We start from the raw sequence: 53,935 nt of genomic DNA on the forward strand, positions 1-53,935 counted from the left end.
CGCACACGCTCCACCGCGAGCAGCAAGCAGACGGAAAGCGCGATGGCAAACGCGGTGAGGATCGCGGTAAAGCGGCGGTTAGCCAGGCTGGCCATGGCTAGACGGAACAGATACATCTCAAACCTCTGCGGGCATGGCGGCGCGATTGAGTTCGGCCAGCGACAGGTTGCGGTCGAACAGCGACGCCAGGCTCTGGTCATGGCTGACAAACAACAGGCTGGCGCCCGCTTCGCGGCATTCGGCGAACAGCAACTGCAGGAAGGCTTCGCGGGCGTCGTAGTCCAGGGCCGAGGTGGGCTCGTCGGCGATCACCAGCTCCGGCTGGCCGATCAGCGCTCGGGCAGCGGCCACCCGTTGTTGCTGGCCGATGGACAGCGAATCGGCACGGCGTTCCAGCAGGCTCTGGTCCTTCAAACCCAGGTGTGCGAGCAAGGTCGCAGCGGCCTGGTCGACGCTGCCGTGACGCTGCTTGGCCCGTTGCGCGCGCAGCTTGGAAAAGTGGCAAGGCAGCTCGACGTTCTCGCGCACCGACAGAAACGGCAGCAGGTTGAACTGCTGGAAGATATAGCCGGTGTGGTCCACACGGAAACGGTCACGAGCACCGGCCGAGAGTTCGGTCAACTCCTGGCCGAGCAGGCGGATGCTGCCTTGGCTGGGTTTCTGCACGCCTCCCAATAGCCCGAGCAAAGTGGTCTTGCCACTGCCGCTCGGGCCCTTGAGAAACAGGGTTTCCCCGGGTTCCAGGCGGAACGCGGGGATGTCCAGCAACTGCGGGTGACCGGGCCAGTGGAAGCCCAGGTCGGACAGTTCGATTAACGCTTGAGTCATGGGAAGTCAGTGTCGCCTGGTAGTCGAAAATGGCGCCAATCCACTGTGGGAGCTGGCTTGCCTGCGATGGCATCGCTACGGTGTGCCTGCTGCACCGCGTCGCCTGTATCGCAGGCAAGCCAGCTCCCACAGGGACTGTGCTTTCAAGTCAGAACTTCAGCGTGGCGGCGGTGGCCGTCGCGTCAACACCTTGCTGACCGCTCGGGCCGATCAGTTGTACCTGAATTTTCTGGGTGGCGGGGAAGGTCTTGAACACTTGGCTCAAGTCCAGGTTGCCCAGGGCCGCCGGCGTGGCGCAGGTGAACTGGTAATGGGCGTGGATTTCACTGTGGTCGTGATCATGCTTGTGGGCGGCGGCGCCTTTGCCGTCGGAGGCGTGGTCATCGTCGTCATGCTCGGCTTCTGGTTTGTCACCGAACAACGGGCTGTTGAGTTCCTGGCTGCTGACCACGCAACCTGCGGCCTTGGGCAGGTTGAACAGCGCCGATGGATTTTCCAGCTGTTTGCGCACGGCGGCGACCTTGGCCTTGTCGGCGGCGCTGGTTGCCACATGCTCGAAACCCACCAGGTTCATGGCCGGGCTGTCCAGTTCCAGCTCCAGGGCCTGGCCGTCCAGCACGGCATTCAGGCGCCCGACGCCATGTTCATGGGCGCCGAGGCTGCCGTGTTCGTGGTCATGGTCTTCGTGAGCATGAGCGACAGCCAGTGGCAGCAGGGCAAACGGCAAAGCAAGCAGCAAACGGCGCATGAGAGGGCTCCAGGATGAAAGTTTTGTTATGTGATCTTATAACAAATGATCCGAGAGTTTGACCGCCCGCTTGGTGTTGCGCAAGCTGCATGGGAGCATGCCCGTCAGAAAAAATGCAGGAGTAAGGACGATGTTGCGAATTCGTGGAACCATCGGCGACCTGCCGGTGGACTTGACCCTGGAGCTGGACGACGGCGATTGGGCGCGATTGGGTGCCCAGCTGCAGGCCACGCCAACGCCCAGCGCGCCCACTGCGGCTCCGGTCAAACAGAACGAGGACCTGTGGCAGAACGCCCAGGATTTGCTGCGCAAGGCCGGACAACTCAATGGTCTGGAATTGCTCGATCAACTCGAAGGCTTGGCTGGCGATGCCGGGGCGGGCAAGCGCCTGCTGGTGCGCCTGCGCCACAGCGCCAAGGTGAAGGTGAGCAGCGGCGGGGATACGCCGCTGTACAGTTGGATCGGTGATTAATACAACGCGGCAAACAACTTGCGGCGGTACACCGTGACCAGCGGGTGATCATTGCCCAGCAATTCGAACACTTGCAGCAAGGTCTTGTGGGGCAGGCCTTCGCTGTAGCTGCGATTGCGGATAAACAACTTGAGCAAACCTTCCAGCGCCGCGTCGTATTGCTGGCGCGCCAGTTGCTGGATCGCCAACTGATAGGCCGCTTCGTCATCCTGCGGGTTTTGCGCCAGGCGGCTTTTCAGCTCGGCGGCGTCCGGCAAGTCCGCAGCCTGGCGCAGGAAGGTGATTTGCGCCTTGGCTCCGGCCAGCGCGGCCTTGTGGTCGTCGCTCTTGACCGCGTCGAGCACGGCCTGGGCTTCACCCAATTCACCGCGCTCGGCCAGGCAGCGTGCATACAGGATCAGGGCGGCGGCGTTGGTATTATCCTCGCCCAGCAACTGCACTAGCAGTGCTTCGGCTTCGCTGATACGCCCTTCGCTGAACAGCGTCTGAGCCTGCTCCAACGGGTCCGCCGCAGCCGGCGGTGGCATTTGCACATGGGGCTCCAGCATCGCCCGCACTGCCGACTCTGGCTGTGCACCAGCAAAACCGTCCACCGGTTGGCCATCCTTGAACAGCACCACCGTCGGCAGACTTTGAATGCCAAAACGCGCCACAATGTCCTGTTCGGCTTCGCAGTCGATCTTGGCCAGCAGCAACTCACCCTGATAACTCTCGGCAATCTTCGCCAGCATTGGCATCAGTGCTTTGCAGGGGGCGCACCATTCGGCCCAGAAATCGACCAATACAGGCTTTTCGAAGGAGTTCTGGATAACGGCCTGATCGAAGTTGGCGGTGGTGACGTCGAAGATGTACGGCGTAGGCTCACTCATGGGGCGTCTCGAATAAAGCGGGAATGGGGGCAACTATAAGGGCTGGCGAGGTTGGCTGAAAGTATCGTGGTAGCTCCCACCTTGAAATGCATTCCCCTGTGGGAGCGGGCTTGCCCTCGATGGCCTCAAGCACGCCGCGAATGGTACAGGCTCACCTTACGAAACTCCCAAGGCTCAGCCAGGTCCGGCAACGTCAAGGCCTCGAGGATCTCCAGCCGCCGGTAAGCCGGATGCTGGAAATCCCGTACCCGCGAATCCGCCACCAGCGCTTCGCGGCCGCGGGTGAGGAACTGATCCAGCAACGGCAAGTTGGCGCGGTCGTAGAGCACGTCGGCCACCAGGATCAGGTCGAAGCGGTCGGCTTCGGCAAAAAAGTCTGCCGAATAACTCAGCGCCACCTGGTTGAGTTCGGCATTCGCGCGGCAAGCGGCCAAGGCCAATGGGTCAAGGTCGCAGGCCACCACCTCCAGGGCGCCAGCCTTGACGGCGGCGATCCCGGCTACGCCCGAACCTGCGCCGAAATCCAGCACGCGTTTGCCGGCGACCCACTCGGGATGCGCCGCCAGGTAACGCGCCAACGCCAGGCCGCTGGCCCAGCAAAAACTCCAGTAGGGCGGCTCATGCAGGATGCGCCGGGTTTCTTCCTGGCTGAAGGCGCGGTCCATGTTGTCGGCGTCCAGGAGCCACAACGACAATGCGGTGCCCGGTAACGGGCAGGGCACCAATTGAGCATCGCCAATCAACGCGCCCAAGGCGTGTTGCAGGCCCAGCGGTGGCGTCATGGCGCCTTGACGAGTTGCAGGGGGCCGGTGCTCTGGGTGATCGCCTGGGTGACGCGCACGGCCGGCAGATGCAGGATCAGCTGGCCGGACTGGCTGGCGCGACCGCGCAATTCCACGCGGGCACCGGCCGGGAAGGCTTCAGGGTTGAAGCGCAGGCGGAAGGCCAGGGGCTTGCCGTTGCCGCTCAGTACGCTGCTGGCGAGCAGTTGCTGCGGGCGCGAACGCTCGTCGATCACCAAGAGCGCCATCTCGACTTCGGCACCGGCCGGCACATTGGTCAGGCTGCCGCTGATTTCGCGCTGATAGGCGGGCAGGGGGCCGAGGTCTTCAATGCCCGGGACTTTCTTCTCTTGCGCCGGGGTGGGTTGAGGCGCGGCCGGCTTGGGGGCTTCGCTGCTGCAGGCGACCAGAAAACTGAACAGGCTGAGTAGAACGAGTGGTCGTAACTGCATGTACGGCTCCAGAGAGGACAAAATCCGTGGCTTAAAAAATATGAAACATATAAGCCTGCCTATATACCGTAAAGGCTATGGCTTGTCTTGCCACAGGGATGCGCTACCATGGCCCTCCCATTTTTTGTTGCCTGCCAACCATGCACTGTCCCTTCTGCGGTGCCAACGACACCAAGGTCATCGACTCGCGTCTGGTCGCCGAGGGCGACCAAGTGCGTCGCCGGCGCGAATGCCTGGCCTGTGGTGAACGTTTCACCACCTTCGAAACCGCCGAACTGGTGTTGCCGCGTCTGATCAAGTCCGACGGCAGCCGCCAGCCTTTCGACGAAGAAAAACTGCGCGCCGGTATGCAGCGCGCCCTGGAAAAACGCCCGGTGAGTGTCGAGCGCCTGGAAGCGGCGCTGGTGCATATCAAGCACAAGCTGCGGGCGACCGGCGAGCGCGAGGTCAAGAGCCTGGTGGTCGGTGAACTGGTGATGGGCGAGCTGCAAAAGCTCGACGAAGTCGCCTATATCCGTTTTGCCTCGGTGTATCGACGCTTCCAGGACCTCAATGAGTTCCGCGAAGAGATCGACCGCCTGGCCCGTGAGCCCTCCAAACAATGACCTCTGAACAGGCTGTGCTCGACGCCCACTACATGGCCCGCGCCCTTGAATTGGCGCGCAAGGGCCTGTACACCACCCACCCCAACCCGCGGGTTGGCTGCGTGATAGTGCGTGACGGGCAGATTGTCGGCGAAGGCTGGCATGAGCGCACCGGCGAGCCCCATGCCGAGCCCAATGCCCTGCGCGCCGCGGGCGACAAGGCCCGTGGCGCGACGGTGTACGTGACCCTTGAACCGTGCAGCCATCATGGCCGTACGCCGCCCTGCGCCGATGCGCTGGTGACCGCCGGCGTCGCGCGGGTGGTGGCCGGCATGCAGGACCCGAACCCGGAAGTGGCCGGACGGGGCATGCAGCGTCTGGCCCAGGCGGGTATCGAGGTGCGCAGCGGTGTGCTGGAAGCCGAAGCGCGGGCGCTTAACCCCGGCTTCCTTAAACGCATGGAACACGGCCTGCCGTTCGTGCGGGTCAAGCTGGCAATGAGTCTGGACGGTCGCACGGCGATGGCCAGCGGCGAAAGCCAATGGATCACCGGCCCCGCCGCCCGCGCTGCGGTGCAACGCCTGCGCGCCGAAGCCAGTGTGGTGCTGACCGGTGCCGACACGGTACTGGCCGACGGCGCCCGCTTGACCGTACGCGCCGCCGAACTGGGCCTGGACGAAGCAACCACCGCCCTGGCCATGTCGCGCCCGCCGCTGCGCGTGTTGATCGATGGCCGCCTGCGGGTGCCGCTCAACGCACCGTTCTTCAAGGCCGGCCCGGCATTGGTCATCACCTGCGTCACTCCGGAGAACCAGTTCCCCCGCGGCCCCGAGTGCCTGGTGGTACCGGGGGTGGACGGCCAGGTTGACCTGCGCTCGGCACTGGTCGCCCTGGCTGCCCGTGGCGTCAACGATGTGTTGGTGGAAGCTGGCCCAAGCCTGGCCGGTGCGTTTGCCCAACAAGGCCTGGTGGATGAGTACGTGATATTCATCGCCGGCAAGTTCCTCGGCTCCGCTGCCCGGCCGTTGCTGGACTGGCCGCTTGAGAAACTCGCCGACGCGCCCCAACTCAAGATCACCGACATGCGCGCTGTAGGCGACGACTGGCGAGTCACTGCCATCCCCGTCCCAGCAGCGAGCGTATAATTCCCGGCCTGCGCTTAAGCGGCAGCCCCCTCGTTTTCAGGAGAACGAAATGTTCACCGGCATTATCGAATCCATCGGCAGCATCCGTGCAATGACCCCCAAAGGCGGGGATGTCCGCCTGCTGGTTGAAACCGGCAAGCTGGACCTCGGCGACGTCAAGCTGGGCGACAGCATTGCCGTCAGCGGCGTGTGCCTGACCGTCATCGAGCTGCCAGGCAACGGCTTTGCCGCCGATGTCAGCCGGGAAACCCTGGACTGCACCGCAATGAACGATCTTGCGGCCGGCAGCCCGGTCAACCTGGAAAAAGCCCTCACGCCGACCACCCGCCTGGGCGGTCACCTGGTCAGCGGCCACGTCGACGGTGTCGGCGAAGTGGTTGCCCGCAGCGAAAACGCCCGCGCGGTGGAATTCCGTATCCGCGCGCCCAAAGAGCTGGCCAAGTACATCGCCCACAAAGGCTCGATCACCGTCGACGGCACGAGCCTGACCGTGAACGCCGTGAATGGCGCCGAATTCGAACTGACCATCATTCCCCACACCCTCAGCGAAACCATCATGGCCTCGTACCAGCCGGGCCGCCGGGTGAACCTGGAAGTGGACTTGCTTGCCCGTTACCTGGAGCGCCTGTTGCTGGGCGAAAAGGCCGCAGAGCCTGCAACCGGTAACATCACCGAAAGTTTTCTGGCCGCTAACGGCTACCTGAAATCCTGACCAAGGGGGTGCCGCGTGGCGCTCAATAGCATCGAAGAACTGGTTGAAGACATCCGCCAAGGCAAGATGGTCATCCTCATGGATGACGAAGATCGCGAGAACGAAGGCGATATCATCATGGCCGCCGAGGCGTGCAAGCCCGAGCACATCAACTTCATGGCCAAGCACGCCCGTGGGCTGATCTGTATGCCCATGAGCCGCGAACGCTGCGAATTGCTCAAGCTGCCCTTGATGGCGCCGCGCAATGGCTCGGGTTTCGGCACCAAGTTCACCGTATCGATTGAAGCCACCACCGGCGTCACCACCGGTATTTCCGCCGCTGACCGCGCCCGCACCGTGCAAGCTGCGGCGGCGAAAGACGCCAAGGCTGAAGACATCGTCAGCCCCGGCCACATCTTCCCGCTGATGGCCCAGCCGGGCGGTACCCTGGCCCGCGCCGGCCACACCGAAGCCGCCTGCGATTTGGCGCGCATGGCCGGTTTCGAGCCAAGCGGGGTGATCTGCGAAGTGATGAACGATGATGGCACCATGGCCCGTCGTACTGAACTCGAAGCCTTTGCCGCCGAACACAACCTCAAGATCGGTACCATCGCCGACCTGATTCACTACCGCATGATCCACGAACGTACCGTTCAGCGGATTGCCGAGCAGCCACTGGACAGCGAACTGGGCCAATTCAATTTGGTGACCTACCGTGATTCAGTGGAAGGCGACGTGCACATGGCCCTGACCCTGGGCAACATTTGCGCAGAAGAGCCGACCCTGGTACGCGTACACAACATGGACCCACTGCGTGACCTGTTGATGGTCAAACAGCCGGGCCGCTGGAGCCTGCGCGCCGCTATGGCTGCGGTTTCCGAGGCGGGTAGCGGTGTGGTGCTGTTGCTCGGTCACCCGCTCGATGGTGACGTGTTGCTGGCGCACATCCGCGAAACTGCCGACGCCGTGCCGGTGAAAAAACCGACCACCTACAGCATCGTCGGTGCCGGTTCGCAGATCCTGCGCGACCTGGGCGTGCGCAAAATGCGCCTGATGAGCGCACCGATGAAGTTTAATGCGATATCCGGATTCGACCTGGAAGTTGTAGAATACGTGCCCTCCGAATAAAGGCCGGCGATTTTTGCCCCTTGTTCGCGGTTAAATCATCACTAAGGGACGCACTTTTCGCGTCCCGGCTCTTTAAGAGATTTGTCGAATGACCCTGAAGACCATCGAAGGTACCTTCATCGCCCCCAAAGGCCGCTATGCCCTGGTGGTTGGCCGCTTCAACAGCTTCGTGGTTGAAAGCCTGGTAAGCGGTGCCGTTGACGCCCTGGTTCGCCATGGTGTAAGCGAGAGCGATATCACCCTTATCCGTGCGCCTGGCGCCTTCGAAATTCCACTGGTTGCGCAAAAAGTTGCTCAGCAGGGTGAATACGCGGCGATCATCGCCCTGGGCGCAGTGATCCGTGGCGGTACCCCGCACTTCGAATACGTGGCCGGCGAATGCACCAAGGGCCTGGCCCAGGTGTCCATGGAGTTCGGCGTGCCAGTCGCTTTCGGCGTACTGACCGTCGATTCCATCGAGCAAGCCATCGAGCGTTCCGGCACCAAGGCCGGTAACAAAGGCGCCGAAGCTGCCTTGTCCGCCCTGGAAATGGTCAGCCTGCTGTCGCAGTTGGAGGCCAAGTGATTTCCGACGAAAGCGATCGTTTCAACCCGCGCGAGCCTCGCCCTGCGGACGCCGGCAAGCCTTCCAAGAACGAAAAGCGTCGCGCTGCTCGTCAACTGGCCACCCAGGCGCTGTACCAGCGTCACCTGGCAGGTGCTTCGCTGAACGAGATCGAAGCGCAGTTTCGCGTTGACAACGATTTCACCTTCGCCGATCTGCCGTATTTCCACGACATCCTGCACGGCGTGCATGCCAACCTGACCGAGATCGACACAGCCCTGGCGCCATGCCTGGACCTGACCATCGAAGAACTCGACCCGGTTGAGCTGTGCGTGATGCGTCTGTCCACCTGGGAGCTGCTCAAGCGCGTTGACGTGCCGTACCGCGTCGTGATCAACGAGGGCATCGAACTGGCGAAAGTCTACGGTTCGACCGACGGCCACAAGTTCGTCAACGGCGTGCTCGACAAGCTGGCTCCGCGCCTGCGTGAAGCCGAAGTGAAGGAACACAAGCGCTAATCTGCGCTTGATTCCTCAATGGGTGAGTTTGAGCTGATCCGCACATACTTCGCCGCCGCGCCCTGTGCGCAAGGTGGCGAAGGCATTGCCCTGGGGATCGGCGACGACTGCGCCTTGCTGGCGCTTCCCGCCGGGGAGCAACTGGCAGTCTCTACCGATACGCTGGTAGCAGGGGTGCATTTTGCCGACCCCTGTGACCCATTCCTGCTCGGCCAGCGCTCGCTGGCCGTGGCGGTGAGCGACCTGGCCGCCATGGGCGCCCACCCCCTCGCCTTTACCCTTGCCCTGACCACACCGAGCGTCGAAGCCGATTGGCTGCAACGCTATGCCCAAGGTTTGAATGCCATGGCGCAAAGCTGCGGCGTGGGCCTGGTGGGCGGCGATACCACCCGTGGGCCGCTGAGCCTGACCCTGACCGTGTTCGGCCGCGTGCCGGCTGGCCAGGCCTTGACGCGCAGCGGTGCACAGCCGGGCGACCTGCTGTGTGTGGGTGGCGAGTTAGGCAATGCCGCGGGTGCCTTGTCGTTGGTATTGGGGCAACGCACGGCTGACGCAGCCATCGCCGAGCCGCTGCTGGCGCATTACTGGTCGCCGCAACCGCAGTTAGCCCTGGGGCTTGCGCTGCGGGGCAAGGCGACAGCGGCGATGGATATCTCCGATGGGCTGCTGGCCGATTGCGGGCATATCGCCAAGGCGTCAGCGGTGCGCCTGGTGGTTGAGCGCCACCGGCTGCCGTTGTCTGCGGCCTTGCTGGCGTTTGTCGGTGAAGACCAGGCTCACGTGGCGGCGTTGAGCGGAGGCGACGACTACGTGCTGGCGTTTACCTTGCCACCGTCCGAGTTGACGCCGTTGCAGGCGGATAGCTGGCCGGTGCACGTGGTCGGCCGGGTCGAAGCGGGGCAGGGCGTGACGCTGCTCGACGGCAACGGCCAGGACATCACCCCGGCCGTGCGCGGCTACCAGCATTTTCGCCAGACGCCCTAAGCCGACGCTCTGCGCTACCCTTTATACGTTTATCCCGAGTAAGAGGCCGTGACTATGGCTGCATGCCGCTGGCTGCTGATCGTGCTGTGTACCTTCGCTTCCCTGGCCCAGGCGAGCACTCCCGTGCCCGGCAAAATCGTGCTGGCCAGTGAGGAGTGGAACGACTACACCAACAAAGATGGCAGCGGCCTGGCCTGGGACGTGTTGCGCCAAGTCTTTGAACCGGCTGGCATCACCGTGCACACCCGCAGCGTGCCCTACACCCGCTCGATCGGCTTGGCCCAGCGTGGTGAGGTGGATGGTTGTGTCGGCACCTATCGCGAGGAGGCCAGTGGTGTGCTGTACCCGCGCTGGAACTTCGACGCCGATCATGTCTACGCTCTCGGGCTGGCCACTGCACCCACGCCGACGTTGGCGACCCTGGGCAAGTACCGCCTGGCCTGGGTGCGTGGTTACAAGTACGAGGGGTACCTGCCCAACGTGCAGCGGTTCAACCAGATCGAGCGACGCAGTGGCATTCTGCCGATGTTGCAACACGGTCGCGCCGATTTCTATATCGATGCCCTTACCGAAGCCAAATACGTGCTCAGCCAAGCGCAAGACCCGGCGCTATTCAAACTCACCCATATCGCTGAACTACCGCTCTACGTAGCCTTCGCTGACACCGAGCGCGGCAGGGCATTGATGGCCGTGTATGACCAGCGTCTGGCCAGCCTGGTCAAGACCGGTGAGCTGAAAGCAATTTTCGAGCGCTGGAAACAGCCCTACCCCTTGTAGGAGCGAGCTTGCTCGCGAAAAACTCATAAACGCCGCGTTCACCCAGGATGCCCGCGTCATCGTTGACCACATTCGCGAGCAAGCTCGCGCCTACATAGAATCAATCCAAAGGCCAATCGAACCTATTGATCTTTATCAGCGATAATTCAGCTTAAGCGTCTGTAGGAACGTGCTGTTACAATGCCCGCCTCTGTGAAATCTGAAATCAGGAGCACACGGTGCCCGTCGTTTTCGTCGCCGCTTCCAAGCTGCCTACCCCTTTTGCCACGTTCACCATGAACGGCTTTCTTGAAGAAGCCACCGGGCGCGAGCACGTTGTGCTCAGCCTCGGCGACATTACCGATGGTGAGCCGGTGCTGGGGCGTGTGCATTCCGAGTGCCTGACCGGCGATGCGCTGTTCAGCCAGCGCTGTGACTGCGGCTCGCAACTGGAGGCCGCACTGCAGGCCATCGCCCGTGAAGGCCGTGGCGTATTGCTGTACTTGCGTCAGGAAGGCCGCGGCATTGGCCTGTTGAACAAGATCCGTGCCTACGAACTGCAAGACGGCGGCGCCGATACCGTGGAGGCCAACGAGCGCCTGGGCTTCGCCGCCGACCAACGCGACTACGCCATCTGCCTGCCGATGCTCGAGCACCTGGGGGTCAAATCCCTGCGCCTGATGACCAACAACCCCCGCAAGGTCAAAGCCTTGACCGAGATGGGCATCACCGTGGCCGAGCGCGTACCACTGCACACCGGGCATAACCCGCACAACAAACTCTACCTGGCCACCAAAGCCAGCAAGCTCGACCACATGATGGGCAACGAGCACCAGGGCGAGGTCGACCGCGCGTGACCCGTGGTCAGGTGAAGCGGCGACTGTCCTTCAACTGGTGGCAGTACCTGGCGTTGGCGTTGCTGCCTTTGTTTGTGATCAACCTGCTGTTTGGCCGTGCTGGATCCTTGTTGCCCGTATTGGCCATGCCGTTCTTCATCGCCGGCGTGGCCTCGATGTTTCTCAGCCTGCGTTATTTTCATGCTTATAAACACGCGCTGATCGCCACCTCCAAAGCCCTTGATACTGCTGACGAACCAGCGGCCTGGATCACCCTGGCGGCGCGTCGGCGCACGGCCTTGCTGGTTGCAGCGTTACCGGCCTGGATCGGTGCGCTGGCGGTGTTCGTCGGCCTGGAGGCGGTGCCGTTGTTTCTGTTGGCGCTGTCGACGCTGGTGCTGTTCTACCTCTATCGCATACCGCGCCAGTTGGGATGAAGCGCTACTGGCTGGCGCTGCTGCTGGTATTCAGTGCTCAGGCGTTGGCGGTCGAGCGGGTTGTCAGCCTGGCGCCGTCACTGTCTGAAATCGTGCTTGAACTGGGTGCCGAGGACTTGCTGGTTGGCGTACTTGATGGTGGTGAGCGCCCGGTGGCGTTGGCGAAGGTGCCCTCGGTCGGGCGCTACGGCCAGTTGGACATGGAGCGCCTGCTCAGCCTCAAGCCCGACCTGATCCTGCTGTGGCCTGGCAGCGTCGGCCCGGCCCAGCGCGAGCAGCTCCAGCGGTTGAACATCCCGGTGTACGTCGCCGAACCCCACAGCCTTGAACAACTGACCACCCAGGTGCAGGCCATTGCCGAGCAATTGGGCCGAGCTGAGGCGGGGCGCGAGCGTGCGGCCCAATTGCGCCAGCGCTTGGCCGAGTTGCGCCAGCGCTACCGGCGGGCCGAGCCGCTGCGGGTGTTCTACCAAGTGTGGAACCAACCGCTGTACACCGTGGGCGGCGGGCAGATCATCAGCGATGCCCTCAGCGTGTGCGGGGCGCGCAATGTGTTTGATGACCTGAAGTTGCCGGCGCCGCAGGTGAGCATCGAGTCGGTGCTGGCGCGTGATCCGGAGGTGATCCTGGTGGGGGATCAGGCTCAGAAGGAGGCTTGGAAGGCATGGCCAATGATGGCGTCGCGGGTGCGGTTGGTGCCGGACAAGGGCCTGGAGCGGCCGAGTGGGCAGATGCTTGAGGCGGTAGCGCGGTTGTGCCAGGTGATTGCGCCGAACCTGTGACACCGCTATCGCAGGCAAGCCAGCTCCCACAATTGAAATGCATTCTCCTGTGGGAGCTGGCTTGCCTGCGATGACGCCCGTTCAGGTCACTTAGATCTCAGGTGTCCACGTCACCCCAACCATCCACACCCGACCTTCTTCACGATAATTCTGGCTTTCCCCGAGGTAGCTGTACTTCGCCCGTGCATAAGCCTTGTCCAGCACGTTATCCACCTTCAACGACAACGACACCTCCCGGTTCAACGCCCAACTACTGCGCAGCCCCAACAAGGCATAACCGCCCAGACGGTTGCGGTTGGCTTCATCGTCGTAGCTGCTGCTGATCGCTTGCCAGCTGGCGCCGAGACCGAGTTGATCAAATTGCCGGTCCAGATCCAGGTTCACCGTTCGCCGTGCGCGACGTGCCAGGGTGTGGCCGCTGTCACGGTCACGCGGGTCGATAAGCGACAGGCCCAGGTTGCCCTGCCAGCCAAACAGTTCCTGCTTGAGCGCCGCTTCAAAACCATTGATCCGCGCCGACGCCACGTTTTGCGGCTTGCCGGCGTCAAGGATGATCGCGTCGCTCAGGTCGGTGCGATACAGCGAGGCTTCCAGACGTGCGCTGTCGGTCAGCTGGCTGCGCCATTGCAGCTCGTAGCTCTTTGATGTCTCGGGCTGCAGGTTTGGGTTGCTGTACTGTGTGTCGGGGTAATAGAGGTCGTTGAAGGTCGGCGCGCGGAAGCCTTCGCTGTAGCTCAAGAGCAGGTCATTGTCAGGGTTGACCGGCACAGTCAGGGTGCCGCTCCAACTGTTCTGGCCGCCGAACTGCTGGTTCTGGTCGCGGCGCAGGCCCAGCTCGGTGGAAAACCACTGGCTCTTGAAACGGTGCTGCACAAAGGCCGCCCGGTTCCAGCGGCTGTTCTCGGTAAAGGTGGTAGAACCGTGGAAACGGTCTTCGTACCAATCGCCGCCGACGATCAGGCTGTTTGGCTCATCCAGGGTCAGGTCGTTCTGCCAATTGACCGAGTCGCGGTAGGTGTTGAATGCACTGTAATCATCGCTGAGGGTATCGCGCTTGGTGTCGCGGTTTTCACTGTGGCCCAGCTCCAGGCGCGACTGCCAGCTGTCATTGAGCTTGGCATCGACATAGCCGCTAGCGCTGCTCACGGTGTAGTCGGTGTAGGGTTTCTGGCCGACGCTCTGCCCGGTGGCGCCGTCGTAGCGGCCATAGCTGTTGTCGTACTCCGACTTGCCACGGTTATCCAACAGGTTGAAACCCACCTCCAGCTCATCGCTGAACGAATGGCTGAGGTTCAGGCTGATGGACTGATTGCGGTAGGCATCATGGTCGCCGTCGCTGGGAAACGACGCGTGGCTCGCGTTGATACCGGCAGTTTCATCCAGGCTCGCGCCCAGGTTGAAACGCGTGTGTTCATCGCCGCCCGACAGGCCCAGGCTGCGCTCCCAGGTCTGGTTGCTGCCAAAGCTCAGTTTCAAGCGCGGCTGCAAGCCTTGCTCGGCATTGCGCCGGGTAAACACCTGAATCACCCCGCCAATCGCATCACTGCCGTAGATCACCGAACGCGAACCGCGCAGCACTTCCACCCGTTCAATCTGATCGACGTTGAGGTATTGCAAGCCGCTGTCGCCGGAGGTGGTGTTGGCGATGCGTTGGCCGTCCACCAGCACCAGGCTCTGCGCCGACTTGGTGCCGCGAATAAAAATCCCCGGCAAACTGCCACGCCCACCGGTTGGCGCAACTTGCACGCCCGGCACGCGGCTGAGCAGGTCGGTGACGCTGGTGGGTTGCAGGCGGTCGATGTCGGCGCGGGTGAAGACGGTGTTGGCGGCGCTGCTGTCGTTACGCGCCTGGACTTGGCGGTTGGCGCTGATAACCACGTCGGAGAGCTTCAGGGCCTGGTCGCGGGTATCGGCGAGCAGGTCGGCGCAGGGAAGCAGTAGCAGGGCAAGGCACAGGCGTTTCATGGGCTGTCCATAGCATTCGAATGTCATGCAAAACCACTGTGGGAGCTGGCTTGCCTGCGATAACGGTGTATCTGACACATTGTTAGCGAATGTGCCGCCGTCATCGCAGGCAAGCCCGCTCCCACATTTGGAGCTGATTACAGATTCAGTAGCGCCAGGCGCTCGCGAACGGACGCCTCGATACCCGCTTCATCCAGCCCGCACTCAGCCAGCATCTGCGCCGGCTTGGCGTGTTCGACGTATACATCCGGCAAGCCCAGGTGCAGCACCGACTTGAGGATATTCTCCCGCGCCAGGAACTCGCTGACCGCCGCACCGGCGCCGCCCATGATGGCGTTCTCTTCGACGGTCACCAGCAGCTCATGGCCAGCGGCGATCTCGCGCACCAACGCTTCATCCAGTGGCTTGACGAATCGCATGTCGACCACGGTGGCGTCGATCTTCTCAGCGACTTTCAAGGCTTCGGCCAGTTGTACGCCAAACACCAGGAACGCGGTTTTGCTGCCTTGGCGACGCACGATGCCTTTACCGATTTCAATCGGCTCCAGGTCTTTTTCGATCACGGCGTTCGGGCCGGTGCCGCGCGGGTACCGCACAGCGGCCGGGCCGTTGTACAGGTGGCCGGTGCTGAGCATCTTGCGCAGTTCGTTCTCGTCGCTCGGCGTCATTACCAGCATGCCGGGGATGCAACGCAGGTACGACAGGTCGAAGCTGCCCGCATGTGTCGGGCCGTCTTCGCCCACCAGGCCGGCACGGTCGATGGCGAACAGCACGTCGAGGTTCTGTACCGCTACATCGTGAACCAGCTGGTCATAACCGCGTTGCAGGAAGGTGGAGTAGATCGCCACCACCGGCTTGGCGCCTTCGCAGGCCATGCCGGCCGCGAAGGTCACGGCGTGTTGCTCGGCAATCGCCACATCGAAGTAACGCAGCGGGAAACGCTCGCTGAACGCCACCAGGTCGGAGCCTTCCTTCATCGCCGGGGTCACACCCACCAGGCGCGGATCGGCGGCGGCCATGTCGCACAGCCATTCGCCAAACACCCCGGAATACTTCGGCCCGCTGGCCTTTTTCGGCGCGGCGGCAGGGGCATCGAGGGGTTCGAGTTTGGTGATCGCGTGGTAACCAATCGGGTCGACTTCCGCCGGAGCGAAACCTTTGCCTTTCTTGGTGACGATATGCAGGAACTGCGGGCCCTTGAGGTCGCGCATGTTGCGCAACGTGGCGATCAGGGTGGGCAGGTCGTGGCCGTCGATAGGGCCGATGTAGTTCCAGCCCAGCTCTTCGAACAGCGTGCCGGGGACCAGCATGCCCTTGGCATATTCTTCGGTGCGGCGCGCGATTTCCCACGCGCCAGGCAGACGCGACAGCACTTTCTTACTGCCTTCGCGCATGCTGGCATAGGTACGGCTGGAGAGGATCTTCGCCAGGTAATTGGACAGGCCACCCACGTTGCGCGAAATCGACATGTCGTTGTCGTTGAGGATCACCAACATGTTGGCGTCCACTTCCGGCGCATGGTTCAGCGCTTCGAAGGCCATGCCGGCGGTCAGCGCGCCATCACCAATCACCGCAATCGCCTTGCGCTCACTGCCTTGCAGGCGGGCGGCAATCGCCATGCCCAGTGCTGCACTGATGGACGTGCTGGAGTGGCCGACGCCAAAGGTGTCGTACTCGCTCTCGGCACGGCGTGGGAAGGCGGCCAGGCCGTCCTTCTGGCGCAGGCTGGCCATGCGCTCGCGACGGCCGGTGAGGATTTTATGCGGATACGCCTGGTGGCCCACGTCCCACACCAGCCGGTCGTCCGGGGTGTCGAACACGTAATGCAAGGCGATGGTCAGCTCGATCACGCCCAGCCCGGCGCCAAAATGCCCACCGGTCTGGCCGACCGTGTAGAGCAATTCCAGGCGCAGCTCATCGGCCAGGGTTTCCAGCTCGGCTTCACCCAGTCGACGCAGGCCGTCCGGCGTGGCAGCACGGTCGAGCAGGGGCGTGGACGGGCGTTTGCGGGGAATCTCTTGAAACGTCGTGGGCATCAGGCGAATCGTTATAGGTATAGAAGAGGCGGCAGTTTACCTCAAGCCGTGCAAACTGCCCACGCAGAGCGCCGAACTTGGCCGATATGCGGCGCAAATGGCCGCGGCTGTCAGTGGCGACGTTCGACGATATACCGCGCCAGGTCACGCAGTGGCTCGGCCGCCGCGTCGAAAGGTCGCAGGGCATCCAGCGCCTGGTCACGCAGCTCGATGGCATACGCCTTGGCGGCTTGCAGCCCGAGCAACGCAGGATAAGTCGGCTTGTCCCGTGCGATATCGGCGCCTTGGCGTTTGCCCAGGGTGGCGGTGTCACTTTCCACGTCGAGAATATCGTCCTGCACCTGGAAGGCCAGGCCGACAGCGCGGGAGTAGGTCTGCAAGGCCGCCAATTGCTCGGCGCCGGCGCGGCCACTGGCCAGGGCGCCCAGCTGCACGGCGGCTTCAATCAGCGCACCGGTCTTGTGGCGATGCATGTGTTCGAGGGCTTTTTGATCGAGCTTGAGGCTGACCGAGCCCATGTCGATGGCCTGCCCGCCGACCATTCCAGCCGGGCCCGCTGCATGGGCCAGGGCGGTGACCATGCGCAAGCGGATCTCGGCGTTGACGCTGCTTAGCGTCGGGTCCAGCAATGCGCTGAACGCCAGGCTCTGCAAGCCATCTCCGGCCAGAATTGCATAGGCCTCATCGAAGGCTTTGTGGGTGGTGGGCTGGCCGCGACGCAAGTCATCGTCGTCCATTGCCGGCAAGTCGTCATGCACCAGGGAATAGGCGTGGATCAACTCGACCGCACAGGCCGCACCATTCGCCTCGGCTGCCGGCGCCCCGAGAGCTTCGCAGGCGGCATAGGCCAGCAACGGGCGCACGCGCTTGCCACCATTCATCACGCTGTAGCGCATGGCTGCATAGAGGCGCGTCATTTCCGGGCTTGGCGCAACAAACAGGGGCTCCAGCGCCGCATTCACCCGAGCTTGGCTACTGGCCTGATACGCGCTGATCATTCCGGCTGTTCCGCATCGAAAGGTTCTTCGGCCAACTCCCCGTCACGCTCCAGCAACACCTGGACCTTCTGCTCCGCCTGCGCCAGCGCGCTCTGACAGTCGCGGGTCAGGCCGATGCCTTGCTCAAACGCCGTCAACGAGTCTTCCAGCGACAACTCGCCGTTCTCCAGACGCTCGACCAGGGCTTGCAGGTCGGCGAGGGATTGTTCGAAATCGAGTGCAACTTTTTTGCGGGCCATGGCGGCAATTCCGGTAGACGGTAAACCGGCGCGACACTAGCAGACATGGGGGATTGGGGCAAATGAGTGGCGCACACACGGTGATGTGAGCCGATTGATGGGTTTATTCGGCTCACCCCATGAGCCGATTAGCGACCTTATTCGGCTCACCGAGTCTCAGCCTGCCTTCGTGGCGACCCAGCACTCCCCCTGCGCCGCTTTCAATTGGGCCTCGAAGACCAATAAACCCTGATGCATATTCTGCAATGCCACAATTTGCATGGCTAACGCTTGCTTCTTATTGGCGATGGCTTGGTCAGCCTTGTCCCAAGGAAGCGCATCACCCTCGTACCCCTGCAAAATCTCCTGTAATTCCTTGAGCTTGAACCCCAGCTGTTGCGCGCACTTTATAAACATCAGCCGCTCGACACTCTGCTCGGTATAAACGCGATAACCGCCCCGACGCGCAGGCGCTGGCATCAGCCCGATTGCCTCATAGTGACGAATCGCCTTGATGGTCGTGCCGGACAACTGCGCGGCTTTGCCGATGTACATGAAAACTCCCTTTTTCAAATAGTGCGCCGGCCTGTTTCAGCCACTTGGCCCGCTGCGTCAGCGAAGAGCCCAGCACCGGCCCCAACAGCAGCGTCTTGCTCGTCGCGATGCCGCACAGCGCCAGCGTGGTGCGCCGCATCTGGTGGATGGCCGGCATGCGATAAACCCAGCGGTAATACCACGGCGGCGTGTCGAGGGTCACTAACAAGTGCGCGGTTCGGCCCTTTAGCAGCTTGTCTGGGAATGCCTTGCCTGCGCGGTACTTGAAGGCAAAGCCGGGGAGGAAAACGCGGTCGATAAAGCCCTTCATCAGTGCCGGGATACCGCCCCACCAAACCGGGAAAACCCACGCCAGGTGCTCGGCCCAAAGGATGTCGGACTGGGCGCTGAGCAAGTCGGGCTCCAGCGTCTGGGCCTGGGTATAGCCATGATTAAGGATGGGGTCGAACCTGACATCACCCAGGCGCAGGACGCGGACTTCGTGACCGGCCGTTTTAGCGGCGTGGATATAAGTGTGCGCGAGAGCGGAACAAAAACTATCGGCGGACGGGTGGCCGAGAATGACCAGAATGCGCTGACTCATGGTGATAGGTCCTGAAAAGGGGGCTCAGGGTAGGGGGTGCCGTATAGGGGAGAGTCAAGGGCCAGCAGGACCTTTCTGTGAGGTAAGCAGGAACCTTCCTGAACTGCTCTCGAATGCTTGTGACGGCACTGTGGGCTGGCTAGCCTGCCTTCCCTGGCATCAGGGTTTTTCGCCGCGCGATTTCAAGTACAGGCGTGCTTTTGCTAAGGCGTGGTCGGATTCGGAAATTTGTGCAACAGGTTGCTGCACAATTGTGTTGGTGCCATCAAGTCGCGCTTTTGGACAAACTTCCCGGCACACGAGCTTGCCTAGCATCGAGCAAATCGAGCGAGAGTTGGCGGGGTAGGCTGGGCCTTTTCGGTGGCTGAAAAATGTAAGGAAAAATCTCACGCGTGAGCTATTGAGTACCCTGCGGATTGCCTGTAGATTTTCTCACGCGTGAGTTTTTCACAGCGAGGTCAGTACCATGAACAGCAGCTCTCCATCGAGCCCATCAGCAGGGCCCGATACCGATTCAGCAAGCCTCAAGGGAGAGCGCTTGAAGCCGTCCGCAAAAAAGCCGTCGAGCTTTTACATGAAGCAGATGCGCGCGGGGCTGGCGGCGGCCGGTTATGTGAAACACGAGACTTGGGTGCTTCCCGAAAACAGAAGCCTGCTCAAGCAAATGGAGAAACAGCTACGCCAACCGATCCTGGCTGGCTCATTCATGTCGGAGAATTTCATGAGCGCAGGTACCAACTGGAATATCGATCGCCTCTTCAGTGCTCTTCAGGCCCTGGATGACGTGACGTCCAATGACATTACGCTTTCTCTCGTCCAAGGCTCCGAGTCCAGCATCAAGCTGGAGATGAACGACTTTGGTGGCTTGCCGATTTACATCGCGGTGGTGGGCGAGCAAATCATCGTGGATACCGTCCTGGTTGACGCTGAGTCCATCAACGACGTGCCGGTCTTCAACGACGCCGTGCTGCGCAGCCGGGAGATGTTCCCGTTGTCGTCCATCGGTATCGAGTCCATGCCCAACGGGCAGGTGGTCTACAACATGTTCGGTGCGCTCAGCTCCGACTCCAGCCTGACCAACATCGTGACCGAGGTGAAAACCCTGGTTGATAACGTGCAGCGCGCCAGCGAAGCCTTCGAACGTTTCTTCATTTAATTATTCGGGAAAATCCAATGACTCAGTCCATCTGGAGCAAATTGTTCACCGCGCTGCGTGGCGGTGCCAGCGAAGTCGGCGAATCGATCGTCGACCAACAGGCCCTGCGCATCCTTGACCAGGAAATTCGCGATGCAGACAGCGCCTTGGCCAACGCCAAGCGTGAGCTGGTGAGCATCATGGCCAAGCACAAACTGGCGGCTGATCGTGTTGGCGAGTACGACGCCAAGATCAAAGACCTGGAATCCAAGGCGATGGCCGCTATCCAGGCCAATCGTGAAGATCTGGCCCTGGAAGTCGCCGAAGCCATTTCGACCCTGACCAACGAGCGGGACGTCGAGCAAAAACAAACTGCCGAGTTCGGTGGCTACGCCGAGAGCATGCGCAAGGACATCACCAAGGCCGAGAGCCGGATCAAAAGCCTGCGCCAGCAAGTGGACATGGCCAAGGCTCGCGACAGCGTGCAGAAGGCCCAGGTCAGCGCATCCATTGCCAGCGGCGGTGCCAACGGCAAGCTGGAAACCGCCGTCGGTACGCTCAATCGCTTGCAGGCTAAACAGCAGCAACGTGCCGCTGAACTGCAAGCTCAGGATGAACTGGCCGAAGCGTCGACGGGGACAGACCTGGAACGCAAACTGCGCGATGCCGGCATCACGCCGAACGAAGGCAGTGCCAATGCGATTCTGGAGCGCTTGAAGCAAAAGTCGGCTGAGTAAGCAACGTTGCCGAAGGGAGGAGGGCATTTCTGCCCTTCTTTTTTATGCCGAGGTGAGGATGGACGCCTTGAAGGGTTTGAAGACAATCGCTGGCCTGGCCCTCTTCATGGTCGCGCTGCAACTGCTCAATGTAGCGACCGGTTACAGCCTGATGGCATTCGGGCTGGTCCCAAGAACACTGCACGGCCTGTTCGGCATCCTCACCTCACCGTTTCTGCACGCGTCCTTTGCCCACCTGAGCGCAAACCTGATTGCCTTTCTGGTCCTGGGCACCTTGGTTATCCTCGACGGGCTCCACCGCTTCATTGCTGTCAGCGCAATCGTGATTGTGCTGGGTGGCGCGTTGGTCTGGCTGTTCGGTTTTGCAGGCGTTCACGTCGGCGCCAGCGGCTGGGTGTTCGGGCTATGGGCCTATCTACTGTCTCGCGCCTGGTTCCATAGAAGCTGGAGCAACCTGCTAACCGCCGCTGTCGTGGCGTTGCTGTATGGCGGGCTGATCGTGGGCTTCCTCCCCCGGCAGGGCATTTCCTTCGAAGGTCACCTCTTTGGTGCACTCGCTGGATTTATTGCAGCCAAGGTACTTCTATCCACGCCGCGCAGCGGGTTTAATGCCGGGTGAACGCACTTGAGCATCCAAACGCCGAGGCGATGCTGTCGTCAGGATTCAAGTACCCAGGGAGCCAGGGGCTAAATGTCGATTTTTCTTTTGTTACGCATGTACGCCTCTTCCCTCTTTCACCGCTTCGGTTGGGCAGGGCTGATCGTTGCCTTGGGTGTTCACCTCAGCACGGCTTACCTGGGCCTGGTGTTGCTGGGCGAACAACACCTCACCGCTCTCGCCACGTTTATCTACTTCTATCTCACCACCACACTCACCGTCGGCTATGGCGACCTCGCACCGCAGACCTCGGCGGGGCGAATTTTCGTGGCGGCCTGGGTCATGCTCGGCGGCATTGCGCTGCTCACGGCAGCCATCGGCAAAACCACCAGCAGTGTTATCGATGCATGGAGAAAAGGCATGAAGGGCAAAGGTGATTTCACCGGCAAGGTCGGCCATACCGTGCTGATCGGCTGGGAGGGCGCGTCCAGCGAGCGGGTGATTGAGTTGTTGCTGCAAGACGAAACCTCGAACGACAACCTGATCGTGATCTGCGATTGCAGCCTTGAAGAAAACCCGATGCCGGGCAAAGCAGCGTTCATCCGCGGCGAAAGCCTGTCTTCCACCGCGCTGTTGCTGCGTGCCGGTGTGCCCGGTGCCGAGCGTGTGCTGGTGCGAACCCCGTCTGACGACCTGACGCTGGCCACCGTGCTGGCGGTGAACCAACTGAGCCCCGTGGGGCATGTGGTCGCCCACTTCAACGAAAGTGAAATCGCCGCGCTCGCCAGCTCCTACGCCCCGCGCCTGGAGTGCACGTCCAGCATGGCGATCGAAATGCTGGTGCGCGCCTCTCAGGACCCGGGCTCGTCGGTGGTCATCAATGAGCTGCTGTGCGTGGGGCAGGGCGCCACCCAATACCTGATGAAATTGCCCGATGCCTTTGAGGCAACCTTCGGCGAGCTGTACACGCAGATGAAGGAACGCCACAACGCCACCCTCATCGGCTATCGCGCCCAAGGTGTTCAGCAGGCCTCGATCAACCCGCCCAATGCCACACAGGTCAAAGGCGGCGAACTCTTCTATATCGCTTCCACCCGACTTAAGGAAATCTCCCATGGGATGGCTTAAACAGTTGATGGGGCTTGAGGCCCCAAAAGCCACTACCGACTCGAACCGGGCCGTCAGCCCAAGCCTGCCAGCCACCGGCCCGCTGGGCCTGGCACCGGGCAAGGGGGTGATGTTCGACACCACCCTTAAATTGCTGCTCGATGAAAAAACCAACGTGGTGATCCCCGGCTCCCAGGAAATCTGGAGCAACGGCACCATCGACCTCGGCCAGTCCACCTGGCTGTCGCGCTATTACATGAACGACGAAGATTATTGGCTGCAGGTGCACACCACCGGCCAGGTCGCAGGCCAGGTCGAGTCGGTGATTGTGTTCAACTACCTCAGTTACGTCACCATCAGCAGCGAAGCGGAACTGCGCAGGCTGGCGGGCCCACAGAGCCTGATCGGGCTGCCGACCTACACCCACGACGGCGTCGAGTTCTTCCGGGAGTGGGGCAGCGAGGACGGCCAGACCGAATTGGTGGCGATGAGCGAACAGGTCACCAGCCCAGAAGCCACCTACAGCGTCGAGCACCGTTCGATGCTATACGCCCGCGACACCGGCCTGACCGACCGTCGAGAGTTTCTGCTGTTCTCCGTCGAAGAAGATGCCGAAGGCACCATCAGCCTGAGCACATCCCTAGGCATTTCGCTGTACACCACCGACCTGACTACGCTCTAAAAAAGGAAGCCGTCCATGCTAGAAGCACTCTCCATCTCCCTCAACAAAGCCGCCGTGCTCGGCTTTGTCCTCTACATCCTGGGGGCTGCGGTACTGTTCGCGCTGTTCCAGTTCATCTACACCCGCATCACCCCGCACAAGGAGTTCGAACTGATCCGTGCGGGCAACACCTCCGCAGCGGTCGCCCTGGGCGGTGCCATCGTCGGTTTCGCCATTCCGGCCAGCAACGTGATTGCTTACTCGATCAACGTTCTCGACTTCATCGTCTGGGCCGTGATCGCCGCCGTCGTCCAGCTGCTGGCGTTCCTGCTGACCAGCCTGGTGCTCAAGGGCACATCCGAGCGCATCAAGAAGGGCGAACTGGCGGCCGGTATCTACGTGGCCGCGGTGGCCATCAGCGTCGGCATGCTGAATGCCGCGTGCATGACGCCCACCTCGAACTGATTGCCCACGGAGCTCCCGATGAAACGAAGCAAGTACGTCCAGCTGTCGCTGGCAGCGTCGGTCGCCATGGCGATATCCGGCTGCGGCCCAACGGAAAAAACCTACGACCTGCAAAAGAAGTACAACTTCCAATCGGTACAGCAATGCGCCGATGAAAAACTTCCGGTGGACGTCTGCTCGGACGCCTACATGACCGCCATGGCCGAGCATCGCCGCATAGCGCCGGTGTACGACAGCCAGGCCGATTGCGACGCCGACTTTGTCGCCGACTGGTGCCAGCAAGACTCCACCGGCAAATTCATCCCACGCTTGGGCGGCTTCGAACTGACCGCCGAAGGCCAGGTGACCCAATCCCAGGTCGACGCTGCCAATGCGCAAGCGGCCAACGCTCAGGCCAGCGGCGGTGGCTCAGGCTTCTCCACCAGCAGCCTGCTGACCGGCCTGCTGATCGGCAACATGCTGAGCAACAACCGCAACAGCTACCGTTCGGAACCGGTGTACCGCTATCGCGATGATCGCGGCAACTACGGCAACTCGACGCTCAACCAACGCGTGTCCAATGGCGCGACCTTTGGCCGCTCGAACCAGGCCCGGTACGGCAGCAGCAATTACACCAGCACGCTGCGCTCTTCACCTACGTCGAGCTCGGTTTCATCGGCCACCTCCCGAGGCGGCTTCGGCAGCAAAGCCAGCGCACGCAGTGGCTGGGGCGGCGGGTCGAGCAGCTAAGGAAACCGGCCATGAAGAAGATCCAATGCGCAGAGCGTCATGACTGGAAACATACCGCCGAGAGTCTCGGCTTCCTGTTCCATACCATCGACGACGAACCCTACTGGGACGAAAGCGCGTACTACCAGTTCACGCTCAAGCAAATCGAGCGCGACCTCGAAGACCCGACCACCGAGCTCCATGACATGTGCATGGACCTCGTCGCCCGCGTGGTCCACAGCGAAGAGCTGCTTGAACGCCTGAGCATCCCCGCGCCTTTCTACGACATGATCCGCACCTCATGGCTCGAAGGCCACCCGCACCTGTACGGGCGCATGGACTTCTCCTACAACGGCAGCGGGCCCGCCAAGTTGCTGGAACTCAACTACGACACCCCCACCAGCCTCTACGAAGCCGCGGCATTTCAGTGGGGCTGGCTGGAACAATGCATCGAACGCGGCCTGCTGCCCAAGCACGCCGACCAGTTCAACAGCATCGACACCAAACTGCACCAGGCCTTCGCGCAACTGCAAGTCAACCAGCCGTTCTACTTCGCCTCGATGAAAGACTCCATCGAAGACAAAGGCACCACCGACTACCTGCGCCTGGTCGCCGAAAAGGTCGGCATCGAATCGCGCCACATCGACATCGAAGACATCGGCTTGACCAGCGAAGGCCGCTTCGTCGACCTTGAAGATCGCTGGATCCCCCACCTGTTCAAACTGCACGCCTGGGAGTTCATCTTCCACGAACCCTTTGGTGCCGCGATTGCCCAGAGCGACACACAGTTCTTCGAGCCCGCGTGGAAATCCATTATTTCCAACAAAGGCATCCTGCCGCTGCTGTGGGAATTCAACACAGGCCACCCCAACCTGCTCGCGTCCCACCTGGACACCGATCCAGGCAAAGCCGTGCCAAAGGGCTGGGTGCGCAAACCCTTCTTCTCACGGGAGGGCGCCAACATCGAACTGCAAACCGCCGAAGGCCTCATCGTAAAAGAAGACGGCCCCTACACGGATGCGCCCTTCATCCTTCAAGAGTTCGCACCGCTGCCAAAATTCGGTGACAGCTACACGCTGATCGGCTCCTGGGTCATTGGCGACCAGGCCGCCGGCATCGGCGTGCGCGAGGACAATAGCTTGATCACCAAGGACTCAAGCCGGTTTCTGCCGCACTTGATCTTGGATTAGGGACGTCTGACGGGTCCTGATTCAGGCTGAACAGAACCATTCGCCCATGAAAAAGCCTGCGCTTAAAGGCAGGCTTTTGTGATGCTCGGCTGGTTTACTTCTGATGAGCTGTCAGCGCCGCGTACCCATTCATCAAATTGCGATAGTTAGGAATCCGCTGGGACAACAGATTCCCCAGCCCTTCGATATCGTTGCGCCAGTCGCGGTGCAACTCACACGCCACCGAGAACCAGTTCATCAACTGCGCACCGGCCTGCGTCATCCGGCTCCATGCCGCCTGCTGCACCGTGGTGTTGAACGTGCCCGACGCATCCGTCACCACAAACACCTCAAAGCCTTCCGCCAGCGCCGACAACGTCGGGAACGCCACACACACATCCGTCACCACACCGGCAATGATGATCTGCTTACGCCCGGTGGCCTTGATCGCCTTGACGAAATCCTCGTTGTCCCAGGCGTTGATCTGACCAGGGCGAGCGATATACGGCGCGTCCGGGAACATTTCCTTCAGTTCTGGAACCAGCGGGCCGTTAGGGCCTTGCTCGAAACTGGTGGTGAGGATGGTCGGCAAGTTGAAGAACTTGGCCAGGTCGGCCAGGGCCAGCACGTTGTTCTTGAACTCGTTGGGGGAGAAGTCCTGCACCAGGGAGATCAGGCCGGTCTGGTGGTCGACCAGCAGAACAATGGCGTCGTCTTTGTTCAAGCGGTTGTAGGTTGGAGCGCTCATGGTTGAATCCTTTTTTTGTTTAGGTTGGTTGGGCGTTGCGTTCAACATGGGCACAGATTAATGGGTGGGTGACGAGGGATAAATCGGGTGGGAGGCGTCTTACTGTCAACTTAAAGTGGACAATGGTTGGCGCCCGATTTCAGGCCTCCGGCTTGCTGTGCAGAACAGGAGTGAATTGCCTGATTTTGAGTAGCCAGCAGGTCCGATCCCTTTCATTTGCAGGACGTTTCCGAGAGAATCCCAACCGCTTGCGCCAGTGGAATTGGGTGACTAGGCTGCTGACCGTCACTGCTAATTCAGTGATCGGGTTTAGTCGCCCGGATTCGATTGGCGCATATGCAACTCATGAGTCAGGCACCTCATCGCCTGCATCTTATGGTGGCTGTGCGCAGGGCACCTTCGGGTGCGCCGGGTTCCAATCGACCGGTCGACTAACCTGCGTACAGCTGCCACCTTTCGTTTAGTCGCGTAATTGGCAGCTTCAAATTATCGATTGGAGTTTTGCTATGGATAACGTTGTTTCGGATTCGCCGTCGTCAGGCGCAACCAACCCATTTACGGTCAATGAAGAACTGAGCTTCGAGGATGCCTGGGTGCAGGTGGCTGAGCTGCTGCATTGTGCGCTGGCTACGTCGCAGGTGATCGGCGAGTCAGTGGCTGCGCCACAGAGGGCGGTGATGCATTTGGTGGAGATGGCGAAGATGGTGGCGGATAGGGCTGTGGAGTGTTTGCAGCCTAAATGACGCGTATTAAAGGGTGGGTAGGATACCTGCCCGCTTTTGTTGACGATTCAATTGTCCAGCAGCTGTTGGGCAATTGAACTGCATTCTTACAGGCATTAAAAAGCCGGCTTGTGGCCGGCTTCTCGGGGACTGCCTCAGCTTGTTTTTGACAAACCTCACCAGCCTTCAAATCGCTCAGCCCACATGGCGTCGGGCTGAATAGTAGGGGCATCCGCGGGAACTCCTCCGCTTCGCCGGCAGGGAATCAGCTAAAAGCGACCCCTGCCAAATGTGCGGCGCATGATACCCACATTCACTTCAGTTGCCCACCTCCGGTTCCGATTTAGAGCCTTCCCAGCCCAGCAGGTGTTCATCCAGGGGCACCGGTGGGCGGCGGTTGTTGAGGGTGGACCACCAGAATACCCAGCCGACGATTTTGAAGCTTTGCTCGAAGCGTTCCTCGTGGTTGAGGTATTCGTCCGGGTGTTCGCTGGCGTTGTGGCTGCGCATGCGCAGGCCACCGCCAGGGCGGTTGTAGAGGTATTTGATGCGCAGCATGCCGTCATGTTCGACGGCGTAGATTTCGCCATCGATGATTTGGGTGCGGCCTCGGTCGATGGCGAGGGTGGCGCCTTGTTGGATAATGTCGATCATGCTGTTGTCGACCATGTAGGCGCCTATGGCGCGGTCGGGGTTGACGTTGAGGGTTTCCAGGCTGTGCAGGGAGACGCGGATGCGTTCGGTTGAGGTGAAGGTGGGGTGGAGGGGGATCTCCACGTCGGTTTTTTCCGGGCGGCAGGCGGGGCCTGTGAGGTATTTGCCGGTGTCTTCGCGGGCGGTTGCAATCCTTGCGGTGGGGCCTTCCAACAGGTAGTTGGCGGGCGGGTGTTTGGGGCCTTTGCCGTCGCTTAACCAGCGACTTGAGACGCACAGCAACTCTGCGATCTCGTTGAGTCGGCCCATGGGGACGCCGCGTTTGAACCAGTTGTTCACGTGCTGAGGCGTGACGCCGCGGTTCTTGGCGAAGTCGGAGGCGGAAAGATGAACTTCCCGTAGTAGCGCTTTTAAACGATCACCTGATGTATTCATAAACGCAGAGTTTACTGGCCGGAAAGTCTAATCAAATAAACCATGCGTTGATTTGCAGTTGTAGGATTTGGCTTAGTTGTGGCGGGATCTTTCAGGTGTGCAAGTTAGTTAAACGCTGCAAATAAACATTGAACTTGATGTTTAATCCGGCCCATAAAAAAGCCCCGAATTAACGGGGCTTTTTATTTGCCGTGGCAATGAGGCGCGGGTATCAGCCTTTGTAGGCGGCAACCGACTTCATGATCTCGGCGCGGGCAGCGTCTGCGTTGCCCCAACCGTCGATCTTCACCCATTTGCCTTTTTCGAGGTCTTTGTAGTTCTCGAAGAAGTGCTTGATCTGTTCCAGCAGCAGTGGCGGCAGGTCGGTGTATTCCTTCACGTCCACGTACAGCTGGGACAGCTTGTCGTGTGGCACTGCGATGACTTTGGCATCGCCGCCGCCGTCGTCGGTCATGTTCAGGATGCCAACTGGGCGCGCGCGGATGACCGAGCCTGGGGTGACCGGGTAAGGGGTCACCACCAGCACGTCGAGGGGGTCACCGTCGTCAGCCAGGGTGTTGGGGATAAAACCGTAGTTGGCCGGGTAGAACATCGGGGTGGCCATGAAACGGTCAACGAACAGGCAGTCGCTGTCTTTGTCGATTTCGTATTTGATCGGCGCGTGGTTGGCCGGAATTTCGATGGCGACGTAGATGTCGTTCGGCAGGTCTTTGCCAGCCGGAATCTTGCTGTAGCTCATTGGGCGTTGCCCCCGTTAGTTGGCCATATGACATGGCCGGATTGGCCTAAAAGTGGCGGCGATTATAGGCATATTCTGACGCCGATGCCATGCGCCAAGCGTCGTACGGTCATTCGCTCTGTGGCGAGTAGCGCGGGTCGCAGGCTTGCAGTTGGGCCAGGCGGGCCAGCGGATCCTGGCGATAAAAGCGGCTGAGTTGGGCGTACACCTCTGGATAGCTGTTGACCAGTAAATCCGGGGCGCTGAAGAAATACTCGCTGGTGACGGCAAAGAACTCCGCCGGGTTTTCCGCGGCGTAAGGGTCTATCTCGGTCTCGGCGTCCGGGTTGGCGTCCAGCTGGCGGTTGAGGTCATCGAAGGCGCCTTGCATGACGCTGGCCCAGTCCTGCACGCGCATGTCGTGGTGCAGGGGCGGCAGGCCGTTGGCGTCGCCGTTGAGCATGTCCAGCTTGTGCGCCAGTTCGTGGATGACCAGGTTGTAGCCTTCCCATTGGCCGCTGGCGAGCACGCCGGGCCAGGCGAGGATCACCGGGCCCTGTTGCCAGGCTTCGCCGCTGTGTTCGCCGTCCCACTCGTGTTCGACGCCGCTGGCATCGCGATGGCGTTGTGGGCTGAGGAAGTCGTCGGGGTACAGCACGATCTCATGAAAGCCCTGGTACCAGTCGAGGTCGCCCAGGTTCATCAGCGGCAGTTGCGCCTGGGCGGCGAGCAGCAGGCGTTGTTCCTGGTGCAGTTCGACGCCGGGCAGGGCGGTGAGGTGTTTTTCACTGAGGAACACCACGCAGGCTTCGCGCAACCACTGGTCTTGCTCCGGCGTGATGCCGTCGAGGAAGGTCAGGTGGTGGCGCACCCGTTGCCAGGTGTCATCGGCAATCGGGTGCTTGGCCAGCAGGCGCCGGCGACGCCAGGCGCTGAAGGACCACACGGGCAATCAGTGCGGGTTGGCTTCGGAGGACGTGCGGCCAAAGCGGCTGCGCACTACGCCAATAATCATCGGCACCAGGGACAGCAGGATGATGAACACCACCAGCAGCGACAGGTTCTTCTTGATAAAAGGCACGTTGCCGAAGAAGTAACCCAAGGTCACCAGGCCGCCGACCCACAGGATGGTGCCCAGTACGCTGAAGCCAAAGAAGCGCGGGTACGGCATCTTGGCCACGCCCGCGACGAACGGCGCGAAGGTGCGCAGGATCGGCAGGAAGCGCGCCAGGGTCACGGTCTTGCCGCCGTGCTTGTCGTAGAAATCGTGGGTTTTTTGCAGGTAGTCGCGGCGGAAGATTTTCGAGTTCGGGTTGCTGAACAAGCGCTCGCCCGCCGTTCGTCCGATCACATAGTTGGTGCTGTCGCCGAGGATGGCCGCCAGCATCAGCAGGCCGGCCAGCAGGACTGGGTCCATACCGCCACCGGCCGCGACGGCACCGGCGATAAACAGCAAGGAGTCGCCCGGCAGGAAGGGCATGACCACCAGGCCGGTTTCGCAAAAAATCACCAGGAACAGAATGGCGTAGATCCACGGACCGTAATTGGTTACCAGCATGTCGAGGTAGACGTCGAGATGCAGGATAAGGTCGAGCGGGTTGAAATCCATGGATGGCACCTGTGTGAATAGCCCGGCTCAGCGGGCTTGTGCGGAGGCTCAGGCAATAAGGCTACAAGTAATTGTCGCGGTTCTTACAACCCTGAAAGGTCGGCATTATACGGATTGAGAGGTGAAAAGCGTGTGGCTTTTGTAGCGGGGAGTGTCGCGAAATTGTGAAGGGGTTGGGCTTCAAGCCAGTCGCCGGACCCAATGTGGGAGCTGGCTTGCCTGCGATAGCGGTGGGTCAGTATGAGAAATGCTCGCTGACACTCCGTCATCGCAGGCAAGCCAGCTCCCACAAGAGTATTGCGGTGTTTGGCTGACTGGTTTTCAGTCTTCGTTGATCGGCAACACGTAGTTTTTGAATTCGGTGTCTTCGCGAAACCCAATCGACTCGTAGGTCTTCTGCGCCACCTCGTTATCGCTGCTGGTCGATACCCGCAACCGCACCGCGTGGGTGTCCTTGGCCATTTTTTTGGCCGTGCGCATCAGGTTGTCCGCCACCAGTTGCCGGCGTGCGTCCTCGGCCACATAGATGTCGTTGAGGATCCACACCCGCTTGAGCGACAGCGAAGAAAAGCTCGGGTACAGCTGGCAAAACCCCAGCAGTCGCTTGTCGTCATCGTCGGCCAGGGCCAGGTAGATCACCGATTCCTTGCGCCGCAGGCGCTTTTCCAAAAAGGCCCGTGACGAGTCCGGGAACGGCAAGGCCCCGTAGAACTCGCGGTATTTGACGAACAACGGGGTCAACAGGTCCAGGTGTTCCAGGGTCGCTTGAGTAATCCGCATGCCAGGCCTCAACTTCCAAATGGGTATGACCACACGAGCGGCCGTGACTCGATGCTGCCTAATGACGCCAAAAAGCGCAATCGTACCGCTATCGGTCATCTGCCGGGCTGAGCAGGAAATTGCCCTTCATCAGGTCCGGGTCGTCCGATTCGAGGGTCTGAACCTGTGCCTCATCCTTGAGATTGACCCCCGACAACTGCCGGCGACACGCCTCTCGCATCAAGTACAGCAGGCGATGGGCCGCCATGCCATAACTCAAGCCTTCCAGCCGCACGTTGGAGATGCAGTTGCGATAGGCATCGGTGAGGCCGACCTTGGGGTTGTAGGTGAAATATAGACCCAGGCTGTCCGGCGAGCTGAGCCCCGGCCGTTCGCCGATCAGGATCACCACCATCTTGGCGCCCAGTAGCTGCCCGATTTCATCGGCCACCGCCACGCGGCCTTGCTCCACCAGGATCACCGGTGACAAGGACCAGCCTTCGGCGTGGGTCTGTTCTTCCAGGCGCGCCAGAAACGGCGCTGTGTGTTTATGCACCGCCAGTGCCGACAGGCCATCGGCTACCACGATGGCCAAGTCCACACCACCAGGCTGGGCCGAAGCGTAGTCGCGAAGGGTTCGCGCTGACTCATCACTCAGGCGTCGCCCCAGGTCCGGGCGTTGCAAGTACATGTGCCGGTCCGTGGCGGCGCTGTGCAATAACAGGCTGTCTCGGCCACGTTCGGCCAGTTGGTGGCTGAGCCCGGCGTGATCGAACGGCAGGTGCACCGCGTCCCGCGCCTGGGCGTGGGCAAACTGGAAGTCCAGTTGGGCGCTGGTGGGAAGGCTGGTGCCGGTGCGGCCCAGGGCAATACGCGCCGGGGTGAGGCGGCGCAGTTCCAGCCACGGGTTGTCAGGCAATTCTGGTTGCACAGTCGGCTCCTTCATCCCAATTGCGCCAAGGCGTGGCGGAAGGCCGGTGGCAGGCTGTTGCCAAAATGCACCTTGCCATCAGCCTGCGTGAAGATGCCCATTTTCGCCAGCCACTGCTCGAACTCCGGCGCTGGTTTTAAACCCAGTGTTTGCCGGGCGTACAGGGCGTCGTGGAACGAGGTGGTCTGGTAGTTGAGCATGATGTCGTCGGAGCCGGGGATGCCCATGATGAAGTTGATGCCGGCCACGCCGAGCAGGGTCAGCAGGGTGTCCATGTCGTCTTGGTCGGCTTCGGCGTGGTTGGTGTAGCAGATGTCGCACCCCATGGGCACGCCGAGCAGCTTGCCGCAGAAGTGGTCTTCAAGGCCGGCGCGGATAATCTGCTTGCCGTTGTACAGGTACTCCGGGCCGATAAAGCCGACCACGGTGTTCACCAGAAACGGCTTGAAGTGCCGCGCCACGGCGTAGGCACGGGTTTCACAGGTTTGCTGGTCGACGCCAAAGTGCGCATTGGCCGACAAGGCGCTGCCCTGGCCGGTTTCGAAGTACATCAGGTTCTGGCCCAGGGTGCCGCGCTTGAGGCTCAAGCCCGCGTCATAACCTTCCTGCAGCACGTTGAGGTTGATCCCGAAACTGGCATTGGCCGCTTCGGTACCGGCAATCGACTGAAACACCAGGTCCAGGGGGACGCCGCGGTTGATCGCTTCGATGGAGGTGGTGACGTGGGTCAGCACGCAGGCCTGGGTGGGAATCTCATAGCGCTGGATAATCGCGTCGAGCATCTCCAGCATGGCGCAGATTGAGGCGATGCTGTCGGTGGCCGGGTTGATGCCGATCATGGCGTCGCCGTTGCCGTACAGCAGGCCGTCGAGAATGCTCGCGGCGATGCCAGCGGGTTCGTCGGTGGGGTGGTTGGGCTGCAAGCGCGTAGACAAGCGCCCGCGCAGGCCCAGGGTGCCGCGAAACTGGGTGACCACGCGGATCTTTTGCGCCACCAGCACCAGGTCTTGCACGCGCATGATCTTGGACACGGCCGCGGCCATTTCCGGTGTCAGCCCTGGCGCCAAGGCGCGTAGGGCCTGTTCATCGGCCGCATCGCTGAGCAGCCAGTCGCGCAGGCCGCCGACCGTGAGGTGGCTGACCGCTGCAAACGCCTGTTTATCGTGGGTGTCGATGATCAGCCGGGTGACTTCATCGCTTTCATAAGGAATCAATGCTTCCTGCAGGAAGTGCTTGAGCGGGATATTTGCCAGCGCCATCTGCGCCGCCACACGCTCACCGTCATTCTGCGCGGCGACACCGGCGAGGAAGTCCCCGGAGCGTGCGGGGCTGGCCTTGGCCATCACGTCCTTGAGGCTGTCGAAACGGTAGGTTTGAGCACCCACCGCGTGGGAAAAGCTTGCCATACAGTGTCTCCTTGATGACGCGGGCCTGCTGTGTGCAAGGCGCCGCGTCGAGGTTTTCGGCAGTTAGTGCAAGGCGGCCTCTGCGGCCTGGATCGCCGCGAATTCCTCTTCCGGGGTGCCTGCTACCAAGTGATGCCGGCTGTAGAAAGCAAAGTAAGCAATTAATACTCCATAGATGATCGCCGCGCCAATCACCACGCGCGGGTCCACCAGAAAGCCCGCCACCACGGCCACGCAGGCCAGCACCAGCGCCACACCCGAGGTGAAGATGCCACCCGGCGTGCGGTATGGCCGCTCCATTTTAGGGCGACGGATGCGCAGGGTGATGTGGGCGGCCATCATCAACACGTAGGAAATCGTAGCGCCAAACACCGCCACCAGGATCAGCAAGTCACCCTGACCGGTCAGCGACAGGCCAAAGCCGATAATCCCGGGGATCACCAGCGCCAATACCGGCGCCTTGCTCTTGTTGGTCTCGGACAATTTGCGCGGCAGGTAACCGGCACGGGACAAGGCAAAGATCTGCCGCGAATAGGCGTAGATGATCGAGAAAAAGCTCGCGATCAAACCGGCCAGGCCGACCAGGTTGACGAAGCTGCCCATCCACGTGGAACCGCCGTAGGACAACGCCAAGGCTTCAACCAGTGGGTTGCCGGATTTGATCAGCGCATAAGTGCCCGCACCGCCCGGCGCGATCACCAGGATCAACAGGGCAAAACTGGTCAGCACCACAATCGCGCCAATCAGCCCACGCGGCAGGTCGCGCTTGGGGTTCTTGGTTTCTTCAGCGGCCAGCGGCACACCTTCCACTGCCAGGAAAAACCAGATGGCATAAGGGATCGCGGCCCACACGCCGACGTAGCCGAACGGCAGGAAGCTGCTGGCGCCCTTGGCCTCGGTCACGGGTATGTCGAGCAGATTGGCGACGTTGAAGTGCGGCACCATCGACACCAGGAACACGCCTAGGGCGATCGCGGCGACGGCGGTGATCACAAACATCAGCTTCAAGGCTTCACCCACACCAAAAATGTGGATGCCGATAAAGATGATGTAGAACGCCAGGTAGATCATCCAGCCGCCAATGCCGAATAGCGACTCGCAATAGGCGCCGATAAACACCGCGATGGCGGCGGGCGCGATGGCGTATTCGATAAGGATGGCAGTGCCGGTCAGGAACCCGCCCCAGGGGCCGAAAGCGCTGCGGGCAAAACCGTAGCCGCCGCCAGCAGTAGGGATCATGGAAGACAATTCGGCCAGGGAAAAGCACATGCACAGGTACATGGTGGCCATCAGCAAAGTAGCGAGGAACATACCGCCCCAACCGCCCTGGGCCAGGCCGAAGTTCCAGCCGGCGTAGTCTTCGGAAATAACATAGGCGACGCCCAGGCCAACCAGTAATACCCAGCCGGCGGCGCCTTTTTTCAGTTCGCGTTGTTGAAAGTAATCGGTGCCGACTTTTTCAAAGTCGACAGAAGAACCAGTGGGTTCGCTAGGCATGGGAAGTACCTTCCATTCTTATTGTTTTTGACTCGGCGTCTGTGTGCCGAACGAGGTAGCAATTGCGTGTGATATCAAATGTGGGAGCAGGCTTGCCTGCGATAGCGACCTGTCAGCTAGCCCTTATTTGGCTGAGACACCGCCTTCGCAGGCAAGCCAGCTCCCACACTTGATTGCGTTTCAAGTTGGGAGCTGGTTGCTTGCTATAAGGCTGAGTTAGAAAAAGCCCAGCGGATTAATGTCGTAGCTCACCAGCAAGTTCTTGGTCTGCTGGTAGTGATCCAACATCATCTTGTGGGTCTCACGGCCCACGCCAGACTTCTTGTAACCGCCAAACGCAGCATGCGCCGGGTACAGGTGGTAGCAGTTGGTCCACACGCGGCCAGCCTTGATGGCCCGGCCCATGCGGTAGGCGCGGTTGATGTCGCGGGTCCACAGGCCTGCGCCCAGGCCGAACTCGGTGTCGTTGGCAATCGCCAGGGCTTCGGCTTCGTCCTTGAAGGTGGTGATACTCACCACCGGGCCGAAGATTTCTTCCTGGAACACACGCATATCGTTGGTGCCCTTGAGCAGGGTCGGCTGGATGTAATAACCGGTGGCCAGATCGCCCGTGAGCTTCTCGACCTTGCCGCCGGTGAGCAGTTGCGCGCCTTCACCCTTGGCGATTTCCAGGTAGGACAGGATCTTGTCGAACTGCTGTTCGGACGCCTGGGCGCCGACCATGGTGTCGGTGTCCAGCGGGTCGCCTCGCTTGATCGACTCGACCTTTTTCATCACCACTTTCATGAAGTCTTCGTAGATCGACTCTTCCACCAGTGCACGGGAAGGGCAGGTGCACACTTCGCCCTGGTTGAAGAACGCCAGCACCAGGCCTTCGGCGGCTTTTTCGATGAATGCAGGTTCCGCTTTCATGATGTCGGCGAAGAAGATGTTCGGCGACTTGCCGCCCAACTCTACCGTGGACGGAATGATGTTCTCGGCCGCCGCATGCATGATGTGCGAGCCCACAGGCGTTGAGCCGGTAAAGGCGATCTTGGCGATGCGCTTGCTGGTGGCGAGGGCTTCGCCGGCTTCCTTGCCAAAACCGTGCACCACGTTCAGCACGCCCGGTGGCAGCAGGTCGCCGATCAGCTCCATCAGCACGCTGATGCCCAGCGGCGTTTGCTCGGCGGGCTTGAGCACCACGCAGTTACCGGCGGCCAGGGCTGGCGCGAGTTTCCACGCGGCCATCAGCAGCGGGAAGTTCCACGGGATGATCTGGCCGACCACGCCCAGCGGTTCGTGGAAGTGGTAGGCGGCGGTGAGTTCGTTGATTTCTGCGCTGCTGCCTTCCTGGGCGCGGATGCAGCCGGCGAAGTAACGGAAGTGGTCGGCGGCCAGGGGGATGTCGGCGTTGAGGGTTTCACGCACGGCCTTGCCGTTGTCCCAGGTTTCGGTAATGGCCAGCAGTTCGAGGTTTTGCTCGATGCGATCGGCGATTTTCAGCAGCACCAGCGAACGGTCCTGGGCCGAGGTTTTGCCCCAGGCATCGGCGGCTGCGTGAGCGGCGTCCAGCGCCTTGTCGATGTCTTTGGCGGTGGAGCGCGGGAAGTCGGCAATCGGCTTGCCGTTGACCGGCGAGGTATTGGAGAAGTAGTTGCCATCGACCGGCGCCACGAACTCGCCGCCGATGTAGTTGCCGTATTTGGCCTTGAACGAAACGATGGCGCCTTCAGTACCGGGGTGTGCATAACGCATGGTGGGCATCTCCTGCTTTTATGTTTATTGGAGTACAGCGCGGCAAGCGCGTTATAAAGCGTAGAGCAAAGGTTGGGCCACTGCTGTGCGAGCCCGCAAAATCAAGGGGTTGGGCTTTGTTGCAAGGCGTTGCCGTGACAGGGGTGATACAGGCGAGGTGACAGTTTGTGCCACAAACGGTACAGCCTGTGACCGGTGGGTCGGGCCGGGATTGCAATGGCCGGATGGCTGGGGGATGCTGGGCGTTCTCACGCAGGGAGAATAATAAGAACATGCATAACGATCATTTCAGTCGCCATGCCCAGCAAGTCTTGACCGTCACCCGGGGCCAAGAGCTTTCCCAGGGGCCGGGCAGCGACCCGTCCATCGCCCGCTCCTGGCTGCGCTGTGTAGAGGACTACCACCTCGACCCGGCGCTGACCATCGCGCCCACTGTGCTCGAACACGGGCGCCTGCTGGAAAGTCGCGAGCGCCTGCGCCAAGTGCTGCACATCGCCGGCAGCGAAATGAACAGCCTGCATCAACAGCTTTCCGGCGCCGGTCACGCGGTGCTGCTCACCGATGCGCGTGGGGTGATCCTCAACTGTGTCACCGCGCCGTCGGAGCGCAAGATCTTCGAGCGCGCTGGCTTATGGCTGGGCGCTGACTGGAGCGAAGCGTGCGAAGGCACCAACGGCATCGGCACCTGCCTGGTGGAACGGCAGTCGTTGACGATCCACCGTGACGAACACTTTCGCGGCCGCCATACCGGGCTGACCTGTTCGGCCAGCCCAGTGTTCGACCCTCATGGTGAATTGCTGGCGGTGCTGGATGTGTCTTCGGCCCGCGAAGCCGTGTCGCGCCAGAGCCAGTTCCACACCATGGCGCTGGTGAACCTGTCGGCCAAGATGATCGAAAGTTGCTACTTCCTGCGCCACTTCGAACACCACTGGCTGTTGCGTTTTCACCTGCAGGCCGAGTCGGTCGGGTTGTTCAGCGAAGGGCTATTGGCGTTTGATGGCGAAGGGCGCATTTGTGCGGTCAACCAGAGCGCCTTGAACCTGTTGGGGCAGTTGCGCGGCGGTTTGGTGGGCCAGCCGGTGGAAGCGTTTTTCGACTGTTCCCTGGACCAGTTGCTGGGGCGGGCCAGCGCCAATGCCACGGCCAGTTGGCCGCTGCGCACCCGCGAGGGTCGGCCTCTGTTTGCAGCGCTGCGAGGCCAGCCCCGCGCGGTGCCGGCCGCTATCATCAAGCCGCAGGCGTCACGCCCATTGGGTATCTGCCTGGGTGACCCGGCGTTGCAAAATGAGTTGCGCAAGGCCTCGCGAGTGTTCGAGCGCGACGTGCCATTGCTGATCAATGGCGAAACCGGCTGCGGTAAAGAGGCCTTCGCCAAGGCCGTTCATCAATCCAGCCAGCGGGGCGACAAGGCCTTTGTCGCACTGAACTGTGCGGCGATTCCAGAAAACCTGATCGAGAGCGAACTGTTTGGCTATCGCGCCGGCAGTTTCACCGGAGCCCTTAAAGAAGGCATGCGCGGCAAGCTGCAGCAGGCCGACGGCGGCACGCTGTTTCTCGACGAAATCGGCGACATGCCCCTGGCGCTGCAAACCCGCCTGTTAAGGGTGCTGGAAGACCGCCTGGTGGTGCCTATCGGTGGTGAACCCCAAGCTGTGAACGTGCGCATCATCAGCGCCACGCATCGCAATTTGCTGGAGCGTGTGGCCGATGGCAGCTTTCGCGAAGACCTGTATTACCGTTTGAACGGCTTGGAAGTGGCGCTGCCGCCGTTGCGCGAACGCACTGACAAGTCGCAACTGTTGGACTTCCTCCTGGCCCAAGAGGCGGGCACCGAGCAGGTGATGCTCGACGAGCCTGCGCGCCAAGCCTTGTTGGCATTCCATTGGCCGGGAAACCTGCGGCAGTTGCGTACGGTGTTGCGCACAGTCGTGGCGCTTTGTGAGGGCGGGCGAGTCGGGCTTGAGGACTTGCCGGCGTTGATTCGACAGGTGCGGCCCCAGGGGGAGAGGGGGGATGCGCCGTGCGCCTCGCCGCTGGAGAGCGCCGAGCGCCAGGCATTACTCAACGCGTTGGCGCAGCAGCGCTGGCATATGAGCCATGTGGCTGAACAGTTGGGCGTCAGTCGCAATACGCTGTACCGCAAGTTACGCAAACATGGGATTTCACGGGAGGTTATGCATTAGGGGCGCGACAGTTGTCGGAATAACTCAGTTATTGCGAACTACTTGTTTTTCGTCCCACGTGATTTAAGGTTTTTTATCGCTCTACGCACTCACGTCGTCCCGGAACGTGGCGCGTTGTTTTAAGCACTGATGGAATAAGGGCAGAGCATCACTTGCCCTTAAACACCGTTGTTTGAAACTTCTAGGGTGACAACACATGAATATTACAAGTCCAATAACGACTCCTGTGCCACAACTCCCTGTTCAACTTGATGTTACGCCCACGTCTGCACCGCAACCCTTAATGGCGGGCTGGGGCGAACCGATGCACCCCCTTGAGCCTGAGCCTGAGCCTGGCACGCAGCTGTCTGAGCCGCAGGCAGATCAAACGCCAAAGGTGCGCGTCAAGCGTGGAATCTTCGGCCGGATATTCGGGGGCGGGTCCCGGCACACGCCTCCCGTGTCGCCTACGCCGTCGCCCAGGGTACCGCCTGCCCCGGTCAGTCCCACGCCCACCCGGCCCCAAACCCCGGCGGGAGGGAAAAAACCGACGACAAACGAGGTCATCCCTGGCACCAGTGTGACCGCGGGCAGTTCAGGCCAGTCGACTGCCAGTAAGCTCAAGGACGCGCTGACCAAGGGGCCTCAGACACCCCCTGTCGGTGGGACCATCCCTTTGAAGCCGGCGGAATCGCCCAAGGTCAGTGTGGCCGATGTCACCCAGCGGCTGTTGGATGCCGACAGGCTGGTCAAGGCGGGCGTTATTTCTACATCGCCCTCTACCGGCAAGATGATTAAGGACGCGTTCATCAACGCAGGCATCAATGGCATGGTCAGCGCGCCGATCAATGTGGGCGCATATGCCGGGTCCGTGGCTGCGGGGGAAGCGATCAAGGGCCAATACGTACCGTCGCCAGTGGCGCCACCGCCACCGCATTTGCCTGGCGTTGTGCAGGCCGATCAGAAGCCAGCGCCGCCAGCCGTTACGCCATCCACACCCGATGAGCCTGCGCCTGGGGCCACACGCCATCTGGATCGCATAGAAAAAGTGATGGTGGAGTTTGCCAATCTCATCATCACGCTGGCGGGAAACACCGGAGACCGGCTTGTCATGGGCGACGACTGGCCCAAGGAGCGCGGCGCACGCATGAGTAACCTTGAGCAGTTACTGGACGTTTCAGAAACCCATATGAAACAACTGGCCGAGGACAACGAGCTGATTTTCAAACCTCACGTCGAGTCGCAAACGTCCCCTGGTACCGGTGGCCGCTTAGGCGCGATCGAGCGTCGGTACCACGCCTTGAAAAAAACCGCTGACCGAATCATGACCTTGAAAGGCGCTGAGCTTAACAACGCGGGCACCAAGGTTTAAGTCATCCCTTTTGCCCGCCGGATCCTACCGGCGGGCGTTTCGCCCTCAGCTAATGCGTGCGAACTTTCCCACCCTACGCTAACCTGCCTCGATGTTTACGAGGTCGACTATGCACATTCATATTCTGGGTATCTGCGGTACGTTCATGGGTTCGATGGCGGTTCTGGCCAAAGAGCTGGGCCATCACGTAACAGGCTCCGATGCCAATGTTTATCCACCCATGAGCACGCAGCTACAGGCGCAAGGGATTGAGCTGACCCAAGGTTACGACCCCGCGCAATTCGACCCGGTGCCGGACCTGGTCGTCATCGGCAACGCTATGTCGCGCGGCAACCCGGCGGTGGAATACGTACTGAACAATGGCTTGCCTTACGTCTCCGGCCCCCAGTGGCTGGCCGACCATGTGCTGCAAGGCCGTTGGGTCCTGGCAGTGGCGGGCACTCATGGTAAGACCACCACCAGCAGCATGCTGGCCTGGGTGCTGGAACATGCGGGCATGAGCCCGGGCTTCCTGATTGGCGGTGTGCCGCAGAACTTCTCGGTGTCGGCGCGCCTGGGTGAGACACCGTTTTTTGTGATCGAGGCCGATGAATACGACAGCGCCTTTTTTGACAAGCGCTCCAAGTTCGTCCACTACCGCCCGCGCACGGCGATCCTCAACAACCTTGAGTTTGATCACGCGGATATCTTCCCCGATCTGCCGGCGATTGAGCGGCAGTTCCATCACTTGGTGCGCACCATTCCCAGCGAAGGCCTGGTCATTCATCCCACCACCGAGCCTGCGTTGCAGCGTGTGATCGACATGGGCTGCTGGACCCCGGTGCAAACTACCGGCGCGGGTGGGCAGTGGCAGGCCAGGTTGCTCAGCGACGACGGTTCGCGGTTTGAAGTGCTGTTCGAAGGCCAGGCCCAAGGCATCGTCGACTGGGGCATGACTGGCCAGCACAACGTGGCCAACGCCTTGGTGAGCCTGGCTGCCGCTCGGCATGTCGGCGTGGTGCCGGCCATGGGCATCGCCGCCTTGAGCGCATTCAAGAGTGTGAAGCGGCGCATGGAGAAAGTCGCCGACGTGAAGGGGATTACCATTTACGACGACTTTGCCCACCACCCAACCGCAATTGCCACCACCCTGGATGGCCTGCGCAAGCGCGTGGGCGATGCGCAGATCATCGCCATCGTCGAACCGCGTTCCAACTCCATGAAGCTCGGCGCGCACCGTGATGGCTTGCCTGAAAGCGTCAACGATGCCGACCAGGTGGTGTGGTATGCACCGGCCAACCTTGGCTGGGATTTGCCCGCGATTGCTGCGCTGTGCACCGTACCCTCGACAGTCTGCGATTCGCTCGAAGGCATCATTGAGCAGGTGAAGTCCTTGGCCCAGCCCGGCACGCACGTGGTGGTCATGAGCAACGGCGGCTTCGGCGGCCTGCACGGCAAGCTGGCCGAGGCACTGAAATGAGCGGGCCGGAACGCATTACCCTGGCGATGACCGGCGCATCCGGTGCGCCCTATGGCCTGCGCCTGCTCGATTGCCTGGTGCGTGAAGACCGTGAGGTGCATTTTCTGATCTCCAAGGCGGCGCAGTTGGTGCTGGCGACCGAGACCGATGTCGCGCTGCCGTCCAAGGTGCAGACGATGCAGGCGTTCCTTACCGAGTACACCGGTGCGGCGGCGGGGCAGATCAAGGTCTACGGCAAAGAGGACTGGATGTCGCCGGTGGCTTCAGGCTCCGGTGCGCCGGCGGCCATGGTGGTGGTGCCATGTTCCACCGGCACCTTGTCGGCGATTGCCACGGGCGCCTGCAATAACCTGATCGAACGGGCGGCAGACGTGACCCTGAAGGAGCGCCGCCAATTGATCCTGGTGCCGCGCGAAGCGCCGTATTCGAGCATTCACCTGGAGCACATGCTCAAGTTGTCGAATATGGGCGTGACCATTCTGCCCGCGTCGCCTGGCTTCTATCACCAGCCGCAGACCATCGATGACCTAGTGGACTTTGTGGTGGCGCGCATTCTCAACCTGTTGAACATTCCCCAGGACATGCTGCCGCGTTGGGGTGAGCACCATCTGGGCGGCGATGAATAAAGCGCTGCTGCTGTTGATGGCGCTGCAACTTACCGGCTGCGCCACGGCGCGCACGCTGGATGCGGCGCAACCGGGCGCACCGGTGGTGTATGCCGGCACGCGGCTGGATCTGTACGCGATCAATGGTGGCTGCTGCGCCAAGGACCGCTTTGGTGCCGAGGCCCCGAGCTATCCCCATCTCGATCTGCCGGCTAGTGCGTTGCTCGATACTTTGTTGTTGCCACTGTCGGTGTTGACGGTGCTGGGTGTGGGCTTCAACGCTACGGGCGGGCTGTAAGACAGTGGCTGCCTGGGTTGGATCGTTCCCACGCTCCGCGTGGGAATGCAGTCGGGGACGCTCCGCGTCCCAAGCATGACGCAGAGCGTCATAACCGGCGTTACCACGCAGAGCGTGGGAACGATCAGTACCAGACCTGCATCATTACTTGCCGAGCTTGCGCAACTCGTCCGACTCCACCACCCGCACGCCATCCTGTTCTTCCAGCGCCAGGCGCCACATGGCGCGGGCCAGTTCGCAGACTTCAATACCGTGGTACTTGCCCGGAATAAGCCGTGACAAAGGCCCGGCTAACTGCTCGGCCAGGCGCGGCTCCAGTCGTTCGCCCAGCAGCAGCGACGGACGTACGATGGTCAACTGCGGCCAGTCTTGCGCTCGGAGCGCCAGTTCCATTTCCCCCTTGACCCGGTTGTAGAACACCGAGGATTTCGGGTCGGCGCCAATTGCGCTGATCACGATCAGATGCCGCGCGCCCAGTTCCCGTGCGCGCTTGGCGAAAGCCACCACCATGTCCAGGTCGACCGCACGGAAGGCCGCTTCCGAGCCGGCCTTTTTGATCGTGGTGCCCAGGCAGCAGAAGGCAATATCCACGCGGCCGCTCAGTTGCGGCAGGAACACCGCCGGGTCGCCCACCGGGTTTTCCAGGCGTGGATGTTCAGCCAATGGTTTGCGGCTGGGTGCCAGCACGCGGGTCACGGTGGGTTCGTTGAGCAGGCGGTCGAGCAGGTGTTCGCCCGTGAGGCCGGAGGCCCCGGCCAGCAAGATATGCTGCGGTGTCAGGTACATGGTGTTTCCCCCTTGTTACACGTTACAGCTTAGTTGCCTTTGGCTTCCTTGCTATTCATTGAGACGCTTTCGAGCGCCTTTCGTGCCTGCTGTTTACGTAATAATTGCCAATGGGCGATCACGCCCTTAGGCGCCCAGATCTGCGGTTCGGAGGCTTCGAAATTGTCCGCCTGTTCGCGTTCGGCCACGTGCAGTTGTGCCAGTTTGAAGGCGTGTTGCAAATCGTCCGTTTGGTTGAAAGCTTGTGCGAAAAGGGCATCCCCGAAGTAGGTGAAGTCTGCTTCTTCCGAGCAGCCGAACGACACGCGGTCCGCGCGGGAGGCGGTCATGATCAGGGTGCGCTCATCTTTGAGTGCGGGTATGAAGCCGCCGGAGTAGCACGCGGAGATCACGATGACCTTGTCACGGTTTTTCAGTGGTGCGAGCACAGCGGCCAGCTCATCGGCGGGCAGGTCGGCCAGTTCCATGCGCGGTTGGTCGAGCACCAGTTCATGCTCATGGGTGCCATGGCTGGTCATGTAAATGAACACCAGGTCTTCCGGCCCGGTCCGTTCGGCCAGGGTTTGTACCGAGCGGCGCAGGCTTTCGCGAGTGGCCAGGGGGCGGTCGGCGATGTGGTCGCGGTGGTTGACCAGGCGCACCTGTCCGCGAGCACCAAAGCGGGTGGCAAGCAGATTGCTGACGTAATCGGCCTCGCGCAAGAACACGCTTTGCTTGCCGTCGCCCGCCAGCACCAAGGAGTACAGCTCCACGGCCGGGGTGGACGCCGGTACGGCCGCCAGGGCGTCGTCGAGCAAGCGGCCTTGGGCCAGTATGCCGGTCTCCAACGGGTCGGGCAGCAGCTTGCCCTCGGCGTCGCGCACGCGCAGGCCGTTGACCCAGGTGCCGGACTGCACGGTGCCGTCGGTGAGGACGAGCGTGCCACGGCCTTGATAGTTGTCGCTGTCGAAGCCACCGATATAGAAACTGCCATCGGTGAGGTTCAGGCGCCCTTCGCCGGTAAAGCGCCAGTCACTGAACTGGCCGACATAGTGGCTGCCATCGACCCCGATCAATTCGCCTCTTCCGGTCAGCGCGCCTTCCTTGAACTGGCCGATCCACACATCGCCGTCGGCGTTCTCATAGCGGCCTTTGCCGTTGAGCTGGTTCTGCTTGAATTGGCCGACATAGATATCGCCCTCGGCGCTGTTGAAGGTGCCATTGCCTTCCAGTTGGCCATCGACAAAACGGCCGCTGAACTGGTTGCCACTGTCGTCATTGCGCTGGCCTTCGCCATTGGGCTTGCCGTGGGCGAACTGGCCCTGGTACTGGCTGCCGTCGGCCAACTCCAGGCGGCCGAGGCCTGAGTACTGGTCGTCCTGGAATTCGCCGCGATAGGTCATCTGCCCCTCTTTGAGGGTGCCTTCGCCGTTGCGTCGACCGTTTTTGAAGCCGCCCACGTAGCTGCTGCCCGAAGTGGTCAGGCTGCCCTGGCCATCAAACAGGCCCTGCTTGAATTCGCCTTTATAGACTTCGCCATTGCTGCCATGCCATTCGCCCTGGCCGTGCCACTGGCCTTTGTCGAACTGGCCGGCGTACCAGCTGCCATTGGGGTAGTCCACACGGCCTTGGCCTTGCAGCAAGCCGTTAACCACATCGCCACGGTAGCGGCCGCCATCGGGCAGGCGCGCATCGGGCGGCAACAGCGATTCGCCGTCTCCGCAAGCGGTGAGCAACAGGGCAAGGGCAAGGGGAGCGAGTGGGCGCATAGCGGGATCCGGATAATTGAGCGCCGAGTATGCCGTAGCCGGGGTGCCGAACCTAGTGGTCTATGCGCAGGATCCATTACCTGTAGGAGCGGGCTTGCCCGCGAAAAACTCACAGGCGCCGCATTTATTCAGCCAGCACGCGTTATCGTTGACGGCCTTCGCGAGCTAGCTCGCTCCTACAGTGGGGGTGTGGTGGTTATACGAAGCACAGTGACAGTGACTCGGCAATGTAAGCCGGCTTCTCCTGGCCTTCGATTTCCAGGGTGGCGGTGGCCTTGAACAGCCATTGGCCGGGCTTCTTCTCGGTGACGTCAGTGAGGGTGACGTTCAGGCGCACCTTGGAGTTCACTTTCACCGGCTGGATAAAGCGCACGCTGTCCAGGCCATAGTTGACGGCCATCTTCAAGCCTTCGGGCATGATCAGGATGTCTTCCATCAGCTTGGGCATCAGCGACAGCGACAGGAACCCGTGGGCGATGGTGCTGCCGAACGGGGTTTGCGCGGCCTTGACCGGGTCGACGTGGATGAACTGATGATCGCCGGTGGCTTCTGCGAACAGGTTGATGCGCGCCTGGTCGATGGTGAGCCATTCGGAACGTCCCAGTTCCTTGCCGACGTAATCTTTGAGCTGCGCTACGGGTACATAGGGCATTGCGTCTCTCCTTGGTTCATCATTTTTGCCCATCGATAACGGGCGTTTTTATCGGTAACAGAGAACCAATGTAGATCATCATGGGCAATCAGCCCGGTCAACCCAACATGCTTTTGGCGAATGCCGGAGCATAGGGCGGGCATGCTTATATAATGCGCGCGAGCTTTGAGGGGGAGAGAGCGGGATGCTGTTACGTGGCCTGACCTGGCTGGTGCTGTTTCAACTGATCGGCACCGCGATCAATCATTTGCTGGTGCCGGTGCTGCCGGGGCCGATCATCGGCTTGTTGCTGATGCTGGGCTTTCTGGTCTGGCGCGGTGAAGTCGGCGAGCCCCTGAGCCTGGCGGCCGGCAGCCTGTTGCGTTACCTGCCGCTGCTGCTGGTGCCGCCGGCCGTGGGGGTGATGGTGTACGCCAAGGACATCGTGGCGGATTTCTGGGCCATCGTCGGGGCGTTGGTGTTGTCGCTGGTGATCGCCATGGGCTTTGTCGGTGTGCTGATGCAGCAGATGGTCAAGCGCAAGGAGAAGGACCAATGATCCTCGATTGGCAGGGCGCCTGGACGGCGGTCATTCATCACCCGCTGTTCGGTATCGGTATCACCCTGGGCGCTTATCAGCTGGTGCTGGCGGGGTACGAGAAAACCCGTTGGATCTTTCTGCAGCCGGTGCTGGTGTCGATGTTGCTGGTGATCGGCGTGCTGCTCACCTGCGGGCTGAGCTACGCCGAATACCGCAAGAGCACCGAGATCATGGGCATCCTGCTGGGGCCTGCGACCGTGGCGCTGGCGGTGCCGCTTTATCTGAACCTGCGACGGATTCGCCAATTGTTCTGGCCGATTTTTACTACGCTGGTGGTAGGCGGGGTGTTGGCCACTGGCCTGTGTGTGGCGTTGGGGTGGTGGTTCGGGGCCGAGCACCGGGTGCTGATGACCATGGCGCCCAAGTCGGTGACCTCGCCGATTGCCATGCTGGTGGCCGAGCAGATCGGCGGCGTGGCGGCCTTGGCAGCGGTGTTCGTGTTGATCACTGGGGTGGTCGGCGCGATGATCGGCCCAGCGCTCTTGACGCGCCTGGGTGTACGCAGCCCCGAAGCGCGCGGCATGGCCTTGGGCATGACCGCCCACGCGGTTGGCACCTCGGTGGCCCTGCAGGAAAGCGAAGAGTGCGGCGCCTTCGCGGCGCTGGCCATGAGTTTGATGGGCGTGGCCACGGCGGTGTTCCTGCCGTTGGCGGTGTCGGTCATTGTTTAAACCAGGTTTTAAGGAAACCGTTATGAGTCTGGCGCTATTCCCCCTCAACACTGTGCTGTTCCCAGGCTGCACCCTCGACCTGCAGATATTCGAGGCGCGCTACCTGGACATGATCGGCCGTTGCATGAAAAAGGGCGAAGGCTTTGGTGTGGTGTGCATCCTGGATGGCTCAGAGGTGGGCGCGGCCCCTGACGGTTATGCGCTTGTCGGTTGTGAAGCGCTGATTCGTGACTTCAAACAGCAGGAGAACGGCCTGCTGGGCATTCGCGTCGAAGGTGGCCGTCGTTTCCGCGTGCGTGAAGCTGGCGTGCAAAAAGACCAGTTGCTGGTGGCCGACGTGCAATGGCTGCAAGAGTTGCCGGACCAGCCGCTGGGCGAAGAAGACGCCGACTTGCTGGCGTTGCTTGAGGCCCTGGCCGAGCACCCGATGGTGGCTTCGCTGGACATGGGCGGTGACGTCGAAGGCCAGCAAGCCCTGGGCAACCGGTTGGCCTATCTGCTGCCGTTTACCGAGGCCGACAAAATCGACTTGCTGCAACTGGACGACCCACAGCAACAGCTGGATGCGATCCAGATGTTGCTCGATGAACTGCAGGGCGAGCTGTTCACCTGAGGTTCGGATTTGCCTGACAGAGCTTTCAGACTTTGCTCGGTCGTCTCCACGGTGTCGCCTGCACTATTTTCCGATCACACAACAATGATCGGAGATAACCATGATTCGGCTGACACCCTCGGAACAAGTCGCGTGGGACGCTTATTTCGTCAGCGTGACCACGCAATTACTCCAACAGGAAGCCACGCGGGGCGCGGAGTACATCGCCGAACGCGCCGCCGAAGTGGCCGATGAGATGCTACTGGAGCGCCGCGAACGTTGCGTTGAACGGCGCAGCGCCTCCGTGGATTGGATCGGCCCGGCCAAGGGTCAGTAGGCGTACCTGAGCAGGGCGTGGGGCGTGCCGGTAAAGGCGATAAAACCGAGCACGGCCACCACGGCGGGCAGCACCAGCCACCAGGCTTTTTGCGTCATGGCTGGCAATGGGCTGCGGTACTCGATTGCCGTCAGGCTGAACGCACATACGGTCATGGCCAGCAACGTGCCGGCCAGGATGTCCGTGGGCCAATGGGCGCCCAGGTAGACCCGCGACAAGGCAATGAACGCCGCCGGAATGCAGCCCAGCAGCATCCAGGTCAGGCGCAGCCGCGTGGGTTGACCGCGACCGGCCAATACCGCGAGCGCCAGGAAGAAGGCAAAGGCACCGGAGGCATGGCCGCTGGGCATGCTGAAGCTGGTCAGCGGGTCGGTGAGGATTTCCGGGCGGCCACGGGCGAAAAACAGCTTGGTGCCGGTGTTGATCACTGCCGCGCCAGCGAGGGTGGCGCCGACAAACACGGCGTGGCGCCATTGCCGCGCTAGCAGCAACAGGCCAGTGAACACCGCGCTGGCGAAAAACATCTTCTTGAACTCACCCAGTTGGGTGACCCGTACCATCACTTCATCCAGCCACGGGCTGCGATGCTCCTGCACCAGGGCGCTCAGGCCTTGGTCGAAGTCATTGAGGTGGGGATAGCCGATAAACAACGCGATCAACAACACCAGACTGGCACAACCGATCCACAAGGTGGCGCGCCGATGTTCGCGCCAACTGCTGTTCAAACTCAGCCCCAGCAGCACCGCCAGGCACGCCGCGATAATCGCCGCTTCCGGCCAGAAACCTTCCGGCAATGGCAGGCGGAACGCGGCGCCGGCGGCCCAGCCCGGCAGCAGATAGGCCACGGTCCAGCCCGCTGCGGCAATGATGCTCACGGCGGCGAAGCGCGGGAAGGGCATGTCGCACATACCCGCCACCATCGGCAGCATAGGGCGCAATGGTCCGATGAAACGCCCGACCAACAGGCTGGCAATCCCGTACTTGTGGAAGTAGGTTTCTGCGCCGTTCATCCATTCAGGATGCTGGCGCAGGCCGGGCAGGCGCCGGATGTTCTGATGGAAATGGCGGCCCAGATAATAGGAAACGCCGTCGCCCAATAAGCCACCGAGGAAGCCCAGCAGCAGGGTTTCACTCAGCGACAGCGCACCGCTGCCAGCCAGCGCAGCGATTGCAAACAGCAATACCGTGCCTGGCACGATCAACCCGGCAATCGCCAGACACTCCACACACGCGACAATAAACACCGCCGCTGCCAGCCATTGTGGGTTGAGGGTCAACCAGCCGGTGATGCTATCGAGCCATTGGCCCATACAATCCACTCCATGCATACAAAACAGAATTTGAGGCGGTGAAATTCAACTGTGGGAGCTGGCTTGCCTGCGATGGCTGCGGCATGGCCAGCATGGAAGTTGCCTGACACACCGCTATCGCAGGCAAGCCAGCTCCCACATGGGATGTGTCGCGCGTTAAATCAAAAAATAATCCCGGCCTTCGACCTGCCCCCGACGCATCGGGTTCCGCGTGCAATAAGGCGCATAGCCAGCATCGACGAAGCGGTACATCAAGTGCTCATCGCGCCCGCTGGGGATACCCAGGCGCGTGGTCTGGATAATCTGCGTGGGCACCTGGCCTACGTCTTCGACATACAGCAGTTCCTGATCGAAGCGCTTGGCATCCCACATCGGCACTTTCAGGCCCAGGGCCTTGCACAGCAGCGTCTGGCCCGCACACAGTTTTTGCGAGGGGCGTGGGCTGCCATCGGGGTTGGGGTTGTTCAACAGCATCTGTGCCAGGCTCGCCGCGCCGGAAATGTCGTCGACCCAGGGATAGGCCGATTTGATCAACACGGCATTGCCCGGGCCATGGGCGCTGAAGTTCAGCGAATCACCGCCACGGGCGTAGTACATGTAGATATGGCCACCATCCAGAAACAAAGCCTTACGCTTTTCTGTGTAGCCGAGTGAGGCGTGGCTGCCTTTTTCGGCCACGTAATAGGCTTCGGTTTCAATAATTCGCGCCGAAAGCCAGAGATCGCCCACGCGATGGCGAATGACTTTTCCGAGTAATTCGCGCGCAAGCAGCTGGGCGTCACGGTCGAAGAAGCTATCGGGCAGGGGGCTGGCGGGGAGCAGGGGCGAAAAGTCGGGCATGGCGGTCAAGGGTAGATACGGCTAAATGTAACCGAATCATAACAACTCTCACCTTAATTACGCCTGAACCTGGGGTTTTTACAGTTCATTTCGACCATCCGCCCCTCACCGCTGTCAGTCGGGCGGCGTCACAGCTATAATCTGCCGCTTTCCTCTTTGCCAAGACTCCCTGACCATGACTGAGTCCGTTCTTGACTATATGACCCGCCTGGGTCGCGCTGCCCGGCAGGCCTCGCGGTTGATCGCCCGTGCGAGCACCGCGCAGAAGAACCGTGCGCTGCTGGCGGCTGCCGATGCTCTGGATGCTTCGCGCTCCGAGCTGACCGCCGCCAACGAACTGGACCTGGCCAATGGGCGCGCCAATGGCCTGGAGCCAGCCTTGCTGGACCGCCTGGCGCTGACCCCGGCACGTATCGACGACATGATCGAAGGCCTGCGTCAGGTGGCCAAGCTGCCTGACCCCATCGGTGAAATTCGCGACATGCGCTACCTGCCGTCGGGCATCCAGGTGGGCAAGATGCGCGTGCCCCTGGGCGTGATCGGCATCATCTATGAGTCGCGCCCGAACGTGACCATCGACGCCGCGAGCCTGTGCCTCAAGTCGGGCAACGCCACTATCCTGCGTGGCGGTTCCGAGGCGATCAATTCCAACCGCGCCATCGCCGCCTGCATCCAGCAGGGCCTGGCCGTGGCCGAGTTGCCGGCTGAAGTGGTGCAAGTGGTGGAAACCACCGACCGTGCTGCCGTGGGCGCGCTGATCACCATGCCGGAATTCGTCGACGTGATCGTGCCGCGGGGTGGCAAGAGCCTGATCGAGCGCGTCAGCCGCGATGCCAAGGTGCCCGTTATCAAGCATCTGGACGGCGTCTGCCATGTGTTCATCGACATCGCCGCCGACCTCGACAAGGCGATCCGCATTGCCGACAACGCCAAGACCCACCGCTACGCGCCGTGCAACACCATGGAAACCCTGCTGGTGCACGTCGGCATTGCCGAGCGCGTGCTGCCGCCGCTGGCCGCCATCTACCGTGACAAGTCGGTAGAACTGCGCGGTTGCGAGCGCACCCGTGCGCTGCTGGGCGCGGACGTCATCGAGGCGACCGAGCAGGACTGGTACACCGAGTACACGGCCCCGATCCTGTCGATCCGCATCGTCGATGACCTGGACCAGGCCATCGAACACATCAATACCTATGGCTCCAAGCACACCGACGCCATCGTTTCCGAGCATTTCAGCGATGCCCGGCGTTTCCTTAACGAAGTGGATTCCGCTTCGGTGATGGTCAACGCCTCGACGCGTTTTGCTGACGGCTTCGAGTACGGCCTGGGGGCGGAGATCGGTATTTCCACTGACAAGCTCCACGCACGCGGCCCGGTGGGCCTGGAAGGGCTGACCAGTGAGAAGTACGTGGTGTTTGGCGACGGTCATGTGCGCACTTGATGACTAAACGCATCGGGCTGCTCGGCGGTACTTTCGACCCCGTGCACATCGGCCATTTGCGCAGTGCCCTGGAAGTTGCGGATGCCCTTGCGCTGGATGAGCTGCGCCTGCTGCCCAATTTTCGGCCGCCCCATCGCGACACGCCGCAGGTGGCCGCAGAGCAGCGCCTGGAAATGGTGCGTGTTGCCGTAGAAGGTATATCGCCGCTGGTGGTGGACGATCGCGAACTCAAGCGCGATAAACCATCCTACACTATCGACACCCTGGAGCTGATGCGCGCCGAATTGGCCGCAGATGACCCACTGTTTCTGCTTTTGGGCTGGGACGCATTTTGCGGCCTGCCCTCTTGGCACCGCTGGGAGGAACTCCTCCAGCATTGCCACATCCTGGTTTTGCAACGCCCGGATGCCGACAGCGAACCGCCGGATGCCTTGCGCAACCTGCTGGCCGCGCGGTCGGTAAGTGACCCCTTGGCCCTGACCGGGCCGAACGGGAATATTGCATTCGTCTGGCAGACCCCGCTTGCGGTGTCTGCCACCCAGATCCGTCAACTGCTGGCCAGCGGGAAGTCGGTACGTTTCCTGGTGCCTGACGCGGTCCTGGCCTACATCGATGCGCACGGGCTTTACCGTGCGTCGAACTGAAAAGGCGCGCTTGAACGCACGAACCGTGCAGCAAGCGCCCGAACATACGAGCAAAACGAGTTTTATATGACGAACAAAGACGTAAGCAAAGTTAAGCGCAAAGGCACCTTCAAAAGCGCACCGCTGCCGGTTGAAGCCCATGTTGGCCCGGAACTGGCTGGCGAAGAGCTGGTGAAAGTCGCCGTGGCTGCCCTGGAAGACGTTAAAGCCCAGGACATCCAGGTGCTGGACGTGCGCGACAAGCAGAGCATCACCGACTTCATGATCATCGCCACCGGTACCTCCAACCGCCAGATCGGCGCGATGCTGGACAAGGTTCGCGAAGCCGTCAAAGCCCAGGGCGTCAAGCCACTGGGTGAAGAAGGCAAGGGCGACAGCGACTGGGTGCTGCTGGACATGGACGATGTGATCGTTCACATGATGACCTCCAACGCTCGCCAGTTCTACGACCTGGAACGTCTGTGGAAAGGCGCCGAGCAGAGCCGTGCCGCCGATGGCAAGCACCACAGCCCGGAAGTGGGCCACGCGCACTTCGACAAGCTCAACAAAGACCAGGAATAAGGAACGGCTGTGCGCCTGCGTCTGATCGCTGTCGGTTCACGCATGCCCAAGTGGGTGGAAGAAGGCTGGCACGAATATGCCAAGCGTCTGCCCGCTGAGCTGTCGCTTGAGCTGGTGGAAATACCGCTCAATACCCGGGGCAAGAACGCCGACGTGGCGCGCTTTATCCGTCAGGAAGGCGAAGCCATGCTGGCCAAGGTCGGCCCCAATGAGCGCATCGTCACCCTTGAAGTGCACGGCAAGCCCTGGAGCACCGAGCAACTGGCGGTGGAACTGGATCGCTGGCGCCTGGATTCGCGCACGGTCAATTTCATGGTCGGCGGCCCGGAAGGGCTGGCGCCGGAAGTCTGTGCGCGGGCCGATCAGCGCTGGTCGCTGTCGGCGCTGACGTTGCCGCACCCGTTGGTAAGGATTCTGATCGGTGAACAGCTGTATCGCGCCTGGACAGTCCTGTCCGGGCACCCTTACCACAAATAGTCTGCGCCGCCCCCGATGACCCAACCGATCCGCATCAAGGACCACGAGAAAGACGCACGTCTGGTACGCGCGCGGGTGGTGTTCGGTGCTGTTTTGGTGGTGGTGCTGATGTGCGTGCTGATTGCGCGGCTGTATTTCCTCCAGGTGATCCAGTACGACTATCACTCCACGCTGTCGGAAAACAACCGGGTGCATGTGCAGCCGATTCCCCCGACCCGTGGGCTGATCTTCGACCGCAATGGCGTGGTGGTTGCCGATAACCGGCCCAGCTTCAGCCTGAGCATGACCCGTGAACGCTCCGGCGATTGGAAGCAGGTCCTTGATGTCATCGTTGAGGTGCTGCAACTGACGCCGGAAGACCGGGTGGTCTTCGAGAAACGCATGCGCCAGGGGCGCCGGCCGTTCGAGCCGGTGCCGATTCTGTTCGAGCTGACCGAAGAGCAGATCGCCCGCATTGCGGTGAACCAGTTCCGCCTGCCAGGTGTGGAAGTGGTGGCGCAGTTGGTGCGGCATTACCCGCAAGGGCCGCACTTTGCGCACTCCGTTGGCTACATGGGGCGGATCAACGAGAAAGAACTGAAAACCCTCGACCCGATCAACTACAGCGGCACCCACCATATTGGCAAAACCGGCATCGAGCGCTTCTATGAGGCCGAGTTGCATGGCCAGGTAGGTAACGAGGAAGTCGAGACC

General features: G+C 61.3%; 63 protein-coding genes and 1 pseudogene (2 of these 64 only partly in view). 36 read left to right on the plus strand and 28 right to left on the minus strand.

Going from position 1 to position 53,935, the window contains the following annotated elements:
• From QK296_RS17065 to QK296_RS17075, 3 genes are all read right to left on the minus strand, one after another.
• Positions 1-116 carry the start of an ABC transporter permease gene (locus QK296_RS17065; protein ID WP_003194597.1) on the minus strand. It extends 1,150 nt beyond the left edge of the window, so 116 of the gene's 1,266 nt are visible here — the first part of the coding sequence; its start codon is at positions 114-116; its stop codon lies off the left edge, out of view.
• A 1-nt stretch (position 117) separates the two neighbouring features.
• Complete coding sequence (locus QK296_RS17070; RefSeq protein ID WP_003194595.1) at positions 118-828, minus strand: ABC transporter ATP-binding protein; 711 nt, start codon at positions 826-828, stop codon at positions 118-120.
• Between the two features lie 148 nt (positions 829-976).
• Positions 977-1,576, minus strand: coding sequence for a DUF2796 domain-containing protein (locus tag QK296_RS17075; RefSeq protein WP_003194593.1), 600 nt, complete (start codon positions 1,574-1,576; stop codon positions 977-979).
• Positions 1,577-1,706: 130 nt separating this feature from the next.
• Between QK296_RS17075 and QK296_RS17080 the strand changes: the two genes are divergently transcribed.
• On the plus strand, positions 1,707-2,048 hold the full coding sequence (locus tag QK296_RS17080) for a hypothetical protein (RefSeq protein ID WP_003194591.1): 342 nt from the start codon (positions 1,707-1,709) through the stop codon (positions 2,046-2,048).
• On the opposite strand, the gene trxA is transcribed toward QK296_RS17080, so the two are convergent.
• From trxA to QK296_RS17095, 3 genes are all read right to left on the minus strand, one after another.
• A complete protein-coding gene (trxA, locus tag QK296_RS17085; protein WP_003194589.1) occupies positions 2,045-2,917 on the minus strand; it encodes a thioredoxin in 873 nt (290 codons plus the stop codon). The genes QK296_RS17080 and trxA overlap by 4 nt on opposite strands.
• 125 nt (positions 2,918-3,042) lie before the next feature.
• Positions 3,043-3,699 carry a 50S ribosomal protein L11 methyltransferase gene (locus tag QK296_RS17090; RefSeq protein ID WP_282391121.1) on the minus strand — a complete coding sequence of 219 codons (657 nt, stop codon included), beginning with the start codon at positions 3,697-3,699 and terminating at the stop codon, positions 3,043-3,045.
• Positions 3,696-4,151: a YbaY family lipoprotein gene (locus QK296_RS17095; protein ID WP_034133864.1), complete on the minus strand. Its 456-nt coding sequence runs from the start codon at positions 4,149-4,151 to the stop codon at positions 3,696-3,698. The genes QK296_RS17090 and QK296_RS17095 overlap by 4 nt, the downstream gene beginning before the upstream one ends.
• 140 nt (positions 4,152-4,291) lie before the next feature.
• Here QK296_RS17095 and nrdR point away from each other — a divergent pair, with 140 nt between their 5' ends.
• The 11 genes from nrdR to QK296_RS17150 all read left to right on the plus strand — a co-directional run bounded on the left by nrdR (position 4,292) and on the right by QK296_RS17150 (position 12,556).
• Entirely contained in the window at positions 4,292-4,756 is a 465-nt protein-coding gene (gene nrdR, locus QK296_RS17100; protein WP_019818855.1) for a transcriptional regulator NrdR, read from the plus strand.
• Positions 4,753-5,880, plus strand: coding sequence for a bifunctional diaminohydroxyphosphoribosylaminopyrimidine deaminase/5-amino-6-(5-phosphoribosylamino)uracil reductase RibD (gene ribD, locus QK296_RS17105; RefSeq protein ID WP_003194582.1), 1,128 nt, complete (start codon positions 4,753-4,755; stop codon positions 5,878-5,880). Before nrdR ends, ribD begins: the two co-directional genes overlap by 4 nt.
• Before the next feature lie 49 nt (positions 5,881-5,929).
• Positions 5,930-6,592, plus strand: a complete 663-nt coding sequence (locus QK296_RS17110) for a riboflavin synthase (protein WP_003194580.1) — start codon at positions 5,930-5,932, stop codon at positions 6,590-6,592.
• Positions 6,593-6,607: 15 nt separating this feature from the next.
• Entirely contained in the window at positions 6,608-7,699 is a 1,092-nt protein-coding gene (ribBA, locus tag QK296_RS17115) for a bifunctional 3,4-dihydroxy-2-butanone-4-phosphate synthase/GTP cyclohydrolase II (protein ID WP_003194579.1), read from the plus strand.
• 88 nt (positions 7,700-7,787) lie between these two features.
• Entirely contained in the window at positions 7,788-8,264 is a 477-nt protein-coding gene (gene ribE / locus QK296_RS17120; RefSeq protein ID WP_003194576.1) for a 6,7-dimethyl-8-ribityllumazine synthase, read from the plus strand.
• Complete coding sequence (nusB, locus tag QK296_RS17125) at positions 8,261-8,761, plus strand: transcription antitermination factor NusB (RefSeq protein WP_003194574.1); 501 nt, start codon at positions 8,261-8,263, stop codon at positions 8,759-8,761. The genes ribE and nusB overlap by 4 nt, the downstream gene beginning before the upstream one ends.
• A gap of 18 nt (positions 8,762-8,779) precedes the next feature.
• Entirely contained in the window at positions 8,780-9,745 is a 966-nt protein-coding gene (thiL, locus tag QK296_RS17130) for a thiamine-phosphate kinase (RefSeq protein ID WP_282391122.1), read from the plus strand.
• 54 nt (positions 9,746-9,799) lie between these two features.
• Positions 9,800-10,522, plus strand: coding sequence for a transporter substrate-binding domain-containing protein (locus QK296_RS17135; RefSeq protein WP_034133862.1), 723 nt, complete (start codon positions 9,800-9,802; stop codon positions 10,520-10,522).
• A gap of 218 nt (positions 10,523-10,740) precedes the next feature.
• Positions 10,741-11,358 carry a GTP cyclohydrolase II gene (gene ribA / locus QK296_RS17140; protein WP_003194569.1) on the plus strand — a complete coding sequence of 206 codons (618 nt, stop codon included), beginning with the start codon at positions 10,741-10,743 and terminating at the stop codon, positions 11,356-11,358.
• Positions 11,355-11,774 (plus strand): hypothetical protein, encoded by a 420-nt coding sequence (locus QK296_RS17145; protein ID WP_003194566.1) that lies wholly within the window; start codon positions 11,355-11,357, stop codon positions 11,772-11,774. Before ribA ends, QK296_RS17145 begins: the two co-directional genes overlap by 4 nt.
• Entirely contained in the window at positions 11,771-12,556 is a 786-nt protein-coding gene (locus QK296_RS17150; RefSeq protein WP_003194564.1) for a cobalamin-binding protein, read from the plus strand. The genes QK296_RS17145 and QK296_RS17150 overlap by 4 nt, the downstream gene beginning before the upstream one ends.
• A 90-nt stretch (positions 12,557-12,646) precedes the next feature.
• Here the strand turns inward: QK296_RS17150 and QK296_RS17155 are convergent, their stop codons facing one another.
• The 6 genes from QK296_RS17155 to QK296_RS17180 all read right to left on the minus strand — a co-directional run bounded on the left by QK296_RS17155 (position 12,647) and on the right by QK296_RS17180 (position 18,911).
• Complete coding sequence (locus QK296_RS17155; protein WP_282391123.1) at positions 12,647-14,521, minus strand: TonB-dependent receptor; 1,875 nt, start codon at positions 14,519-14,521, stop codon at positions 12,647-12,649.
• Positions 14,522-14,658: 137 nt separating this feature from the next.
• Positions 14,659-16,557, minus strand: coding sequence for a 1-deoxy-D-xylulose-5-phosphate synthase (gene dxs / locus QK296_RS17160; RefSeq protein ID WP_003194559.1), 1,899 nt, complete (start codon positions 16,555-16,557; stop codon positions 14,659-14,661).
• 110 nt (positions 16,558-16,667) lie between these two features.
• Positions 16,668-17,555, minus strand: coding sequence for a (2E,6E)-farnesyl diphosphate synthase (gene ispA, locus QK296_RS17165; protein ID WP_169856592.1), 888 nt, complete (start codon positions 17,553-17,555; stop codon positions 16,668-16,670).
• Entirely contained in the window at positions 17,552-17,794 is a 243-nt protein-coding gene (locus tag QK296_RS17170) for an exodeoxyribonuclease VII small subunit (RefSeq protein ID WP_003194556.1), read from the minus strand. The genes ispA and QK296_RS17170 overlap by 4 nt, the downstream gene beginning before the upstream one ends.
• A gap of 156 nt (positions 17,795-17,950) precedes the next feature.
• Positions 17,951-18,328: a MerR family transcriptional regulator gene (locus QK296_RS17175; protein WP_034133857.1), complete on the minus strand. Its 378-nt coding sequence runs from the start codon at positions 18,326-18,328 to the stop codon at positions 17,951-17,953.
• On the minus strand, positions 18,267-18,911 hold the full coding sequence (locus tag QK296_RS17180) for an NAD(P)H-dependent oxidoreductase (RefSeq protein ID WP_003194552.1): 645 nt from the start codon (positions 18,909-18,911) through the stop codon (positions 18,267-18,269). The genes QK296_RS17175 and QK296_RS17180 overlap by 62 nt, the downstream gene beginning before the upstream one ends.
• Positions 18,912-19,071: 160 nt before the next feature.
• Here QK296_RS17180 and QK296_RS17185 point away from each other — a divergent pair.
• The 9 genes and pseudogenes from QK296_RS17185 to QK296_RS17225 all read left to right on the plus strand — a co-directional run.
• A pseudogene (locus tag QK296_RS17185) lies at positions 19,072-19,207 on the plus strand (DUF1016 N-terminal domain-containing protein); the annotation flags it as partial.
• A 278-nt stretch (positions 19,208-19,485) separates the two neighbouring features.
• Complete coding sequence (locus QK296_RS17190) at positions 19,486-20,067, plus strand: YjfI family protein (protein ID WP_032900887.1); 582 nt, start codon at positions 19,486-19,488, stop codon at positions 20,065-20,067.
• 17 nt (positions 20,068-20,084) lie between these two features.
• Positions 20,085-20,783, plus strand: a complete 699-nt coding sequence (locus QK296_RS17195; RefSeq protein WP_003194548.1) for a PspA/IM30 family protein — start codon at positions 20,085-20,087, stop codon at positions 20,781-20,783.
• A 58-nt stretch (positions 20,784-20,841) separates the two neighbouring features.
• Positions 20,842-21,402: a rhomboid family intramembrane serine protease gene (locus QK296_RS17200; RefSeq protein ID WP_003194547.1), complete on the plus strand. Its 561-nt coding sequence runs from the start codon at positions 20,842-20,844 to the stop codon at positions 21,400-21,402.
• A 72-nt stretch (positions 21,403-21,474) separates the two neighbouring features.
• Entirely contained in the window at positions 21,475-22,509 is a 1,035-nt protein-coding gene (locus tag QK296_RS17205; protein WP_003194545.1) for an ion channel, read from the plus strand.
• On the plus strand, positions 22,496-23,170 hold the full coding sequence (locus QK296_RS17210) for a DUF2491 family protein (protein WP_034133854.1): 675 nt from the start codon (positions 22,496-22,498) through the stop codon (positions 23,168-23,170). The genes QK296_RS17205 and QK296_RS17210 overlap by 14 nt, the downstream gene beginning before the upstream one ends.
• A gap of 15 nt (positions 23,171-23,185) precedes the next feature.
• Entirely contained in the window at positions 23,186-23,614 is a 429-nt protein-coding gene (locus QK296_RS17215; RefSeq protein WP_003194539.1) for a DUF350 domain-containing protein, read from the plus strand.
• Between the two features lie 18 nt (positions 23,615-23,632).
• Positions 23,633-24,343, plus strand: coding sequence for a DUF1190 domain-containing protein (locus tag QK296_RS17220; RefSeq protein WP_003194537.1), 711 nt, complete (start codon positions 23,633-23,635; stop codon positions 24,341-24,343).
• A gap of 11 nt (positions 24,344-24,354) precedes the next feature.
• The gene (locus QK296_RS17225) at positions 24,355-25,512 is read left to right on the plus strand and encodes a glutathionylspermidine synthase family protein (protein WP_169856593.1); all 1,158 of its coding nucleotides are present in this window, start codon (positions 24,355-24,357) and stop codon (positions 25,510-25,512) included.
• A 94-nt stretch (positions 25,513-25,606) separates the two neighbouring features.
• Here QK296_RS17225 and ycaC read toward each other — a convergent pair whose 3' ends face one another.
• A complete protein-coding gene (ycaC, locus tag QK296_RS17230) occupies positions 25,607-26,239 on the minus strand; it encodes an isochorismate family cysteine hydrolase YcaC (protein ID WP_003194533.1) in 633 nt (210 codons plus the stop codon).
• A gap of 506 nt (positions 26,240-26,745) precedes the next feature.
• Between ycaC and QK296_RS17235 the strand changes: the two genes are divergently transcribed.
• Positions 26,746-26,982, plus strand: a complete 237-nt coding sequence (locus QK296_RS17235) for a hypothetical protein (RefSeq protein ID WP_169856594.1) — start codon at positions 26,746-26,748, stop codon at positions 26,980-26,982.
• A 297-nt stretch (positions 26,983-27,279) separates the two neighbouring features.
• Here QK296_RS17235 and QK296_RS17240 read toward each other — a convergent pair whose 3' ends face one another.
• From QK296_RS17240 to QK296_RS17280, 9 genes are all read right to left on the minus strand, one after another.
• A complete protein-coding gene (locus QK296_RS17240; protein ID WP_003194525.1) occupies positions 27,280-28,050 on the minus strand; it encodes a S24 family peptidase in 771 nt (256 codons plus the stop codon).
• A 211-nt stretch (positions 28,051-28,261) separates the two neighbouring features.
• Positions 28,262-28,789: an inorganic diphosphatase gene (gene ppa / locus QK296_RS17245; RefSeq protein ID WP_003176323.1), complete on the minus strand. Its 528-nt coding sequence runs from the start codon at positions 28,787-28,789 to the stop codon at positions 28,262-28,264.
• Between the two features lie 109 nt (positions 28,790-28,898).
• A complete protein-coding gene (locus QK296_RS17250; RefSeq protein ID WP_003194523.1) occupies positions 28,899-29,714 on the minus strand; it encodes a M90 family metallopeptidase in 816 nt (271 codons plus the stop codon).
• Between the two features lie 6 nt (positions 29,715-29,720).
• Entirely contained in the window at positions 29,721-30,377 is a 657-nt protein-coding gene (locus QK296_RS17255; RefSeq protein ID WP_003194521.1) for a DedA family protein, read from the minus strand.
• Between the two features lie 321 nt (positions 30,378-30,698).
• A complete protein-coding gene (locus tag QK296_RS17260) occupies positions 30,699-31,157 on the minus strand; it encodes a GNAT family N-acetyltransferase (protein ID WP_003194520.1) in 459 nt (152 codons plus the stop codon).
• A gap of 88 nt (positions 31,158-31,245) precedes the next feature.
• Complete coding sequence (eutC, locus tag QK296_RS17265) at positions 31,246-32,082, minus strand: ethanolamine ammonia-lyase subunit EutC (RefSeq protein WP_094774256.1); 837 nt, start codon at positions 32,080-32,082, stop codon at positions 31,246-31,248.
• Positions 32,079-33,473, minus strand: coding sequence for an ethanolamine ammonia-lyase subunit EutB (locus QK296_RS17270; RefSeq protein WP_003194516.1), 1,395 nt, complete (start codon positions 33,471-33,473; stop codon positions 32,079-32,081). Before QK296_RS17270 ends, eutC begins: the two co-directional genes overlap by 4 nt.
• A 63-nt stretch (positions 33,474-33,536) precedes the next feature.
• Positions 33,537-34,970 carry an ethanolamine permease gene (eat, locus tag QK296_RS17275; RefSeq protein WP_282391124.1) on the minus strand — a complete coding sequence of 478 codons (1,434 nt, stop codon included), beginning with the start codon at positions 34,968-34,970 and terminating at the stop codon, positions 33,537-33,539.
• Between the two features lie 216 nt (positions 34,971-35,186).
• Positions 35,187-36,707, minus strand: a complete 1,521-nt coding sequence (locus QK296_RS17280) for an aldehyde dehydrogenase family protein (RefSeq protein WP_003194513.1) — start codon at positions 36,705-36,707, stop codon at positions 35,187-35,189.
• 272 nt (positions 36,708-36,979) lie between these two features.
• On the opposite strand from QK296_RS17280, the gene QK296_RS17285 reads away from it, so the two are divergent.
• Positions 36,980-38,890, plus strand: coding sequence for a sigma-54-dependent Fis family transcriptional regulator (locus tag QK296_RS17285; RefSeq protein ID WP_169856595.1), 1,911 nt, complete (start codon positions 36,980-36,982; stop codon positions 38,888-38,890).
• Positions 38,891-39,253: 363 nt separating this feature from the next.
• Here the strand turns inward: QK296_RS17285 and QK296_RS17290 are convergent, their stop codons facing one another.
• Positions 39,254-39,436 (minus strand): hypothetical protein, encoded by a 183-nt coding sequence (locus QK296_RS17290; RefSeq protein ID WP_122993380.1) that lies wholly within the window; start codon positions 39,434-39,436, stop codon positions 39,254-39,256.
• Between the two features lie 109 nt (positions 39,437-39,545).
• Here QK296_RS17290 and QK296_RS17295 point away from each other — a divergent pair, with 109 nt between their 5' ends.
• The 4 genes from QK296_RS17295 to QK296_RS17310 all read left to right on the plus strand — a co-directional run bounded on the left by QK296_RS17295 (position 39,546) and on the right by QK296_RS17310 (position 42,603).
• Positions 39,546-40,241: a hypothetical protein gene (locus QK296_RS17295; protein ID WP_032901146.1), complete on the plus strand. Its 696-nt coding sequence runs from the start codon at positions 39,546-39,548 to the stop codon at positions 40,239-40,241.
• A gap of 109 nt (positions 40,242-40,350) precedes the next feature.
• Complete coding sequence (gene mpl / locus QK296_RS17300) at positions 40,351-41,700, plus strand: UDP-N-acetylmuramate:L-alanyl-gamma-D-glutamyl-meso-diaminopimelate ligase (RefSeq protein ID WP_120248779.1); 1,350 nt, start codon at positions 40,351-40,353, stop codon at positions 41,698-41,700.
• Positions 41,697-42,326 carry a flavin prenyltransferase UbiX gene (gene ubiX, locus QK296_RS17305; RefSeq protein WP_003194503.1) on the plus strand — a complete coding sequence of 210 codons (630 nt, stop codon included), beginning with the start codon at positions 41,697-41,699 and terminating at the stop codon, positions 42,324-42,326. Before mpl ends, ubiX begins: the two co-directional genes overlap by 4 nt.
• Positions 42,319-42,603 carry a YceK/YidQ family lipoprotein gene (locus QK296_RS17310; protein WP_003194502.1) on the plus strand — a complete coding sequence of 95 codons (285 nt, stop codon included), beginning with the start codon at positions 42,319-42,321 and terminating at the stop codon, positions 42,601-42,603. The genes ubiX and QK296_RS17310 overlap by 8 nt, the downstream gene beginning before the upstream one ends.
• 144 nt (positions 42,604-42,747) lie before the next feature.
• Here the strand turns inward: QK296_RS17310 and QK296_RS17315 are convergent, their stop codons facing one another.
• The 3 genes from QK296_RS17315 to QK296_RS17325 form a co-directional block, all read right to left on the minus strand.
• Positions 42,748-43,389, minus strand: a complete 642-nt coding sequence (locus QK296_RS17315; protein WP_014720096.1) for an oxidoreductase — start codon at positions 43,387-43,389, stop codon at positions 42,748-42,750.
• Between the two features lie 29 nt (positions 43,390-43,418).
• Entirely contained in the window at positions 43,419-45,137 is a 1,719-nt protein-coding gene (locus QK296_RS17320; RefSeq protein ID WP_003194498.1) for a C13 family peptidase, read from the minus strand.
• A 196-nt stretch (positions 45,138-45,333) separates the two neighbouring features.
• Positions 45,334-45,789 (minus strand): MaoC family dehydratase, encoded by a 456-nt coding sequence (locus tag QK296_RS17325; RefSeq protein WP_003194496.1) that lies wholly within the window; start codon positions 45,787-45,789, stop codon positions 45,334-45,336.
• Positions 45,790-45,973: 184 nt separating this feature from the next.
• On the opposite strand from QK296_RS17325, the gene QK296_RS17330 reads away from it, so the two are divergent.
• The 4 genes from QK296_RS17330 (at position 45,974) to QK296_RS17345 (ending at position 47,969) form a co-directional block, all read left to right on the plus strand.
• On the plus strand, positions 45,974-46,327 hold the full coding sequence (locus QK296_RS17330; RefSeq protein ID WP_003194494.1) for a CidA/LrgA family protein: 354 nt from the start codon (positions 45,974-45,976) through the stop codon (positions 46,325-46,327).
• Positions 46,324-47,040: an LrgB family protein gene (locus tag QK296_RS17335; RefSeq protein ID WP_169856596.1), complete on the plus strand. Its 717-nt coding sequence runs from the start codon at positions 46,324-46,326 to the stop codon at positions 47,038-47,040. The genes QK296_RS17330 and QK296_RS17335 overlap by 4 nt, the downstream gene beginning before the upstream one ends.
• Positions 47,041-47,062: 22 nt before the next feature.
• Positions 47,063-47,653: an LON peptidase substrate-binding domain-containing protein gene (locus QK296_RS17340; protein WP_169856597.1), complete on the plus strand. Its 591-nt coding sequence runs from the start codon at positions 47,063-47,065 to the stop codon at positions 47,651-47,653.
• 100 nt (positions 47,654-47,753) lie between these two features.
• Positions 47,754-47,969, plus strand: a complete 216-nt coding sequence (locus tag QK296_RS17345; protein WP_003194488.1) for a hypothetical protein — start codon at positions 47,754-47,756, stop codon at positions 47,967-47,969.
• On the opposite strand, the gene QK296_RS17350 is transcribed toward QK296_RS17345, so the two are convergent.
• Together QK296_RS17350 and QK296_RS17355 are read right to left on the minus strand one after the other, a co-directional pair.
• The gene (locus QK296_RS17350) at positions 47,963-49,279 is read right to left on the minus strand and encodes a bifunctional DedA family/phosphatase PAP2 family protein (protein ID WP_094774253.1); all 1,317 of its coding nucleotides are present in this window, start codon (positions 49,277-49,279) and stop codon (positions 47,963-47,965) included. The genes QK296_RS17345 and QK296_RS17350 overlap by 7 nt on opposite strands.
• A 156-nt stretch (positions 49,280-49,435) precedes the next feature.
• Complete coding sequence (locus QK296_RS17355; protein WP_034133843.1) at positions 49,436-50,119, minus strand: DNA-3-methyladenine glycosylase; 684 nt, start codon at positions 50,117-50,119, stop codon at positions 49,436-49,438.
• Positions 50,120-50,294: 175 nt separating this feature from the next.
• Here QK296_RS17355 and QK296_RS17360 point away from each other — a divergent pair, with 175 nt between their 5' ends.
• From QK296_RS17360 to mrdA, 5 genes are all read left to right on the plus strand, one after another.
• The gene (locus tag QK296_RS17360) at positions 50,295-51,560 is read left to right on the plus strand and encodes a glutamate-5-semialdehyde dehydrogenase (protein WP_003194482.1); all 1,266 of its coding nucleotides are present in this window, start codon (positions 50,295-50,297) and stop codon (positions 51,558-51,560) included.
• Entirely contained in the window at positions 51,560-52,204 is a 645-nt protein-coding gene (gene nadD / locus QK296_RS17365; protein WP_003194480.1) for a nicotinate-nucleotide adenylyltransferase, read from the plus strand. Before QK296_RS17360 ends, nadD begins: the two co-directional genes overlap by 1 nt.
• A gap of 66 nt (positions 52,205-52,270) precedes the next feature.
• On the plus strand, positions 52,271-52,765 hold the full coding sequence (gene rsfS / locus QK296_RS17370) for a ribosome silencing factor (RefSeq protein WP_003176298.1): 495 nt from the start codon (positions 52,271-52,273) through the stop codon (positions 52,763-52,765).
• A gap of 9 nt (positions 52,766-52,774) precedes the next feature.
• Positions 52,775-53,242, plus strand: a complete 468-nt coding sequence (gene rlmH, locus QK296_RS17375) for a 23S rRNA (pseudouridine(1915)-N(3))-methyltransferase RlmH (protein WP_003176297.1) — start codon at positions 52,775-52,777, stop codon at positions 53,240-53,242.
• Positions 53,243-53,257: 15 nt separating this feature from the next.
• On the plus strand, positions 53,258-53,935 hold the 5' portion of the coding sequence (gene mrdA / locus QK296_RS17380; protein WP_003194477.1) for a penicillin-binding protein 2. Its footprint extends 1,221 nt past the window's final position; 678 of the gene's 1,899 nt are visible here — the first part of the coding sequence; the start codon lies at positions 53,258-53,260; its stop codon lies beyond the right edge, outside the window.

This window comes from Pseudomonas sp. AL10 (genome assembly GCF_029960685.1).
In the GTDB taxonomy this organism is placed as follows: Bacteria; Pseudomonadota; Gammaproteobacteria; order Pseudomonadales; family Pseudomonadaceae; genus Aquipseudomonas; species Aquipseudomonas lactis.

Excerpts from the sequence above, each read along its gene's own strand:
- QK296_RS17070 (WP_003194595.1), bottom strand. The coding sequence starts at position 828 with ATGACTCAAGCGTTAATCGAACTGTCCGACCTGGGCTTCCACTGGCCC.
- QK296_RS17075 (WP_003194593.1), bottom strand. The coding sequence starts at position 1,576 with ATGCGCCGTTTGCTGCTTGCTTTGCCGTTTGCCCTGCTGCCACTGGCT.
- QK296_RS17080 (WP_003194591.1), top strand. The coding sequence starts at position 1,707 with ATGTTGCGAATTCGTGGAACCATCGGCGACCTGCCGGTGGACTTGACC.
- trxA (WP_003194589.1), bottom strand. The coding sequence starts at position 2,917 with ATGAGTGAGCCTACGCCGTACATCTTCGACGTCACCACCGCCAACTTC.
- QK296_RS17090 (WP_282391121.1), bottom strand. The coding sequence starts at position 3,699 with ATGACGCCACCGCTGGGCCTGCAACACGCCTTGGGCGCGTTGATTGGC.
- QK296_RS17095 (WP_034133864.1), bottom strand. The coding sequence starts at position 4,151 with ATGCAGTTACGACCACTCGTTCTACTCAGCCTGTTCAGTTTTCTGGTC.
- nrdR (WP_019818855.1), top strand. The coding sequence starts at position 4,292 with ATGCACTGTCCCTTCTGCGGTGCCAACGACACCAAGGTCATCGACTCG.
- ribD (WP_003194582.1), top strand. The coding sequence starts at position 4,753 with ATGACCTCTGAACAGGCTGTGCTCGACGCCCACTACATGGCCCGCGCC.
- QK296_RS17110 (WP_003194580.1), top strand. The coding sequence starts at position 5,930 with ATGTTCACCGGCATTATCGAATCCATCGGCAGCATCCGTGCAATGACC.
- ribE (WP_003194576.1), top strand. The coding sequence starts at position 7,788 with ATGACCCTGAAGACCATCGAAGGTACCTTCATCGCCCCCAAAGGCCGC.
- thiL (WP_282391122.1), top strand. The coding sequence starts at position 8,780 with ATGGGTGAGTTTGAGCTGATCCGCACATACTTCGCCGCCGCGCCCTGT.
- QK296_RS17135 (WP_034133862.1), top strand. The coding sequence starts at position 9,800 with ATGGCTGCATGCCGCTGGCTGCTGATCGTGCTGTGTACCTTCGCTTCC.
- QK296_RS17150 (WP_003194564.1), top strand. The coding sequence starts at position 11,771 with ATGAAGCGCTACTGGCTGGCGCTGCTGCTGGTATTCAGTGCTCAGGCG.
- QK296_RS17155 (WP_282391123.1), bottom strand. The coding sequence starts at position 14,521 with ATGAAACGCCTGTGCCTTGCCCTGCTACTGCTTCCCTGCGCCGACCTG.
- dxs (WP_003194559.1), bottom strand. The coding sequence starts at position 16,557 with ATGCCCACGACGTTTCAAGAGATTCCCCGCAAACGCCCGTCCACGCCC.
- ispA (WP_169856592.1), bottom strand. The coding sequence starts at position 17,555 with ATGATCAGCGCGTATCAGGCCAGTAGCCAAGCTCGGGTGAATGCGGCG.
- QK296_RS17170 (WP_003194556.1), bottom strand. The coding sequence starts at position 17,794 with ATGGCCCGCAAAAAAGTTGCACTCGATTTCGAACAATCCCTCGCCGAC.
- QK296_RS17175 (WP_034133857.1), bottom strand. The coding sequence starts at position 18,328 with ATGTACATCGGCAAAGCCGCGCAGTTGTCCGGCACGACCATCAAGGCG.
- QK296_RS17180 (WP_003194552.1), bottom strand. The coding sequence starts at position 18,911 with ATGAGTCAGCGCATTCTGGTCATTCTCGGCCACCCGTCCGCCGATAGT.
- QK296_RS17190 (WP_032900887.1), top strand. The coding sequence starts at position 19,486 with ATGAAGCAGATGCGCGCGGGGCTGGCGGCGGCCGGTTATGTGAAACAC.
- QK296_RS17195 (WP_003194548.1), top strand. The coding sequence starts at position 20,085 with ATGACTCAGTCCATCTGGAGCAAATTGTTCACCGCGCTGCGTGGCGGT.
- QK296_RS17200 (WP_003194547.1), top strand. The coding sequence starts at position 20,842 with ATGGACGCCTTGAAGGGTTTGAAGACAATCGCTGGCCTGGCCCTCTTC.
- QK296_RS17205 (WP_003194545.1), top strand. The coding sequence starts at position 21,475 with ATGTCGATTTTTCTTTTGTTACGCATGTACGCCTCTTCCCTCTTTCAC.
- QK296_RS17210 (WP_034133854.1), top strand. The coding sequence starts at position 22,496 with ATGGGATGGCTTAAACAGTTGATGGGGCTTGAGGCCCCAAAAGCCACT.
- QK296_RS17215 (WP_003194539.1), top strand. The coding sequence starts at position 23,186 with ATGCTAGAAGCACTCTCCATCTCCCTCAACAAAGCCGCCGTGCTCGGC.
- QK296_RS17220 (WP_003194537.1), top strand. The coding sequence starts at position 23,633 with ATGAAACGAAGCAAGTACGTCCAGCTGTCGCTGGCAGCGTCGGTCGCC.
- QK296_RS17225 (WP_169856593.1), top strand. The coding sequence starts at position 24,355 with ATGAAGAAGATCCAATGCGCAGAGCGTCATGACTGGAAACATACCGCC.
- ycaC (WP_003194533.1), bottom strand. The coding sequence starts at position 26,239 with ATGAGCGCTCCAACCTACAACCGCTTGAACAAAGACGACGCCATTGTT.
- QK296_RS17235 (WP_169856594.1), top strand. The coding sequence starts at position 26,746 with ATGGATAACGTTGTTTCGGATTCGCCGTCGTCAGGCGCAACCAACCCA.
- QK296_RS17240 (WP_003194525.1), bottom strand. The coding sequence starts at position 28,050 with ATGAATACATCAGGTGATCGTTTAAAAGCGCTACTACGGGAAGTTCAT.
- ppa (WP_003176323.1), bottom strand. The coding sequence starts at position 28,789 with ATGAGCTACAGCAAGATTCCGGCTGGCAAAGACCTGCCGAACGACATC.
- QK296_RS17255 (WP_003194521.1), bottom strand. The coding sequence starts at position 30,377 with ATGGATTTCAACCCGCTCGACCTTATCCTGCATCTCGACGTCTACCTC.
- QK296_RS17260 (WP_003194520.1), bottom strand. The coding sequence starts at position 31,157 with ATGCGGATTACTCAAGCGACCCTGGAACACCTGGACCTGTTGACCCCG.
- eutC (WP_094774256.1), bottom strand. The coding sequence starts at position 32,082 with ATGAAGGAGCCGACTGTGCAACCAGAATTGCCTGACAACCCGTGGCTG.
- QK296_RS17270 (WP_003194516.1), bottom strand. The coding sequence starts at position 33,473 with ATGGCAAGCTTTTCCCACGCGGTGGGTGCTCAAACCTACCGTTTCGAC.
- eat (WP_282391124.1), bottom strand. The coding sequence starts at position 34,970 with ATGCCTAGCGAACCCACTGGTTCTTCTGTCGACTTTGAAAAAGTCGGC.
- QK296_RS17280 (WP_003194513.1), bottom strand. The coding sequence starts at position 36,707 with ATGCGTTATGCACACCCCGGTACTGAAGGCGCCATCGTTTCGTTCAAG.
- QK296_RS17285 (WP_169856595.1), top strand. The coding sequence starts at position 36,980 with ATGCATAACGATCATTTCAGTCGCCATGCCCAGCAAGTCTTGACCGTC.
- QK296_RS17290 (WP_122993380.1), bottom strand. The coding sequence starts at position 39,436 with ATGACCTCGTTTGTCGTCGGTTTTTTCCCTCCCGCCGGGGTTTGGGGC.
- mpl (WP_120248779.1), top strand. The coding sequence starts at position 40,351 with ATGCACATTCATATTCTGGGTATCTGCGGTACGTTCATGGGTTCGATG.
- ubiX (WP_003194503.1), top strand. The coding sequence starts at position 41,697 with ATGAGCGGGCCGGAACGCATTACCCTGGCGATGACCGGCGCATCCGGT.
- QK296_RS17310 (WP_003194502.1), top strand. The coding sequence starts at position 42,319 with ATGAATAAAGCGCTGCTGCTGTTGATGGCGCTGCAACTTACCGGCTGC.
- QK296_RS17315 (WP_014720096.1), bottom strand. The coding sequence starts at position 43,389 with ATGTACCTGACACCGCAGCATATCTTGCTGGCCGGGGCCTCCGGCCTC.
- QK296_RS17320 (WP_003194498.1), bottom strand. The coding sequence starts at position 45,137 with ATGCGCCCACTCGCTCCCCTTGCCCTTGCCCTGTTGCTCACCGCTTGC.
- QK296_RS17325 (WP_003194496.1), bottom strand. The coding sequence starts at position 45,789 with ATGCCCTATGTACCCGTAGCGCAGCTCAAAGATTACGTCGGCAAGGAA.
- QK296_RS17330 (WP_003194494.1), top strand. The coding sequence starts at position 45,974 with ATGCTGTTACGTGGCCTGACCTGGCTGGTGCTGTTTCAACTGATCGGC.
- QK296_RS17335 (WP_169856596.1), top strand. The coding sequence starts at position 46,324 with ATGATCCTCGATTGGCAGGGCGCCTGGACGGCGGTCATTCATCACCCG.
- QK296_RS17340 (WP_169856597.1), top strand. The coding sequence starts at position 47,063 with ATGAGTCTGGCGCTATTCCCCCTCAACACTGTGCTGTTCCCAGGCTGC.
- QK296_RS17345 (WP_003194488.1), top strand. The coding sequence starts at position 47,754 with ATGATTCGGCTGACACCCTCGGAACAAGTCGCGTGGGACGCTTATTTC.
- QK296_RS17350 (WP_094774253.1), bottom strand. The coding sequence starts at position 49,279 with ATGGGCCAATGGCTCGATAGCATCACCGGCTGGTTGACCCTCAACCCA.
- QK296_RS17355 (WP_034133843.1), bottom strand. The coding sequence starts at position 50,119 with ATGCCCGACTTTTCGCCCCTGCTCCCCGCCAGCCCCCTGCCCGATAGC.
- QK296_RS17360 (WP_003194482.1), top strand. The coding sequence starts at position 50,295 with ATGACTGAGTCCGTTCTTGACTATATGACCCGCCTGGGTCGCGCTGCC.
- nadD (WP_003194480.1), top strand. The coding sequence starts at position 51,560 with ATGACTAAACGCATCGGGCTGCTCGGCGGTACTTTCGACCCCGTGCAC.
- rsfS (WP_003176298.1), top strand. The coding sequence starts at position 52,271 with ATGACGAACAAAGACGTAAGCAAAGTTAAGCGCAAAGGCACCTTCAAA.